Here is a 56,793-nt window from a genome sequence, read left to right on the forward strand (position 1 = left end):
CCTCCCGGTCCTTGCCCGTGGCGGTGAGCGGACCGGCGTACACGACCGTCACGTACGCGTCGCCCGGCTCGATGTCGTCGTTCTCCTCGCGGATCGCCTGCTCGATCCGCTCGAACGTGATGCCCTTGCCGGCCCCGTTCAGCTCCAGGTCGTTGCCCCGCGCGAAGAGCACCTCGGGCGCGGTCGCCACCCCGACGCACTCCCGGTCGCCGTCCCGGCCTTCCCAGATCGCGTCCGTGTTGCGGTCGGTCAACGGCCCGTGGCAGTAGGTGTCGCGCCAGTGCCCGGCCCACAGGAACGCCCCCAGCAGACTGCCCACGACGAGCACGGCGATGCTCGCCCGCGACATCACCCACCACGCCCAGGTCCGCCGCACCCGGTGGGTGACGAGCTGCGCGTGCGCGTGCTCATGGGTCAGCTTCTCGGTGGACAGCGGCAGCAGCAGCACCCACGCCAGGGTCGCGGCCGCCACCGGCGACTGGCCCAGGCTCAGATCGTCGACCCAGCGCTCGTAGCGGGCGCGGGCCCCCGAGGAACCGGTCTGCGCACCGGGGCCCGGCCGCTCCGGGCGCAGCGGCGGCGTGTGCCGCATGATCTCCGAGGCCGGCAGCGAGGCGAGCAGCAGCAGCGGATCCACCTCGCTGCGCCGCGACCGTACGTTGTTGATCGCGTTGATCAGCAGGATGCCGCCGTTGTCGTGCGTGGCCCGGGGCACGAACACCACCGGCGGGACCGTGCGCTTGCTGCGCCGCCAGTCCAGGGAGTGCGGGCGGTAGTTGTGCCGCAGGTCCTCCAGCAGCGCCTGCACCCGCAACTCCAGATGGAACTGGCGCGCGTGGTCGTCGCCCGCCCCCGCGTCCGCCACCCGCTCCGCGACCGCCGCCGCCCGCGCCCGGATCACCCGCCACGAACCGCTCGGCGAGAACCACGACCAGCCGTCCGACGGATAGCCGGTGCTGGAAGCGGCCAGCGACGAGGTGGTGGCGAACCACCGGCTGGCCCGGCGCAGCCACAGCAGCGGCGGCGCGGCCCGGCTCGCCAGGCCCACCGCAGCGAGCCCCAGCAGCGCGACTGCCGCCACCAGGGCCGTCAGCAGCCAGTTGATCTCCCCGAGCAGCACGCTGAGCAGGGCGATGAAGAGCGCGCCGACGAACGTCTCGGGCCGCACCGACTCCCGCAGCGACTCCCACCAGGTGCCCCGGCGCGGCCGGCCGGACCGCCAGCGCAGCCGGCTCAGCTGCTCCAGAATCCTTTCCTCGCGGACCTCGGAGGTGTTCCCGTCGGACTGCTCGACCACCTCCGCGGTGGCCTGCTCGATCGCCCCGAGCAGCCGGGAGCGGGGAAAGGAGAAGGTCTTGTACTGGGTGTTCTCGCGGGTCTCCCACGGCTTCTCGGAGAGCGTGCGCACCATGGCGAGCGCCGCCTCGTACGGGGTGGCCCCCCCGCCGTCCAGCAGCCGCACCGGCACCCGTCGTAACTCGTTGGCCCGGTGCACCTGGTGGACGACCCGCTCCACCCGGGCGTCGATCTCCGGCCCGGCCCCGGCGTCCGCCGCCTGGGCCACCACGAGCGGCATCACGGGCCGGTTGACCCGGTACCGGTCGATCAGCTGCTGCATCAGATGGAAGACGGCCGAGGCCGCCTCGTTGTCCGCACTGTCCCGCCAGACCTCGCGCGCCATCGCCCCGTGCCTTCCCCCGTGAGCCCTTCGGCTCCCCCGTGAGCCTTCCGGCCCGTGGACCGCCTGCCCGTTCTCCCACCTCAATAACCGATGGTGCGTGTGGGACGCAGGCATTCATAGGGATCGGTACGTGATCCTCTTCAACGGGGGCGTCGTCAGCTCCGGGACATCAGTCCGGAAGGGTGACGAAGTCGATCAATTCCTCCACCCGTCCCAGGAGTTGGGGTTCCAGGTCCTTGTAGCTGCGCACCTTGGACAGGATGTGCTGCCAGGCCGCCCCGGTGTTCTCCGGCCACCCCAGCGCCCGGCACACGCCCGTCTTCCAGTCCTGCCCCCTCGGCACCACCGGCCAGGCGTCGATCCCCACCGACGACGGCTTCACCGCCTCCCACACATCGATGTACGGGTGCCCCACCACCAGCACGTGCGCGCCCGTCACCCGCTCGGCGATCCGGGACTCCTTGGAGCCGGGCACCAGATGGTCCACCAGCACCCCCAGCCGGGCGTCCGGCCCCGGCGCGAACTCCCCGACGATCGCCGGAAGGTCGTCCACCCCCTCCAGGTACTCCACGACCACGCCCTCGATCCGCAGGTCGTCGCCCCACACCCGCTCCACCAGCTCCGCGTCGTGACGGCCCTCCACATAGATCCGCCCGGCCCGCGCCACCCGGGCCCGCGCCCCGGGTACCGCCACCGAACCGGAGGCCGTACGGGTGGGACGCACGGGGCCGCCGGGGCCCGGGCGCACCAGCGTGACGACCTTGCCCTCCAGCAGGAAGCCGCGCGGCTCCATCGGGAACACCCGGTGCTTGCCGAACCGGTCCTCCAGGGTCACCGTCGGGCCCTGGGCCGTCTTCTCGCAGCGGATCACCGCCCCGCAGAAACCGGTGGTGACCTCCTCCACGACCAGATCGGGTTCGGCGGGCACCTCGGGCACGGGGGCGGACCGCTTCCACGGTGGGGTCAGGTCCGGCTGGTAGCTGCGCATGGCACGACGATATTCGCCGCACCCGAGCCAGAGGGTCCCACCGCCGCAGGTGTCACGGGCACGGGTGTCACGGCCACAGGTGTCACACCACGTCGAGGAGCGGGTGTCACACCACGTCGAACCGCTCCGCCAGCGACGCCCGCTGCGCCCGGACGAAGTCCGCGTCCACCACGGCCCCGTGCCCCGGTACGTAGACCGCGTCCTCGCCGCCCAGCGCCAGCAGCCTCTCCAGCGCGGCAGGCCAGCGCGAGGTGATCGCGTCCGGGCCCGCCTGCGGCTCGCCCGACTCCTCGACCAGATCACCGCAGAACACCACCGGTGGCCCGCCGTCCGAGCCCGGCACCAGCACCGCGAGGTCATGGCCGCTGTGCCCGGGGCCCACGTTGGCCAGCAGCACCTGCCGGCCACCGCCCAGGTCGAGCGTCCAGTCGCCGCACACCTCGTGGTGCGGGACCACCAGCGTGTCCACCGACCGGGCCGCCTCGTCCTCCGGGACCCCGTGGCGCACCGACGAGACGGACAGCCCCTCCGCCCCGTCCCGCAGCAGGGCTCCGACGCCCACCGCCCCGTACACCTGCGCCCCGGCGAACGCCGCCGTGCCCAGCACATGATCGAAATGCGGGTGGCTCAGTGCGATATGCGTCACCCTCCGCCCGAGCAGCGCCTCGGCCTGCCGCCGCAGCTCGACGCCCTCGCGCAGCGTGGCGCCGGTGTCGTACAGCAGTACCCCGTCCGGCCCGGCGACCAGGCCGGTGGTGGCGTCCCAGCCGGGGAGCCGCCGCCTGCCGATACCGTTGCCCAACCGCTCCCAGCCGAAGTCTTCCCAAGCGACGTCCATACCAGGACGCTATCGGCAACGACCTGCGCGCTCTCGTGGGAGCGTGGCCGGTCGCCCTTGCCCCGGCCCCACCCCACCCCCGTACACTGACCGCGGGGATTGCTGGCACTCGAACGTACCGAGTGCCAGCCGGACACCGGAGAAATCCGGAGAGACACAGCTGGAGGTGTGCGCGATGCTCAGCGAACGCAGACTCGAAGTGCTGCGCGCCATCGTCCAGGACTATGTCGGCACCGAGGAGCCCGTCGGCTCCAAGGCGCTGACCGAGCGGCACCGGCTGGGGGTCTCCCCTGCCACCGTCCGCAACGACATGGCGGTGCTGGAGGACGAGGGCTTCATCGCCCAGCCGCACACGAGCGCGGGGCGCATCCCCACCGACAAGGGGTACCGCCTCTTCGTCGACAAGCTCGCGGGCGTCAAGCCGCTGTCCTCGCCCGAGCGCCGGGCCATCCAGAACTTCCTCGACGGCGCGGTCGACCTCGACGACGTGGTCGGCCGGACGGTGCGGCTGCTCGCGCAGCTGACCCGGCAGGTCGCCGTCGTGCAGTACCCCTCGCTGACCCGCTCGACGGTGCGGCACGTGGAACTGCTGGCGCTCGCCCCCGCCCGGCTGATGCTCGTCCTGATCACGGACACCGGCCGGGTCGAACAGCGTATGATCGACTGCCCTGCGCCGTTCGGCGAGGCATCGCTCGCGGATCTGCGGGCCCGGCTCAACAGCCGGGTCGTCGGACGCCGCTTCGCGGATGTCCCGCGGCTGGTGCAGGAGCTGCCGGAATCCTTCGACAGCGAGGACCGGGGGACGGTTTCCACGGTCCTTTCCACCCTCCTCGAAACACTGGTCGAGGAGACGGAGGAGCGGCTGATGATCGGCGGCACCTCCAACCTCACCCGCTTCGGACACGACTTCCCGGTGATGATCCGGCCGGTGCTGGAAGCACTGGAGGAGCAGGTCGTCCTGCTGAAGCTGCTCGGTGAGGCAACGGACTCCGGCATGACCGTACGGATCGGGCACGAGAACGCCCACGAGGGGCTCAACTCCACGTCCGTCGTCGCGGTCGGCTACGGTTCGGGCGACGAGGCAGTCGCCAAACTCGGCGTGGTCGGACCGACCCGCATGGACTACCCCGGAACGATGGGAGCGGTACGCGCAGTGGCACGTTACGTCGGACAGATCCTGGCGGAGTCGTAAGTGGCCACGGACTACTACGCCGTACTCGGCGTGCGCCGCGACGCATCTCAGGACGAGATCAAGAAGGCATTCCGTCGGCTCGCCCGCGAGCTGCACCCGGATGTCAACCCGGACCCGAAGACCCAGGAGCGGTTCAAGGAGATCAACGCCGCTTACGAGGTGCTCTCGGACCCGCAGAAGAAGCAGGTCTACGACCTCGGCGGCGACCCGCTCTCCGCCAGCGGCGGCGGCGGTGGCGCGGGCGGTTTCGGAGCCGGCGGCTTCGGCAACTTCTCCGACATCATGGACGCGTTCTTCGGCAACGCCGCGCAGCGCGGGCCCCGTTCGCGGACCCGGCGCGGCCAGGACGCCATGATCCGGCTGGAGATCGACCTCAACGAGGCGGCCTTCGGCACCACCAAGGACATCCAGGTCGACACGGCCGTCGTCTGCAACACCTGCAGCGGCGAGGGCGCGGCCCCCGGCACCTCGGCCCAGACCTGTGACATGTGCCGCGGCCGCGGCGAGGTCTCTCAGGTCACCCGGTCCTTCCTGGGCCAGGTGATGACCTCGCGGCCCTGCCCGCAGTGCCAGGGCTTCGGCACCGTCGTGCCCACCCCCTGCCCGGAGTGCGCCGGCGACGGCCGCATCCGCTCGCGGCGCACGCTCACGGTCAAGATCCCCGCGGGCGTCGACAACGGCACCCGCATCCAGCTCGCAGGCGAGGGCGAGGTCGGCCCCGGCGGCGGCCCGGCCGGCGATCTGTACGTGGAGATCCACGAGCTGCCGCACGCCGTCTTCCAGCGGCGCGGCGACGACCTGCACTGCACGGTCACCATCCCCATGACGGCCGCGGCCCTCGGCACCAAGTGCCCGCTGGAGACCCTGGACGGCCTGGAGGAGATCGACATCCGGCCCGGCACCCAGTCCGGCCAGTCCGTGCCCCTGCACGGGCGCGGGATCACGCATCTGCGCGGCGGCGGCCGGGGCGACCTGATCGTGCACGTCGAGGTGATGACCCCGTCCAAGCTCGACGCGGAACAGGAGCGGCTGCTGCGGGAGCTGTCCAAGCTGCGCGGCGAGGAGCGGCCCCTGGGTCAGTTTCAGCCAGGTCAGCAAGGGCTCTTCTCCCGGCTGAAGGACGCGTTCAACGGTCGCTGAACCGCTTTTCCCCTTTCACCGCACCGCCCGCCGGTTCCGTACCGGCGGGCGTGCGGCGTACGGCGGGAGAACTGGTCAGGACGTCGGCTGGCTGATTCGGCCCCGTGCAGGGGTACGTGGCACGATGCGGTCATGTCCTCCGAGTTGACCGATCTCTGCCGGTATCCGATCGTGCAGGCCCCCATGGCGGGCGGCACGTCCGGACCCCAGCTCGCCGGGGCCGTCGCCGATGCCGGCGGGCTCGGGTTCCTGGCCGCCGGGTACAAGACGGCGGACGGGATGTACAACGAGATCAAACAGCTGCGCCGGCTCACCGGCGGGCCGTTCGGCGTCAACCTCTTCATGCCGCAGCCGGCGCTCGCCGACCCCAGTGCCGTCGAGGTCTACCGCCACCAGCTCGCCGGCGAGGCCACCTGGTACGAGACCCCGCTCGGCGACCCGGACAGCAGCGGCGACGACGGCTACGAGGCGAAGGTCGCGATCCTGCTGGAGGACCCGGTCCCGGTGGTCTCCTTCACCTTCGGCTGCCCGACCCGCGACACGCTGGACGCCTTCGCCAGGGCCGGGACGCACACCATCGTCACGGTCACCTCGGCCGAGGAGGCCCAGAGCGCCCAGTGGGCGGGCGCCGACACCGTCTGCGTCCAGGGCGTCGAGGCGGGCGGCCACCGCTCCACCCACCGCGACGACCCGGAGGCCGGCCACACCGGCACCGGACTGCTCTCCCTCATCACCCAGGTCCGCGAGACCGTGCAGATCCCGATCGTCGCCACCGGCGGCCTGATGCGCGGCGCCCAGATCGCCGCCGTCCTCGCGGCGGGCGCGGACGCCGCCCAGCTCGGCACCGCCTTCCTGATCTGCCCCGAGTCCGGGGCGCACCTGCTGCACAAGCAGGCCCTGACCAACCCGCTGTTCGTCCGCACCGAGCTGACCCGCGCTTTCTCCGGGCGGCCCGCCCGCAGCCTGGTCAACCGCTTCGTCCGCGAACACGGCCCGTACGCCCCCGCCGCCTACCCCCAGGTCCACTACGTCACCAGCGGGCTGCGCCGGGCCGCCGCCAAGGCCGGGGACGCCCAGGGCATGGCCCTGTGGGCCGGGCAGGGCCACCGGATGGCCCGCGAACTGCCCGCAGGCGAGCTGATCGAGCTGCTCGCCGCCGAACTGGAGGCCGCCCGGGCGGCCCTGAGCATGAGGAGCCCCCGGTGACCGCACCGGTCTTCGTCGTCGAGCGGATGCCCACCGGGCCGGAGTTCGTCCTGGAAGGACCCGAAGGGCGGCACGCCGTCTCCGTCAAGCGGCTCAAGACCGGCGAGGAACTCGTCCTCACCGACGGCCTCGGCCACTGGGCGGACGGCGTCGTGCGGGCCGCCGAGGGCAGGGACCGCCTCACGGTCACCGTCCGCGGGGCCGTCCAGGAGGAGCCCGTACCCGAACCCCGGATCACCGTCGTCCAGGCCCTGCCCAAGGGCGACCGGGGCGAGCTGGCCGTCGAGACGATGACCGAGACCGGCGTCGACGCGATCGTTCCCTGGCAGGCGGCACGCTGCATCACCCAGTGGAAGGGCGAGCGGGGCGCCAAGGCCCTGACGAAGTGGCGCAGCACGGCGCGGGAGGCGGGCAAGCAGTCCCGCCGGGTGCGCTTCCCCGAGGTGACCGACGCCATGACGACCAAGCAGGTGGCAGCCCTGCTCGCCGACGCCGAGTTCGCCGGGGTCCTCCACGAGGACCGCGACCATGACAGCACCCCCCTGGCCACCGCCGAACTGCCCGCCACCGGCAGACTCGTGCTCGTCGTCGGCCCCGAGGGCGGCGTCTCCCCGCAGGAACTGGCCGCCTTCTCCGAGGCGGGCGCCCGCCCCTACCGCCTCGGCCGGAGCGTCCTGCGCACCTCCACGGCCGGGACGGCCGCGACCGCGCTGCTGCTGGGACGCACGGGGCGCTGGGGCTGAGGGGGCTGAGAGCCTGTCGGCACAGGCGGCCCCCGCGTTCGGCGGCGGCCCGGCGATAGCATGCCCGTGTACCGATCTTCAAGGAAGCGAACCGACCACCAGCGACGAGGAGGCCCGGCCATGGCGGGAGAGCCGCAGTCCGACTGCTTGTTCTGCAAGATCGTCTCGGGAGAGATCCCGGCGACCATCGTCCGCGAGAGCGAGACCACCGTCGCCTTCCGCGACATCAACCCGCAGGCACCGACCCACGTCCTGGTGATCCCCAAGGTCCACTACCCGGACGCCGCCACCCTCGCCGCCGCCGAACCGCAGATCGCCGCGGACGTGCTGCGTGAGGCCGGAGCGGTCGCCGCCGACGAGAAGGTCGTCGACAGCGGCTACCGGATCATCCTCAACACGGGCTCCGGCGCCGGCCAGACCGTCTTCCACGCGCACGCCCACGTCCTGGGCGGCCGTGGCCTCCAGTGGCCGCCCGGATAACGAGAGCCTCCGCCATGTCCGTACGCGAGCTGGTGGTGCTCGGCACCGCCAGCCAGGTCCCCACCCGGCACCGCAACCACAACGGCTATCTGCTGCGCTGGGACGGCGAGGGCATCCTCTTCGATCCCGGCGAGGGCACCCAGCGCCAGATGCTGCGGGCCGGGGTCGCCGCGCACGACATCCACCGGATCTGCGTCACCCACTTCCACGGCGACCACTCCCTCGGGCTCGCCGGGGTGATCCAGCGGATCAACCTCGACCAGGTGCCGCACCCGGTGACCGCGCACCATCCGGCGAGCGGGCAGCACTTCTTCGACCGGCTGCGGTACGCCACCGCCTACCGCGAGACCGTCGAGCTGAACCAGGTCCCGGTCGCCGGAGCCGGCGGCGTCCTCGCCACCACTCCGGCGTACACCCTGGACAGCAGGAAGCTCTCGCACCCCGTCGAGTCGTACGGCTACCGCCTCACCGAGCCCGACACCCGCCGGATGCTGCCCGCCCTCCTCAAGGAGCACGGCATCGCCGGACCGGACGTCGGCCGCCTCCAGCGTGAGGGCTCCCTCGGCGGCGTCACTCTGGAGCAGGTCTCCGAGCACCGGCGCGGGCAGCGGTTCGCGTTCGTCATGGACACCCGGCTATGCGACGGGGCGTACGAGCTCGCCGAGGGCTGCGACATGCTCGTCATCGAGTCGACCTTCCTCGACGAGGACGAGAAGCTGGCCGTCGACCACGGGCACCTGACCGCGGGACAGGCCGCCCGGGTGGCGAAGGAGTCGGGCGTGCGCCACCTCGTGCTGACCCACTTCTCCCAGCGCTACAGCGACCCGGAGCTCTTCGAGACCCAGGCCCGCGCCGCCGGGTTCGACGGCGAACTCACCGTCGCCCAGGACCTGATCCGGGTCCCGGTCCCCACCCGGCACCACCACTGAGACAACCGCACCACCGTCAACAACCGCACCACCGTTTGCGAGACACCGTGCACCTCCCCAAGGCAGAACTCCACCTCCACATCGAAGGCACCCTCGAACCCGAGCTGGCCTTCGCCCTCGCGGAGCGCAACGGAGTGGCCCTGCCGTACGCCACCACCGACGAACTGCGCGCCGCCTACGAGTTCGAGGACCTCCAGTCCTTCCTGGACCTCTACTACGCCCTGATGGCCGTGCTGCGCACGGAGGAGGACTTCGCCGAACTCGTCGACGCCTACCTCACCCGCGCCGCCGCCCAGGGCGTCCGGCACGCCGAGATCTTCTTCGACCCGCAGGCCCACACCGCCCGGGGCGTCCCGATCGGCACGGTCATCGAAGGGATCGGCCGGGCACTGGAGCGCAGCGAGGAGAAGCACGGCGTCTCCACCCAGCTGATCATGTGCTTCCTGCGCGACCTGTCCGCCGAAGCGGCCCTCGACACCCTGGAATCGGCGAAGCCGTATCTGCACCGGATCAGCGCGATCGGCCTGGACTCCGCCGAGGTCGGCCACCCGCCCGCCAAGTTCCGCGCGGTGTACGAGGAGGCCACCGCCCTCGGCCTGCGCAAGGTGGCCCACGCGGGGGAGGAGGGTCCGCCGGAGTACATCCGGGAGGCCCTGGACGTCCTCCGCGTCGAGCGCGTCGACCACGGGCTGCGCTGCCTGGAGGACCCGGAGCTGGTGGCACGGCTGGTCGCCGACCGGGTGCCGCTCACGCTCTGCCCGCTCTCCAACGTACGACTGCGCACGGTCGACACGCTGAAGGACCACCCGCTGCCGGAGATGATGGCCGCGGGACTCCTCTGCACGGTCAACTCCGACGACCCCGCCTACTTCGGCGGGTACGCGGGCGACAACTTCGACGCCGTACGGGACGCCCTCGCCCTGGACCGGGAGCAGCTGCGCACCCTGGCCCGCAACTCCTTCGAGGCGGCCTTCCTCGACCACGACGAGGAGCGCCGGGCGCGCTACCTGTCCGAGGTCGAGGCCTACGCGTTCGACTGACCGGAGCCGCCGTCCGGACCGGCCGTCCGGATCGCGCTGCGCACCAGCCGCCTGCGCCGCAGGGCCGGTACGCGCAGCTCCGTGACGGACTGCTCCGGTGAACCGAGCTTCGGCACCGCGCCGGGCAGGCTCCCGGTGGTGGCGGCGAGCAGGGCCGCCGGCGCGCCACCGCGGCGGCGCACCGAACCGGGCACCAGCGGACGGCCGCCGGTGTGCAGCGCCACGGCGGTCACCGGGGCGGCGACCAGCAGGGTGGCCGCCCCCAGGATCAGTCCCATCGCCGGATAGCCGGCCTCCTCGGAGAGCACGCTGCCCAGCAGCGGACCGCAGGCCACCCCCACGGAGGAGGCGGAGCCCGCCAGCACCGCCCAGCGGCCGCGTACGTCCAGGGAGGCGGCCAGCCCGATGAGGTAGGAGAGGACCACCGGGTAGAAGGTGTTCCACACCACCTCGCCGGTGGCGAACGATCCGAGGTCCCGGGCCGAGGAGCTGAGCACGATGCTCGCCGCGATCACCACGGTCCCCAGCCCGATCGGCACCGCCCGGCCGAGCCGCGCGCCGAGCAGCCCGGCGCCCGTCACCCCGAGCAGACCCGCGCCGAGCGCGGCGGCGAACACCGCGCCGACGGTGACCTCGGACAGCCCCGCCTGGACCTGGCCGATGCGGCTGCTCACGCCCCACAGCGCGTTCTGCGCCATGGACCAGACCAGCATGCCGCCCGCCAGGACGAGCCCGGAGCGGCGGTGCGGGAGCCGGCCGGTGATCGGTGAAGCGGTCTCCTCCGCGGTCGTCGCACCGCCGAGCCGGGCGGTCGCGGGCCAGACGAGCAGGGCGGCCAGGGCGATCGCGGCGAACGGGAGCCGGTGGCCGCCGCCGAGGTGGGGGATCGTCAGATAGAGGACTCCCGCCGTGGCGGACACGGTGAGCAGCCCGAGCGAGGACGTCCGGTGCGGGTCGCGCCGGGCGGCGATCCCGGCCGCGGCGACCGCCGTCGCCGTGCCCGAGCCGAAGCCGCCGACCACCACGCCGAGCACCACCGGCGGCACGGACCCGGCGAGCGCGGCACAGCCGTAGCCGACGGCGGCCAGCACCAGACCGGCGCGGGCGGGGGTGCGTGCCCCGTACCGCTCGACCCGGCCGGCCAGGGAGAAGCCGGCACCGGCCGAGCTGAGGAGCAGGGCGCTGCCGACCAGGCCCGCCTGGGCAGGAGTCAGCCCGAGATGGGCGCTGAGCCGGCCGACGACGGTGGGGAGCAGATAGGCGGCGAGGTAGCCGGCGGTGAACACGGCAACCAGGGGCCACGCGGCACCAGGGCGCGAGGACATGGGCGTTCCTGAAGACATGCCTGAGCAGGCAGGGGGGAGGGGAGGGGAGGGGTGGAGCGAAGGGGTGAGGCAGAAGGGTGGAGCGGGGCACAGCGAAACGAGCGGGGGCATGCGAAGGCATGGAGGTATTGCAGTGGTTTACAGCGAGATGCTGAGAAATGCGGCTCTCGTCGGAGAAGGCCCCCGAAGGTGCTCGCGGGGCAATTTGTATCAAGCGCTCCCGGCTGCCCGAAAGCTACCCCGATGTGATCTGGGTCACTTATGCGTTTATGCAGCGAAACCCCGGGTATTAGCGCATGTTTATGCAGGTCAGGTGTGCTGCGAACACGTGGGCGCGGACACCGCGTTCACCCGGGGAATCGGGCAGACTGGCCGCATCTCACACGGCCCGGATCCCGCCGAGATCCGCCGCACGACCCCGGGAGCGCACGGTGAGCACAGACACTCCGGGCCTCGACCCGCTGCTATCGCTGCGCGCCCCCCGCGACCCCGCCTGCGACGTCTTCCTGACCGGCCCGGTCTTCCTCGACATCATCTTCACCGGCCTGGACAGCGCTCCCGTGCGCGGCACCGAGTCCTGGGCCCGGGGGATGGGCTCCAGCCCCGGCGGCGTCGCCAACATGGCCACCGCCCTCGCCCGCCTCGGCCTGCGCACGTCCCTCGCCGCCGCCTTCGGCGACGACCACTACGGGGAGTACTGCTGGGACGCCCTCGAACGGGGCGAGGGAATCGATTTGTCGATGTCGCACACCGTCCCCGGCTGGCACTCCCCGGTCACCGTCTCCATGGCGTACGAGGGCGAGCGCACGATGGTCTCCCACGGCCACGAGGCCCCCGCCCCCGCCGGTACCGCCGCCCCCGCCGGAACCCCCGCGCCCGGCCCGCCCTTCCCGCACTGCCCGCCGCGCGCCCGTGCCGCCATCGCCTCGCTCTCCCCGGGCCGGGGCGAGCCCTGGGTGGCCACCGCCGCCCGGAACGGCGCGCTGATCTTCGCCGACGTCGGCTGGGACGAGTCCGGCCGCTGGGACCTGGACGCCCTGCCCGACCTGGCGCACTGCGAGGCGTTCCTGCCCAACGCCGAGGAGGCGATGCGCTACACCCGCACCGACTGCCCGCGCGCCGCCGCCCACGCGCTCGCCGAACGCGTCCCGCTCGCCGTGGTCACCCTGGGCGCCGAGGGAGCGTACGCCGTCGACGGCCGCACCGGAGCCGCCGCGTCCGTCCCCGCCATCGAGGTGGAGGCCCTCGACCCCACCGGCGCCGGGGACGTCTTCGTCGCCGGCTTCGTGACCGGCACCCTCGCCGACTGGCCGCTCGCCGACCGGCTCGCCTTCGCGGGGCTCACCGCCGCCCTCTCGGTCCAGGAGTTCGGCGGCTCGCTCTCCGCCCCCGGCTGGGCCGAGGTCGCCGCCTGGTGGCAGCTGATCCGCACCTGCGCGGACCAGGACCCCGCCGCCCTGGAGCGCTACGCCTTCCTGGACGACCTCCTGCCCGCCACGGCCCGCGCCTGGCCGCTGCGGCGCGCGGTGCCCACGCTCGGCTTCCGCCAGTGACCGGACCCGGCCCGAGTCGCACAAACGGGCGGTAAAAGCACTCTGCGTTGTCGCCGCCAGGTCGTAGGCTTGGTAATCCAGAGGTTGTCGAGCAGCGAGAACCCTGCAACGGGAGGTATGCGCAGGCCTGAGGGCCGGCCCATGACTCAGACACCCACACAGCCGCAGGCGCGTGCCCAGATCAGGATCCCGGCCGCACACCCCATGGTGATGCTCCTGGGATCGGGTGACTCGCTGTTGCGCGTGATCGAAGAGGCTTTCCCGGCGGCCGACATCCATGTCCGGGGCAACGAGATCAGTGCCACGGGCGAGGCCGCCGACGTCGCTCTCATCCAACGCCTGTTCGACGAGATGATGCTCGTGCTCCGCACCGGAGCGCCGATGACGGAGGACGCAGTGGAACGGTCGATCGCCATGCTCAGGGCGGCCGGCAACGGGCCGGGAGACCCTCAGGGCGAGACGCCCGCCGAGGTGCTCACACAGAACATCCTCTCCAACCGCGGCCGCACCATCCGCCCCAAGACGCTCAACCAGAAGCGGTACGTCGACGCGATCGACCAGCACACCATCGTCTTCGGGATCGGCCCGGCGGGCACGGGCAAGACGTACCTCGCCATGGCCAAGGCCGTCCAGGCCCTGCAGTCCAAGCAGGTCAGCCGGATCATCCTGACCCGGCCCGCGGTCGAGGCGGGGGAGCGGCTCGGCTTCCTGCCGGGCACCCTGTTCGACAAGATCGACCCGTACCTGCGCCCGCTCTACGACGCCCTGCACGACATGCTCGACCCCGACTCGATCCCGCGGCTGATGGCGGCGGGCACGATCGAGGTGGCGCCGCTGGCGTACATGCGTGGTCGCGCGCAGCCCGTCTTCACCAACGTGTTGACCCCCGACGGCTGGCGACCCATCGGAAGCCTTGAGGTGGGTGACCTTGTCATCGGCTCCAACGGTGAGCCGACTCCGGTCCTCGGGGTGTACCCGCAGGGTGAGAAGGACATCTACCGTGTCAGTGCCCAGGATGGTTCCTGGACCCTGTGCTGCGGTGAGCACCTGTGGACGGTCCGCACCGCATCCGACCGCCGCCGCGACAAGCCGTGGCGGGTTCTGGAGACCAAGGAGATGATCGGCAATCTCCGGGCGGCGCACGCGCGCCGTTACGAGCTGCCGATGCTGACCGCGCCCGTCAGCTTCCCCGAGCGCGAGGTCCCGATGGACCCGTACGCCCTCGGGCTGCTGCTGGGTGACGGCTGCCTTACCGGCTCCACCACACCGTCGTTCGCCACTGCGGATCAGGAGCTCGCGGAGGCCCTGGAGGAAGCGCTCACGGGCGTCACCCTCCGGCACAGGGGCGGGCCGGACTATGTGTTGAACCGCACCAAGGCACCGGGCGATGTGGTGACGCTGGAGAACCCGGTCACCGCGATCCTGCGACAGCTGGATCTCCTCGGGTCCCGGTCCCACTCGAAGTTCGTTCCGGACGACTATCTGCACAACTCCGCCGAGGTTCGCCTCGGAGTGCTCCAGGGACTCCTGGATGCCGATGGCGGTCCTGTCACGCAGTCGAACCGTACCTGCCGTGTGCAGTACTCGACCTCTTCGATCGTCCTGCGCGACGATGTGATCGCGCTGGTGCAGTCGCTCGGGGGCGTGGCGTACACCCGCCGTCGGCCGGCGGAAGGGCGGGCACCGGGCCTCGCCGAGGGCAGGCCGGTCCACCACCGCTACGACGCCCACGTCGTCGACATCCGTCTCCCCGAGGGTGTCGAGCCCTTCCGTCTCGCCCGCAAGGCCGAGAAGTACCACGCGTCCGACGGCGGCGGGCGTCCGATGCGGTTCATCGACAGCATCGAGCCGGCGGGCCGGGAAGAGGCGGTCTGCATCCAGGTGGCGGCCGAGGACTCGCTGTATGTCACCCAGGACTACCTGTTGACGCACAACACGCTCAACGACGCGTTCATCATCCTCGACGAGGCGCAGAACACCAGCGCCGAGCAGATGAAGATGTTCCTGACCCGCCTCGGCTTCGACTCCAAGATCGTCATCACCGGTGACGTCACCCAGGTCGACCTGCCGAGCGGAACCAAGAGCGGGCTGCGGCAGGTCCAGGACATCCTGGAGGGTCTGGACGACGTGCACTTCTCGCGCCTCACCTCCCAGGATGTCGTCAGGCACAAGCTCGTCGGCCGTATCGTCGACGCGTACGAGAAGTACGACAGCCGAAACGGTCAGCAGGACGGTCAGGCGGAAGGCCGTGCAGACGGCCGACGCGACCGCCGTAAAGGGAAGTAGTCGCAGCGCACCATGTCGATCGACGTCAACAACGAGTCCGGAACCGAGGTCGACGAGCAGGCGATCCTCGACATCGCCCGCTACGCACTGGCCCGGATGCGGATCCACCCGCTGTCCGAGCTCTCGGTGATCGTCGTGGACACCGCCGCCATGGAGCAGCTGCACATCCAGTGGATGGACCTTCCCGGTCCGACCGATGTCATGTCCTTCCCGATGGACGAGCTGCGTCCGCCGGCCAAGGACGACGAGGAGCCCCCGCAGGGGCTCCTCGGTGACATCGTGCTCTGCCCCGAGGTCGCGAAGAAGCAGGGCGAAGAGGCCCCGACGCAGCACTCCATGGACGAGGAGCTCCAGCTCCTGACCGTCCACGGAGTGCTGCACCTGCTGGGGTACGACCACGAGGAGCCGGACGAGAAGGCCGAGATGTTCGGTCTCCAGGCCGCCATCGTGGACGGCTGGCGCGGAGAGCACGGGCTCACCGGCGCGTCCCCCGCCCCCACCGTCTCGTGAGCGCGCCCCTGATCGTCGGCGTCGTCCTGCTGGTCGTCGTCGGCTGGCTGGCCGCCTGCGCGGAGGCCGGCATCGCCCGCACCTCCAGCTTCCGGGCGGACGAAGCCGTCCGCTCCGGGCGGCGCGGCAGCGCGAAGCTGGCGCAGATCGCCGCCGACCCGACCCGCTATCTCAACGTCGCCCTGCTGGTGCGGGTCGCCTGCGAGATGTCGGCCGGGGTCCTCGTCACCTACGCCAGCCTTCAGGAGCTTCCCGAGACCTGGGAGGCGCTGGCCGTCGCGATGGGGGTGATGGTCCTCGTCTCCTACGTCGCCATCGGCGTCTCCCCGCGCACCATCGGCCGCCAGCACCCGCTGAACACGGCCACCGCCTCGGCGTACGTCCTGCTGCCGCTGGCCAGGATCATGGGGCCGATCCCGCAGCTGCTGATCCTCGTCGGCAACGCGCTGACCCCGGGCAAGGGGTTCCGCAAGGGCCCGTTCGCCAGCGAGGCCGAGCTGCGCGCCATGGTCGACCTCGCCGAGGCGGAGTCGCTCATCGAGGACGAGGAGCGCCGCATGGTGCACTCCGTCCTCGAGCTGGGCGACACCCTGGTCCGCGAGGTCATGGTGCCGCGCACCGACCTCGTCTCCATCGAGCGCTACAAGACGATCCGCCAGGCCCTCACCCTCGCCCTGCGCTCCGGCTTCTCCCGGATCCCGGTCACCGGTGAGAACGAGGACGACGTCGTCGGGATCGTCTACCTCAAGGACCTGGTCCGCAAGACGCACATCAACCGGGAGTCCGAGGCCGACCCCGTCTCCACCGCGATGCGCCCCGCCGCCTTCGTCCCCGACACCAAGAACGCCGGGGACCTGCTGCGCGAGATGCAGCAGGACCGCAGCCATGTCGCCGTCGTCATCGACGAGTACGGCGGCACCGCGGGCATCGTCACCATCGAGGACATCCTGGAGGAGATCGTCGGCGAGATCACCGACGAGTACGACCGGGAGCTGCCGCCCGTCCAGGAGCTGGAGAACGGCTGCTACCGGGTCACCGCCCGGCTCGACATCGGGGACCTCGGCGACCTCTTCGGCCTCGACGAGTACGACGACGAGGACGTGGAGACCGTCGGCGGTCTGCTCGCCAAGGCGCTCGGCCGGGTGCCGATCGCCGGCGCGTCGGCGATGGTCGAGCTGCCCGACGGCCGCGGGCTCCGGCTCACCGCGGAGTCCCCGGCAGGCCGCCGGAACAAGATCGTCACCGTGCTGGTGGAGCCGGAGCACAAGGAACCCGAGGAGAAGGAAGCGGAATGACGCCGGAGCGGCTGCGGGCCTTCTGCCTGGAGTTCAACGCGAGCGTGGAGGAGTTCCCGTTCGGACCTGAGACCTCCGTCTTCAAGGTGCTCGGCAAGATGTTCGCGCTCACCACGCTGGACGGACGACCGCTCACGGTCAACCTCAAGTGCGACCCCGACGAGGCGATCCGGCTGCGCGAGACACACCCCGCGATCGTGCCCGGCTGGCACATGAACAAGCGGCACTGGAACACGGTGACCGTCTCCGGCGTCCCGGACCGGCTGCTGCGCGAACTGGTCGAGGACTCCTACGACCTGGTGGTCGCCGGACTCCCGAAGGCGGAACGGCTCCGGCTGGACCGCCCTTAGGACGTGTGTGGACCGCTGACGGAACACCGCCCCGTACGACGACGCGGCCGCCGCGGTCCTCGGCCTGCGCCCGGACATCCGGCAGAACCGCCTGGTCGCCTTCACCGGCCCCGTCCACCGCACACGCACCGGGCGGAGTCGGGACGCGCTCGCCCCGCAGGTGGGGGCCCAGTTCCGGGCCGCCTGTTCGGACTCCCCGGAGGACGACCCCGCCCGGCCGGACCTGGCGATCGTGCTGCACACCCCGCTGCCCGGCACCGGCTGCGAGGCCGGACTCCAGTGGCTCGCCTCGCCCGAGGGGCGGCGCGGCTCGATGTGTCCGGGGCCGGGGTGAGTGGTCCCGCACGACAGGGCGCTCCCGGTTCCGGGGTGACCTGCGCGGGCCCGGGGCCGGCTTCGTATGCTCGTGCCATGACCGACACCACCGACCTCGACGCCGAGGACCGCAAGATCGTCACCCTGGCGCGCAGCGCCCGTGCCCGCAACGGGGTGCCCGAGGGCGCGGCCGTACGCGACGAGACGGGACGTACGTATGCCGCGGGCACGGTGGCGCTGGAGTCGCTGAAGCTCAGCGCCCTGCAGACCGCCGTCGCCATGGCGGTGGCCAGCGGCGCCACGTCGCTGGAGGCGGCAGCGGTCGTCTCCGCCGCCGAGACGCCCTCCGACGACGACCGGGCCGCGGTGCGGGACCTGGGCGGACCGGACACCCCGGTGCTGCTCGCGGGCCCGGACGGCGCGCTGCGGGTCCGCGTCACGGCGGGCTGAGCGGGTCCGCCCTGCGCGCCGGGGGCCTCTTCGGCCCGGACCCTGCTGGAGCGCGGCCCGACGAAGCTGCTGCCCCGCCAGGTCCGGCTGACCGAGACCTGGGACGGCGCACCGCGGCTGGACCGGCCCGAGGTCGAACTCACCGCCACCGCGGAGGGCACCCGCCAGTCCTCGGCCGTGACGTTCCTGGCCGTGCCGTGGCTCGTGGCGGGGCTGCTCGCCGTGCTCGTCTCGGCCGGAACGGGCCTGTGGGTACGGGCCCGCCGACGCCGTACGGGGCGTCCATGAGGCGCCGCACCCGGCCCACTGTGCGGCGGCGCCGCCGGGATCGGGGAGAATGGTCGCCATGAGCGCTCGACCGAACCAAGAATCCGCTGCCCCGCAAGCGGAGACCACCTCCCCCCACCGGGCAGGCTTCGCCTGCTTCGTGGGCCGCCCCAACGCAGGCAAGTCCACCCTCACGAACGCTCTCGTCGGTCAGAAGGTGGCGATCACCTCCAACCGCCCCCAGACCACCCGGCACACGGTGCGCGGCATCGTGCACCGTGCCGACGCGCAGCTGATCCTGGTCGACACCCCCGGCCTCCACAAGCCGCGCACGCTGCTGGGCGAGCGGCTCAACGACGTCGTGCGGACGACCTGGGCCGAGGTCGACGTCATCGGCTTCTGCCTGCCCGCCGACCAGAAGCTCGGCCCCGGCGACAAGTACATCGTCAAGGAGCTCGCGGGGATCAAGAAGACCCCCAAGATCGCCATCATCACCAAGACCGACCTGGTCGAGTCCAAGGCGCTGGCCGAACAGCTCCTCGCCGTCTCCGCTCTCGCCGACGAGCTCGGCTTCGAGTGGGCCGAGATCATTCCGGTCTCGGCGGTCAAGGACCAGCAGGTGGGCCTGCTCGCCGACCTCATCGCCCCGCTGCTTCCCGAGAGCCCGCCGCTCTACCCGGAGGGCGACCTCACGGACGAGCCGGAGATGGTCATGGTCGCGGAGCTGATCCGCGAGGCCGCGCTGGAGGGCGTACGCGACGAGTTGCCGCACTCCATCGCGGTCGTCGTCGAGGAGATGCTGCCGCGCACGGACCGTCCGGCGGACAAGCCGCTGCTGGACATCCACGCCAACGTCTACATCGAGCGCCCCAGCCAGAAGGGCATCATCATCGGCCCGAAGGGCCAGCGTCTGAAGGACGTCGGCACCAAGTCCCGCAAGCACATCGAGGCCCTGCTCGGCACGCCGGTCTTCCTGGACCTGCATGTGAAGGTCGCCAAGGACTGGCAGCGAGACCCGAAGCAGCTGCGCAAGCTCGGGTTCTGAGCCGGGGCCGAAGGGTGCGAGTGCGGCCGTGAGGACGGTCTCCGAAGCAGTTGTGCGAGCCGGGCTTCCGGCTTCCGAGCGCGTCCGGCACAGGAGCTGATCTCACGCACCCTCCTTGAGGACGCGTGAGATCAGCGTGCGCTGCGCCCCGGTCAGATCGGGGTCGGCGCAGTACACGGTGCGGTCCCCGACCGTGATCGCGTACCGGAAGCCGTCCGGCACTCCCGTCGGCGGAGCGCTCCCGGCGGAGCCGAGCGCCTCCTCGGCGAGCGAGCGCCACTCCGCGGCGTCCGCCCGGCCCTCGGTGTCGACCTCACGGCGGCGGGCGATGCCGGCGAAGCCGCCGGTCCGGCTGACCTGAATACGCATGACTCCTGTCTACCGGGGGCCGTACGCGCACTCAACCCCGCCTCCTTGGAGCCTGTCGGGTGACCTCTGACCGGGCGGCCATCCCTGGCACGCACGCTTCCGGCGTGGCCGACACGCCCTGATGGCTCCGCTACGAGGACCTCTCGGCGCCTGGGAACCGCACGCACCGGACCGCGTCCGCTTTCCGGTCGAAGGCCACCCGACAGGCTCTCGGCGGGCCGGGTCACGCGCGGGTCGGAACGCCAACCTCCGACCAGGCCTTGAGGACCGCCTCCCGCTCGTCGCGCTCGCCGAAGCGGTTGCCCGCCGCCGCGACCGTCAGCCGGGCGAACTCCGCGAAGTCCGCGTTCGCCGTCAGTTCGCCGCCGGTCAGCACGTCGAACCAGATCTGCCCGGCGCGCTCCCAGGAGTTGCCGCCCAGCGCGGTGGCCAGGAGGTAGAACGCGCGGTTGGGGATGCCGGAGTTGAGGTGGACCCCGCCGTTGTCCTCCTCCGTCTCGATGTAGTCGTCCATGGAACCCGGCTGCGGGTCCTTGCCGAGGACGTCGTCGTCGTACGCCGTGCCCGGGGCCTTCATCGAGCGCAGCGCGTCCCCGTTGACCCGGGGCGCCAGGAGCCCGGCCCCGATCAGCCAGTCGGCCTGCTCCGCGCTCTGGCCGAGCGAGTACTGCTTGACCAGCGAGCCGATGACGTCGGACACGGACTCGTTGAGCGCGCCGGACTGGCCCTCGTAACGGAGGTTGGCGGTGTACTGCGTCAGGCCGTGGGCCAGCTCGTGGGCGATCACGTCGACCGCGACGGTGAAGTCGAGGAAGATCTCGCCGTCGCCGTCCCCGAAGACCATCTGCTCGCCGTCGAAGAACGCGTTGTTGTACTCCTCGCCGTAGTGCACGGAGCCGGTCAGCGGCAGGCCCCTGCCGTCGATCGAGCTGCGCCCGTACGCCGAGAGCAGCAGATCGAAGGTGGCGCCGAGACCGGCGTACGCACGGTTGACGCTGGCGTCCGAGGTCGGCTTGTCGCCCTCGTCGCGGACCTGGCGGCCGGGCAGGGTGGTGCCGTTCTCGCAGTCGTACAGGGTGCGGTGGGGCTTGGTGGGGACCGCGCCGATGCCGGGCGTGACCGGGGCGGCGGCGAGCGCCGTCAGCCGGCGGCGGTTGCGGCGCAGCCCGTCGGCCTCCAGGGTGCGGCGGGCCGGATCCGCGAGCCGGGCGTCGGCGGACCGCGACAGGTGATCGAGGACGTGGGGCGGAACGATGGTGCAGAAGACGGGATGGAGCTCGCCGTCGGTTCGAAGGTGCATGAAACGACTGTGGCACTCCGTCATGGCTCTGTCACCGATTGCGACGATGATTGACGAAATGGAGTGATGAGTCACTGTTTACACCTCATCGATGCCCGGTCCCGCATACTGATACGGACCGGCACCACGGGCCACACTCGGTTACGCTCGTCGCATCATGCGTTTCGGGCTGCTTCTCCTTAGCTGCCGCGGCGAGGGCCTGTAGTCGTAGGCCGACCCCCTCCCCGCGGAGTCTGGTGCTGCAGCGACACAGTCGGCCGACCCCCGCTGGACCGAGGAGCCCTACGCCATGACCACCGTCAATCCTGCCGGTAACACCGTGAATCCTTCCGTTGATTCTGTCGGCCGCCCCACCCCGATCACCAACGCGACGCAGCTGCAGAAGCCGTCCGGGATGCCGGTCCACAAGTACGCCGGCTACGAGGCCGTGGACATTGCCGACCGCACCTGGCCCGACAACCGGATCACCGTGGCGCCCCGCTGGCTGTCCACCGATCTGCGCGACGGCAACCAGGCCCTGATCGACCCGATGTCCCCGGCCCGCAAGCGCGAGATGTTCGACCTGCTGGTCGCGATGGGCTACAAGGAGATCGAGGTCGGCTTCCCCTCCTCCGGCGAGACCGACTTCAACTTCGTCCGCTCCATCATCGAAGAGGGCGCGATCCCCGAGGACGTGACGATCTCCGTCCTGACGCAGGCCCGCGAGGAGCTGATCGAGCGCACCGTGGAGTCGCTGGTCGGCGCCCACCGGGCCACCGTCCACCTGTACAACGCCACCGCCCCCACCTTCCGCCGCGTCGTCTTCCGCGGCTCGCGCGAGGAGGTCAAGCAGATCGCGGTGGACGGCACCCGGCTGGTGATGGAGTACGCCGAGAAGATCCTGGGCCCGGAGACGGTCTTCGGCTACCAGTACAGCCCGGAGATCTTCACCGACACCGAGCTGGACTTCGCCCTGGAGGTCTGCGAGGCCGTCTGCGACGTCTGGCAGCCGGAGGAGGGCCGCGAGATCATCCTCAACCTGCCCGCCACGGTGGAGCGCTCCACGCCCTCCACCCACGCGGACCGCTTCGAGTGGATGTCCCGCAACCTGACCCGCCGCGAGTTCGTCTGCCTGTCGGTCCACCCGCACAACGACCGGGGCACCGCCGTCGCCGCCGCCGAGCTGGCCATCATGGCCGGCGCCGACCGCATCGAGGGCTGCCTGTTCGGCCAGGGCGAGCGCACCGGCAACGTCGACCTGGTCACCCTGGGCATGAACCTGTTCTCCCAGGGCGTCGACCCGCAGATCGACTTCTCGCAGATCGACGAGATCCGCCGCACCAGCGAGTACTGCAACCAGATGGAGATCCACCCGCGCCACCCCTACGCGGGCGATCTGGTCTACACCGCCTTCTCCGGCTCCCACCAGGACGCCATCAAGAAGGGCTTCGACGCCATGGAGCGCGACGCCGCCGCCCAGGGGAAGACGGTCGACGACATCGAGTGGGCCGTGCCGTACCTGCCGATCGACCCGAAGGACGTCGGCCGCTCCTACGAGGCCGTCATCCGCGTCAACTCGCAGTCCGGCAAGGGCGGTATCGCGTACGTCCTGAAGAACGACCACAAGCTGGACCTGCCGCGCCGGATGCAGATCGAGTTCTCCCGGATCATTCAGGCCAAGACCGACGCCGAGGGCGGCGAGGTCACCCCGACGCAGATCTGGTCCACCTTCCAGGACGAGTACCTGCCCAACGCCGAGAACGCCTGGGGACGCATCCAGCTCCGCTCCGGCCAGACCACCACCGACACCGACGGCAAGGACACCCTGACCGTCGAGGCCACCGTCGACGGCACGGACACCGTGCTGAGCGGCACGGGCAACGGCCCGATCTCCGCGTTCTTCGAAGCGCTGCAGGCCATCGGCATCGACGCCCGGCTGCTGGACTACACCGAGCACACGATGAGCGAGGGCGCCAGCGCCCAGGCCGCCTCCTACATCGAGTGCGCGATCGACGGCAAGGTCCTGTGGGGCATCGGCATCGACGCCAACACCACCCGCGCCTCGCTCAAGGCGGTCGTCTCCGCGGTCAACCGCGCGGCCCGCTGACCCGTCCGGGGCCTCCTCGGCCTCCTGGGGCGTGTTTCGAAAGTCCCGCCTGCTCGGCGACGCCTGGCACGCACGCTCGCCGCGTTGTCGGGATCACCCCGATACATCCAGTATCGGGGCGACCCTGCGCATGTGGCTAACATCACGTCCAACACACGGCAATGTTGCCGGAGCGTCACGGAGGTGTGCGACGTGCGGTCAGCCAAAGGACAACGCGCTCTGAGGCCGGTCCTCTGCGGCGTTCGCACCATCTGGGACGCCGTCGGCGACGGCGCCTTCTTCTGCCCCGGCTGCGGGGGAGACCGCAACTACCGCCGGCTCACCGGCCGCCGCCGCCTCACCGTCCTCGGCGTCCCCCTGGTCCGCCGGGGCGAGACCGAGCCCGTCGTCGAGTGCGCCGCCTGCCGCGCCCGCTACGCCCCCGAGGCCCTGGACCACCCCACCACCACCCGGTTCTCCGCGATGCTCCGCGAGGCCGTCCACACCGTCACCCTGGCCGTCCTCGCCGCCGGGGGTACCACCTCCCGCACGGTCCTGGAGGCCGCCGTCGCCACCGTGCGCGACGCCGGGCTCGACGACTGCACCCAGGAGCAGCTGTTCACCGTCGTGGAGGTGCTGGCCGCCGACACCGGACGGGGCTCCGGCACCGACCCGGCCGCCGAGGCCTGCGGCCCGACCCTCGCCATCGAGCTGCACGAGGTGCTGGCCCCGCTCGCCCCGCACCTGGCCGCCGCAGGCCGCGAGTCCGTCCTCCTCCAGGGCGCCAGGATCGCGCTGGCCGACGGGCCCTACTGCGCCGCCGAGCGCCAGGTGCTGACCACGGTCGGCAGCGCCCTCCGGCTTCCCGCCGACGACACCGCCCGCCTGCTGGCGGCGGCCGCCCGTACGCCCTCGTAGAACCGGACGGCCCAGGGCCCCCGCCACCGGCTCCCGGTGGGCGACAATGGGCCCATGAGCTTGTTCCGGGACGACGGCATCGTGCTGCGTACGCAGAAACTGGGCGAGGCCGACCGGATCATCACGATCCTGACCCGCGGCCACGGCCGGGTGCGGGCCGTCGCCCGCGGGGTGCGCCGCACCAAGTCCAAGTTCGGCGCCCGCCTGGAGCCCTTCTCCCACGTCGACGTGCAGTTCTTCGCGCGCGGCAGCGAGCTGGTCGGCCGCGGGCTGCCGCTCTGCACCCAGAGCGAGACGATCGCGCCCTACGGCGGTGGCATCGTCGCCGACTACGCCCGCTACACCGCGGGCACCGCGATGCTGGAGACCGCCGAGCGGTTCACCGACCACGAGGGCGAGCCGGCCGTCCAGCAGTATCTGCTCCTCGTCGGCGGCCTGCGCACCCTCGCCCGGGGCGAGCACGCCCCCCACCTGATCCTGGACGCGTTCCTGCTGCGCTCGCTCGCGGTCAACGGGTACGCGCCCAGCTTCGAGGACTGCGCCAAGTGCGGAATGCCCGGTCCGAACCGGTTCTTCTCCGTCGCGGCGGGGGGCGTCATATGCGGTGACTGCCGGGTCCCCGGCAGCGTCGTACCCTCGGCACAGGCCCTGGCCCTGCTGAGCGCGCTGCTCAGCGGCGACTGGGCGACGGCGGACGCGTGCGAGGCGCGTCATGTCAGGGAGGGGAGCGGGCTGGTGTCCGCCTATCTGCACTGGCATCTGGAGCGCGGGCTGCGCTCGCTGCGGTACGTGGAGAAGTGACGCGGTGCGTCGGGCAGACGACGCGGTGCGTGGAGAAGTGACACAGGGAGACTGAGAAGCTCATGGCAGTACGCGGGATCCTCGGCGGCCGTAACCGGCGCACGTACAAGACCCCCGAGCCGCACCCCTCGGGCGCGACGCCTCCGAAGATCCCCGGCGAGCTGGTGCCCCAGCACGTCGCCGTCGTGATGGACGGCAACGGCCGCTGGGCCAAGGAGCGGGGTCTGCCCCGCACCGAGGGCCACAAGGTCGGTGAGGGCGTCGTCATGGACGTTCTCAAGGGCTGTATCGAGATGGGCGTGAAGAACCTCTCGCTCTACGCCTTCTCCACGGAGAACTGGAAGCGCTCGCCGGACGAGGTGAAGTTCCTGATGAACTTCAACCGCGACGTGATCCGCCGCCGCCGCGACGAGATGGACGAGCTCGGCATCCGCATCCGCTGGGTGGGCCGCATGCCCAAGCTGTGGAAGTCCGTCGTCCAGGAGCTCCAGGTCGCCCAGGAGCAGACCAAGGACAACGACAAGATGACGCTGTACTTCTGCGTCAACTACGGCGGCCGCGCCGAGATCGCGGACGCCGCCCAGCGCATCGCCCAGGACGTGGCGGCCGGGAAGCTCGACCCCTCCAAGGTCAACGAGAAGACCTTCGCGAAGTACACGTACTACCCGGACATGCCGGACGTGGACCTCTTCGTGCGCCCCAGCGGCGAGCAGCGCACCTCGAACTACCTGATCTGGCAGAGCGCCTACGCCGAGATGGTCTTCCAGGACGTTCTCTGGCCGGATTTCGACCGTCGGGACCTGTGGCGGGCCTGCCTGGAGTACGCCCAGCGCGACCGCCGCTTCGGCGGGGCGGAGGCGGTGGAGGCGGCGAAGGCCGCGAAGGCCGCGAAGGCCGCGGAGTCCGCGGAGTCCGCCGAGAAGTGACGCGACACGTGATGTGAAAGAGGCGGGCCCGGGACGTTGAACGTCCCGGGCCCGCCTCTTCTCGTTCGTTACGCCTTGCTCGCGGCGCACTCCGCGCAGGTGCCGAAGATCTCGACGGTGTGCGCGACGTTCACGTAGCCGTGCTGGGCGGCGATCATCTCGGCCCACTGTTCGACCGCCGGCCCCTCGACCTCCACCGCCTTGCCGCAGAGCCGGCAGACCAGGTGGTGGTGATGATCACCGGTCGAGCACCGCCGGTAGACGGCCTCGCCCTCGGTGGTGCGCAGCACGTCGACCTCACCCGCGTCGGCGAGGGACTGCAGGGTCCGGTAGACCGTGGTCAGGCCCACGGAGTCGCCGCGGTGCTTGAGGACGTCGTGCAGCTCCTGGGCGCTGCGGAACTCGTCGACCTCGTCGAGCGCCGCTGCCACCGCGGCGCGCTGCCGGGTGGACCGGCCGCGTACCGGGGCTGCGTTCGTGCCACTGATCGGCGCCGTGGCCACAGCTGCCTCCTCGTGTCGCCCGTACATGTGTCGGGCCATTGTGCCAGCCCGGCCGGGTGCCGCCGGCGAACACGTACGGTGCGACGCCGTCCCACGCACGGCCGTCACACGCGTACGTCGTCCTCGTCCCGGCGGGCCGCGGGTACTTCCAGGGTGCACTCGGCCCCCTTCGCCTCGCTCGCCCGCGCCCGGCGTCGCGCGAGCGGAGCGGCCAGCACGGTCAGCGCGACGAACACCGCGATGGCCAGCAGCACGATCGTCGCGCCGGGCGGAACGTCCTCGTAGTACGAGGTCACGGTGCCGGTGAGGGTCACGGCCGTGCCGATCACCACGGCCAGCACGAAGGTGACCCTGAAGGACTTGGTGATCTGCTGCGCCGCCGCCACGGGCACCACCATCAGCGCGCTGACCAGCAGCAGGCCGACGACCCTCATCGCGACGGTCACGGTCACGGCGGCGGTCACCGCGATCAGCAGGTTCAGTACCCGGACCGGCAGCCCGGACACCCGGGCGAACTCCTCGTCCTGGCTGACGGCGAACAGCTGCCGTCGCAGCCCCACCGTGACCAGCACCACGAAGGCGGCCAGCACGCAGATCGCGATGACGTCCGACTCGGAGACCGTGGCGAGCGAGCCGAAGAGGTACGACGTCAGGTTCGCGTTGGAACCCGTGTCGGACAGGTTGATCAGCATGACGCCGCCCGCCATGCCGCCGTAGAAGAGCATCGCCAGGGCGAGGTCGCCGCGGGTGTGTCCGTACCAGCGGATCAGCTCCATCACGACCGCGCCGGCCACCGCGACGGCGGTGGCCATCCAGACCGGGCTGGTGGAGAGCAGGAAGCCGAGGCCGACGCCGGTCATCGCGATGTGCCCGATGCCGTCGCCCATCAGGGCCTGCCGGCGCTGCACCAGGTAGATGCCGATGGCGGGCGCGGTGATGCCGACCAGGACGGCCGCGATGAGCGCCCGCTGCATGAAGGGAGGGTTCAGGAATTCCAGCATCATCAGGTCAGCAGTCCCGTCCGTACGGGCTCGGCGGCCGCGTGGGGGTGTACGTGGTCGTGGCCGGGCAGAGCGTGCTGGCCGAGCGCCTCGGGCGGCGGCCCGTCGTGCGTCACGCAGCCGTCGCGCAGGACGACGGCCCGGTCGATCAGGGGCTCCAGCGGGCCCAGCTCGTGCAGCACCAGCAGCACGGAGGTGCCCAGCGCCACCTGCTCGCGCAGGGTCGACGCGAGGATCCCCTGGCTGGCCAGGTCGACCCCGGCCATCGGCTCGTCCATGATCAGCAGCTCCGGCTCGGAGGCCAGGGCGCGGGCGATCAGGACCCGCTGGTGCTGGCCCCCGGACAGCGCGCTCACGGAGTCCTTGGCTCGGTCGGCGAGGCCCACCAGCGCGATGGCCCGCTCCACGGCCGCCCGGTCCGCCTTCCCGGGCCACCGCAGCCCCGTACGGGACAGCCGGCCGGAGGAGACGACCTCGCGGATCGTGGCGGGCACGCCGCCCGCGGCCGTGGTGCGCTGCGGGACGTACCCGATCCGGCCCCACCGGCGGAAGCGGCGCAGCTCGGTGCCGAACAGCTCGACGGTGCCGCCGGTCAGCGGGACCTGCCCGATGACGGACCGTACGGCGGTGGACTTGCCGGAACCGTTGGCGCCGAGCAGCGCGACGACCTCGCCGCGGTGCACGGTCAGGTCCACGCCGCGCAGCACGGTGCGCGCGCCGAGGGTGGCCGTGGCGCCGCGCAGGGCGATGACGGGCTCGCGGGTGGTGGCCACGGGCTCGCGGGTGGTGCTCTCACGCTCCGGCACGAGCGCCTCCGATCCAGGGGTGATGCGGGTCCTCAAGGTGATGCGGGTCACTTAGCGCCGAGTGCCTTCTGCAGCGCGACGAGGTTGGACTCCATGACCTCGATGTAGTCAGCGCCCTGGGACTTCTTCGTGATTCCCTCCAGCGGGTCCAGGACGTCGGTCTTCAGGCCGGTGTCCTTCGCGAGGGTCTTCGCGGTCCTGTCACTGGCGAGCGTCTCGAAGAAGACCGTGGTGGCCTTCTCCTTCTCCGCGATGGTGTGGATCTCCTGGATCCGGGCGGGGCTCGGCTCGGCCTCGGGGTCGATGCCAGCGATGCCCTGCTGGGTGAGCCCGTAGCGCTCGGCGAGGTAGCCGAAGGCGGAGTGGGTGGTGATGAAGGTCTTGGTGGAGGTGTTCTTCAGCCCGGTCTCGTACGCGGTGTTCAGCTCGCCCAGCTCGGCGACGAGGGCATCGGTGTTCTTCTTGTAGTCGGCGGCGTGGTCGGGGTCGGCCTTCTCCAGGGACTTGCCGACACCCTTGGCGACCTCGGCGTACTTCACCGGGTCCAGCCAGATGTGGGGGTCGGCGCCGCCCTCCTCGCCGTGGTTGTGCCCGTCGCCCTCGGAGTGCTCCTCGTGGGCTTCTTCCTCGTGGGCCTCTTCCTCGTGCCCGTGCTCTTCTTCGCCTTCATGGCCGTCGTGGCCGCTGACCTCGGAACCGTGGTCCTCCAGCGTGGTGAGGGTCGCGGCGTCGACGGTGTTCTTCACACCGGACTGCAGAATCGCGTCGTCCACGACGGGCTGGATGCCCTTGAGGTACAGCACGTAGTCGGACTCGCTGATGGAGCCGATCTGGCGGGGGGTGAGCTCCAGGTCGTGCGGCTCGACGCCCGGCTTGGTGAGGCTGGTGACGGCGACGTGCTCGCCGCCGATCTTCTCGGCCAGGAACTGCATCGGGTAGAACGACGCGGTCACCTTCAGCTTGCCGCCGTCGCTCCCGTCCGCTGCGTCGGAGGTGGAGCAGGCCGAGAGAGCGGTCAGACCGAGGACGACTGCTCCGGCGACGGCGGTGGTGGGTATCAGACGGCGTACGTTCATGACAGTCATTTTCAACAAAAGTGGAAACGATTGTCAACAAGGCGGATGAGATGCCCGGAAGATCACATAGCGGCGGCAGGGGAACCACTCGTGCCCCCACCGATTTGATCCCAGGGGTGCGCCCGCCGGTAATCTGAAGCATTCGCCCGCCCGTCTCCCGACCACCACCCCCCATCGAGGCGCTACGCGCCGCCCCTGTCCAATTTCGCCGTCGTAATGAAGAGAGCACCGTGGCCGCCGACAAGATCGACACCATCGTCAGCCTGAGCAAGCGCCGTGGCTTCGTCTACCCCTGCAGTGAGATCTACGGTGGGCAGAAGGCCGCCTGGGACTACGGGCCGCTGGGCGTCGAGATGAAGGAGAACCTGAAGCGTCAGTGGTGGCGCTACATGGTCACCGCGCGCGAGGACGTGGTCGGTCTCGACTCGTCGGTCATCCTGGCGCCCGACGTCTGGGCCGCCTCCGGCCACGTCGCCACCTTCTCGGACCCGCTCACCGAGTGCACCTCCTGCCACAAGCGCTACCGCGCCGACCACCTGGAGGAGGCGTACGAGGAGAAGCACGGCAAGCCGCCGGTCAACGGCCTCGCCGACCTCAACTGCCCCAACTGCGGCAACAAGGGCACGTTCACCGAGCCCAAGCAGTTCTCGGGTCTGCTCTCCACCCACCTCGGCCCGACCCAGGACTCCGGCTCGGTCGCCTACCTGCGCCCCGAGACCGCCCAGGGCATCTTCACCAACTTCGGCCAGGTGCTGCAGACCTCGCGCAAGAAGCCGCCGTTCGGTATCGCGCAGATGGGCAAGTCCTTCCGGAACGAGATCACTCCGGGCAACTTCATCTTCCGGACCCGTGAGTTCGAGCAGATGGAGATGGAGTTCTTCGTCAAGCCGGGCGAGGACGAGGAGTGGCAGCAGTACTGGATGGACCAGCGCTGGAACTGGTACACGGACCTCGGCATGCGCGAGGAGAACATGCGCTGGTTCGAGCACCCGAAGGAGAAGCTCTCCCACTACTCCAAGCGCACCGCCGACATCGAGTACCGCTTCCGCTTCGGCGGCAGCGAGTGGGGCGAGCTGGAGGGCGTGGCCAACCGCACCGACTACGACCTCAAGGCACACTCCGAGGCGTCGGGCACCGACCTCCAGTACTACGACCAGGAGGCCAACGAGCGCTGGACGCCGTACGTCATCGAGCCCGCGGCCGGTGTCGGCCGCGCGATGCTGGCGTTCCTGCTCGACGCCTACGTCGAGGACGAGGCGCCCAACGCCAAGGGCGTCATGGAGAAGCGCACCGTGATGCGCCTCGACCCGCGTCTGGCGCCGGTCAAGGTCGCGGTCCTGCCGCTGTCCCGCAACCCGCAGCTCTCGCCGAAGGCCAAGGGCCTGGCGACCGACCTGCGCAAGAACTGGAACATCGAGTTCGACGACGCCGGCGCCATCGGCCGCCGCTACCGCCGCCAGGACGAGATCGGCACCCCGTTCTGCGTCACCGTCGACTTCGACACCCTCGACGACAACGCGGTGACCGTGCGCGAGCGCGACACCATGAAGCAGGAGCGCGTCTCCCTGGACCAGATCCAGGCGTACCTCGGCGCCCGTCTGATCGGCTGCTGACACTCCCGTAGGCGCGTGAGGCCCCCGGTTCCGGGTACGGAACCGGGGGCTTCGTCGTACAGTCCACCGGAGCCCCCGCCGCCGTCCCGGGAGGTACGCGATGCCGTCGATCACCACCAGCAAGGTCACCAGATGGGATCAGCACGGCCGTGAACACGTCGTGCAGGTACGGAAGTCGGGCATGACCCGTCAGTTGACCTGCTCCACCTGCGCGTGGCGCCGCTCGGCGCAGTTCCTGCCCTGGCTGAAGGCCGAGGAGCATCTGACCGAGGCGCACCAGGCGACGGTCGACCCGACGGCCTGAAAACCTGGTGCGGGGTGCTCCGGGAGCGGGGTACCGTTCCGGCATGTCTTCGTTCTTCCAGATCTACGAGTGAGAGCGCGGCGGGGACTCGACCACCCGCCGCCCACCGGATCGATCTCGATCACCCGATCACTTCCTTCCTCACTTCTCACCACGAATGGGAGAACGCCGTGGCCAAGAGCCGTAACAACCTCCTTGGCGTCGGCGGACAGCGCAAGAAGCTGTCCCGCGCCGAACAGCAGGGCGCGGGTTCCGCGCGAGGCGCCGACCGCAAGGCCGCCGAGGACAAGAAGCAGGAGCTCGTGCGCAAGATGCGCGAGCGCGCCGAGGCCCAGGCGGCCACGACCGCCGCCGAGCCCGGCGAGCAGGACGCACCGCCCGCGCAGAGCTGACACCTGAGCGGTACGCCGTACGACGGTGGGCCCGGATCATCCGTGATCCGGGCCCACGCCCGTACCCAGGCAGGCAGCCGGCCGTTCCGGCGGGAACGCCGACTCGGCGGCGCGGTGAAGTGCCGCAGCCGCGCGCCGCTGACCTGCACTTTCGCCCGCGAGACAGGGCGGTGGGACAGGCGTAGCTTGGAAGGGTCAGGACGCTCCCGACTCATGGGAGATGAGTGTCATGCCATTCGTTCAGATGATCGACTTCCGGACGAACCACATCGATGAGCTGAACAGGGTGATGGACTCCTGGGCGGAGGCCACCAAGGGCAAGAGGACGGCGACGCACGCGACGATGGGGCACGACCGCTCGGATGCGTCACACATCGTGGAGATCGTCGAGTTCCCTTCCTACGAGGAGGCGATGGAGAACTCGAAGCTGCCGGAGACGGACCGGTTCTTCCGGGAGATGGTCGCTCTCTGCGAGACCGAACCCTCGTTCACCGACCTGGACGTCATCCGGGACGAGCAGCTCAACAAGGAGGCGGTGCGCCGCTACTTCGACGAGCTCGTCAACAACGGCGACTACGACGTCATGGACGAGCTGTGCACGGCCGACTACCGCGAGCACGACCCGTCGCTGTCCTCGTACGACATGGGCATGGAGGACGCCAAGCGGGAGAGCCGGGACATCATCGAGGCGTTCCAGCTGCGGACGGTCATCGAGAGCATGGTCGCCGAGAGTGACACGGTGGCGGTGCGGTTCAGCTTCACCGGTCGGCACGTCGGCGAATACCAGGGTATCGAGGCCACCGGCAAGCAGGTGAAAGGCACCGGGCACGCGACCTTCCGCTGTGTCGGCGGCAAGTACGCGGAGAGCTGGTGGAACACCGACGACCTGGGGATGATGCAGCAACTGGGCGTCATCGAGGGCCAGTAGCACTCCGGGTGCACGCCGCGACACGGCACTGGCCTGGTGTCATGGCGATGGTGCGAGTGAACGGGGTGGAGGTCTCCGTTGCGCGCCTGGGGCATGGCCCGCCCCTGGTTCTCGTGCACGGAGCGGGGATGGACGGCCGCGCGTGGCAGCCGCAACTGAAGGAACTCGCGGAGGAATTCACCGTGGTGGCCTGGGACGAGCCGGGCGCGGGGCGCTCCTCGGATCTGCCGGTCGGGTTCGGTCTGGCGGACTTCGCACACTGCCTGGCCGCCGTCATCGAGGTGCTGCGGCTCGGTTCGGCCCATGTGGCCGGGCTCTCCTGGGGCGGTACGGTCGCACTGGAGCTGTATCGCCACCATCCGGAGCTGGTCAGGACGCTGATCCTGGCCGACACCTACGCCGGGTGGAAGGGCTCACTGCCGCCTGAGGAGGTGGCGGCCCGGGTCGAGGGGGCCGAGCGGATGCTCGCCGTGCCCCGGGAGCGGTTCGATCCGACATTGCCGGGGCTGTTCGCCGGAGACCCGCCCGCCGCGTTCGTGCCGCTGCTCGACGCGATGGCCCGTGACGTGCGGCCGGAGACGATCGGGCCGCAGCTGTTCATGATGGCCGAGGCCGACGAGCGCGACCTGCTGCCCGGGATCGCGGTGCCGACCTTGCTCATCTGGGGCGAGTGCGATGTGCGGTCACCGTTGGCCGTCGCCCATGCGTTCGAGGACGCGATTCCGCACACTGAGCTCGCGGTACTCCCCGGCGTGGGGCATGTCAGCAACATCGAGGCGCCGGACCTGTTCAACCGCACCGTCCGCGAGTTCTGCCGTGCCTACGAGTGATCGGGTCGAGGGCCCGCGGTAGGACGAACCGCCGCCCGTCGGTCACGGTGACCTCGGCGGCGTACGTCATCGCTCTCGCCATCGACCTCGTCACGCGGCACGCTCGTCGCTGTCGCTGTCGCTGTCGGTGCGGATCAGGGTCCGGAGCCGGTCGGCCGCCGCCTCGATCGCGTGCACCACCGCCTCGCGTTCCGCGTCCCGGTCGGTGATCGCCGCGTCCAACTGGGCGAGGAACAGAGCCCGGTAGGCGGGGTCGGACTCGATACGTTGCAGCTCGACGAACGGCACAGCCCGCGCGGCCGGACTCGGAGTGAGCGCCCACATGAAGTGGGGGAAGCGGAGCCGTAGACGGACCTCCACCGCCCCCAGGACGAGGGCGAACCGAACTCGTAAGCGGGACAAGGGGTTTGGTGACGCGGATGAACTCACAGCACTTCACCCCGACTGCGGGCGTTGGCCCGCGCGGTACGGGCGCGGAGCTGCTCCATGGGGAGCGCGGGGCGTACGTGCCGGGGTTCGACCTCCCACTCGATCCCGCCGCCGACGGGGCGGAGGGACCAGTAGAGGCCGGCGACCCCTCGGAACTCGCCCACGCGGTTGTTGCGGCTGGTGTCGACCAGGAGAGTGCTGGGGGCGGGGAAGCCAGGAGGCTCGTGGGTATTCGGGCGTGCGTTCTCGTCGTACATCGATCGCTCCTCTCCGTAGCTGTTCGGCTACCGGGGCGATTCAGCGTGACCTACCGTGAAGAACCCTTCAACTGATTGTTATCGAAGGAAGAGTAGGGAGTGCGGCATGGTCAACATCAAGGAACTGAACCCCGCCAGCAGCCCGCAGGCGGCCTACGGTGCCCGTATCCGGCGGTTCCGGGAGGAGCGGGGTTGGAGCCAGGACGATCTGGCCCCGAAGATCGGGTACTCCAGTCAGCACATTTCGGCCGTGGAAACTGTTCGCAAGCCGCCGACTCTGCGCTTTTCGAGGAAGTCTGATCAGGCATTTGGTACGACCGGCACGGCAGATTCCTTCGAGCGCGAGTGGTCCGAGATGCGGAACGGCTCGCTGCTGGAGGGCTTCCCGGAGTACGTCGGGTACGAAGGACGAGCGGTGGAACTCAGGCTCTACAACCTCGGTCTCATTCCTGGGCTGTTACAGACACCGGAGTACGCGCGCGTCGTGGCCTACGGGGACGTGGAGCGCGGGGCCATCACCGCTGAACAGGCTGACGAGCGCGTCGCGTTCCTTGCGCAGAGGCAAGCGGCACTGGAGCGATCGCGGCCTCCCATGATGTTCGTCGTCATGGACGAGAGCTGTCTGCACCAAGCCGTCGGCGGTCCGGAGGTAATGAACGCTCAGCTGGAACGGCTGATCGAGCTGGCCTCGCTGCCCAACTGGATCATTCAGGTGGCGCCGTTCGGCATGGGTGAGCGCAGGGCGTTCCATTTGCCCGTCAACCTGCTGACCCTGGCCGACCGGTCCATCGTCGCGTATGCCGAATCGCAGGCGCAGGGATACGTCGAGCGTGAAACGTCACTGGTGGCGCCCATGTTCACGACCTACCATCAAATGCAGGGCGATGCGCTGTCGAAGGCGGCGTCTGTGGCCAAGGTCAGTCAGTTGCGAAAGGGCACCCCGTGAAGACCGAATCCCCTCGATGGTTCAAGTCCTCGTACAGCTCGAACGGCGGTGACTGCGTCGAGGTGGCCGCCAACCTCGTCGCCTCTCGCGGCATCGTCCCGGTCCGCGACTCCAAGTGCGTGGACGGTCCGGTCCTCGACGTCCGTACCGCTGCCTTTTCCGCGTTCGTCGCGGGCGTGCAGGCCGGCAGTTTCGACGCTTTCTGACCGCCGCGGTCCAGTGTCGCCCCACCGCTGGAGCGCGGTGGGGCGTCCTGCTGTCCGGGGCGGCCGGAAGCCGGGATCGTGCGGGAGGCGGTCCGGGCAAGCGTCGGAGGCGGGCAGCACAAGGGGCTTTTTGGTCGAATCCGGTGGGCGGGGTCAGACTAGGGGCGGCCTCCCGCTTCCACTCCGCCCGCCCCGGGTCTTTCGCTCCCCTCCCGTCAGGAAATGCCGTGTCCCACACCTCCGACGCCCCTCGGGCAAGCAGTCCGGCTCCGCGCGCCGGCTCCCACCGCTTCAGCGCGGTGATCACCCGCATCGCCGAGGAGATGGCCACGCTCAGCGACCGCGGCACCCCGGCCGACTACATACCGATGCTCGCCGGCGCCGACCCCCGGCGGTTCGGTATGGCCGTCGCGGAGCCGGACGGGACCGTCTACGGTGTCGGCGACTGGCAGCAGCCGTTCTCGACGCAGTCCATCTCCAAGGTGTTCGCCCTGGCCCTGGCGCTCTCCCTGGACGGCGGGCAGATATGGCGGGGAGTCGGCCGCGAGCCTTCGGGCAACCCGTTCAATTCCCTGGTGCAGCTGGAATACGAGAACGGGATTCCCCGTAACCCCTTCATCAACGCCGGCGCCCTGGTGGTGACCGACCGGCTGCAGGCGCTGACCGGGGACGCCGCCGGCCAGGTGCGGGAGCTGCTGCGCTCGGAGAGCGGCAACGCCGCCATCGACTTCATACCGGAGGTCGCCGCCTCCGAAGCGGCCTTCGGCGACCGCAACGCCGCGCTGGCCCACTTCATGGCCTCCTACGGCAACATCACGCTCCCGGTCCCCGAACTGCTCTCCGCCTACTTCCGCCAGTGCTCGATCGAGGCGTCGTGCGCGGACCTGGCCCTCTCCGCGGGGTTTCTGGCCCGGCACGGCATCCGGGCCGACGGCTCCGCGCTGCTCACCCGCAGCCAGGCGAAGCAGGTCAACGCGGTCATGCTCACCTGCGGGACGTACGACGCGGCTGGAGAGTTCGCCTACCGGGTGGGGCTGCCGGGCAAGAGCGGCGTCGGCGGGGGGATCATCGCCATCGTGCCCGGCGTGTGCACCCTGTGTGTCTGGAGCCCGGGCCTCGACCGGCGCGGCAACTCGGTGGCGGGCGTGTCGGCCCTTGACCGCTTCACCACGCTCACCGGGCTGTCCGTCTTCTGACGGGCGTCAGCACGAAAGGGGGAGTACGGGGGAGCGTGACGCTGAAGTGGCTGCGGTCGCGGCGACGGCACACGGCCTGAACTACGAAGTCGCGCTCTCGCACCCCGTGCCATATATCACCGGCGCTATGGACAGCGGGCGGTACTCGATCGAGATCGAGCCGGAGGTGCGGCTGTGGCTGGAGAACATTCGGCCGAACGCGTCGCCGACCTGCTCGCCGAGCAGCCCACCACGCTCGACGAACCGCACTCCCGCCACCTGGCGGCAAGCTTCGCGAGCTGCGCTTCCGCCTGGGCGATGCCCATCAGCGGATCACCTACTGGCTGGCGCCCGGCCGACGTGTCGTGCTGCTCACCGTGTTCCGCAAGACCAAGATGCGCGAGCAGGCCGAAGTGGACCGTGCCCACGCTGCACAGCGGTTGTGCGAGGCAGGGCATGAAGCCGCCGCCGAGCACGACCTCTACCGCCGCAACCTCAAGGAGAACCGATGAACCACAGCGAATGGAGGACCCGTCGCCACCGCCAGCTGCTGGGCGAACACCTGGACGCTGACCCCGAGTACGACCGGGTCTACGAAGAGGCCGGCCTCGCCATGACGTTGGGCAAGGCCGTCCACGACCGGCGTAAGCAGCTGGGCCTGAGCGAGGCCGACCTCGCCGAGCGCATGCACGTCGGCGTCGATGACATCGAAGGCATCGAGACGGCCACCGAGCTGCCGCCCATCGCGGTCATCATGCGCTTGGCCCGCGCATTGGACCTCACGGTGGACGTGCACCTCGCCGGCGGAGACGAGCCCACTGTCACCATCGTCGCCCCAGCGGCCTGAGGCGGGGAGGAGCCATGCAGGACCAGCCTTCCGCGCTCGCCCGTGAGCTTGGGCAACTCGTCCACGACCGGCGCATCGAGCTCGGGCTGTCCCAGGCCGAGCTGGCCGAGCGGTGCGGGATGAAGCAGCCGCAGATCTCCCGCTTCGAAGGCGGCGGGACCGTGCCCACGCTTCCCCTCCTGCGCCGCCTGGCTCAGGCTCTCGGCGCCGATCTGACCATCAGCCTCATCCCGCACGACAAAGCCGCTTGACACGCATTCGGAATTCCTGGAATTCCCCAGGCGGTGTAGTCCGCCGACGGCAGTAGTGACGGCAACACCGGCGGACGCCAGCGCACAAGCACGGACGTCGATTTGCCGGCCTGCCGGACCATCGCGAGGTTCGCGATCGACGCCTACGCGCCGGCCCGCTAGGCCGCCGATCCGGAGGCCGCGGTGGACGAGGTCTTCCGGATGATCGACGCGGCGCGGGGGGCCTCCCGCCCGATCAGAGGCCACCTGACAGGCTCTCAGGCGTCCGACCGGCGGTCCACGCTGCGAGGGCCTTGCCAGTCCAGGCACAGGACGGTGGCGTCGTCCTTCGGCGGCCGGCCGCCATAGGCGTCGGCCACCGCGGCGACCAAGGTGCGGACGACCTCGCGCGGGTGCTCGGCCGCGGTCCGCAGCAGGAGGCCGGGCAGGTCGACCGTCTCCGCTTCGCGTTCCTGCATTCCGTCGGTGAACAGCACGAGGCGGTCACCGGGGCGCAGGTCGATGTCCTGTACCTCGTACGAGCCCTGAGGGGTGAACCCGAACGGCATGTTGACGACCAGGCCCAGTTCCTCGACCGTGCCGTCGCGCAGGCGGAGTGGCCAGGGGTGCCCGGCGTTGACCAGCTGGGCGCCGCTTCCGTCAAGGGCGATGCGGAGCAACTGACCCGTGGCGTAGGCGTGACGCCCGTGGTCGAGAAGGGCCTGATGCATGTGGCGCGCCTGCTCGGCGAGGTCCGATCCGGCGCGGCGGGCGCCGCGGGAGGCGTTCACGACCAGGGTGGCGGTGAGGGAGGCGTCGACGTCGTGGCCCATGGCGTCGGTGACGGACAGGTGCAGGGTGTCGTGGTCGAGGCTGTAGTCGTAGGTGTCCCCGGCGATGTCGGAGGCCGGGACCAGGGCCCCGGCGAGGGCGAATTCGGCGCCCTCGCAGGAGGGGGCCGAGGGGAGGAGCTGCCGCTGGATCTCCGCCGCCAGGCTGACCGTCGTGGTGCGGTTTCCCCAGTGGTAGAGGTCGGTGAAGCGACGGTCGGTGACGATGATGTACGCCAGTGCGTGCGCGGCCTCCTCGACCTGCTCCAGCACGGTCTCGGTCACGAAGTCGAGGAACAGCTCCAGCACGCCGACGGTGTCACCGCGGTTGGTGACCGGCGCGAGCACACGGTGCCCCAGCCCGCCCTCCTCCGCCAGCACCGGCTTCTGGGCGCGCAGAACCTTGTCGTAGATGCCGCTGCCGGCCAGGGGGACTCGCTCGGTCCGTTGCTCCTGGGGGGCGACGGCCGTGTCGTTGACCCGCAGCAGACGGCTGCCGACCACATCGACGAACAGGAACGACACGTACCGCGCACCGAACCGGGTGCGCAGGTCGCGCGCCACGACATCGATCGAGTCCACCGGGGCCGCGTTCTCCGCCGCCGCCAGCACTTCGGCCAGTCCCATCCGGTCACACGTCACCACAGCCTCCAGAAGTTGAGAGTGCTTCTGCCCGCTGACGCCTTTCTCATTGCCCCGGTCGAGGAATCCTGCGGTGACGGCGAACGGTTCCGGCCGGGGCGTCCGCTCACAGGTGCGCCCGGAACGAGCCGGGTCCACCGGCCGTGCTCAGCTCCGCGCGCAGGGCCTGGTGGTCCGGGAGCCATGCCGGGTCCTCGGGCACGGCCACCGTGGCGGCGCGCACCATGGACGGCGTCCCGCAACACGCGGACGAACGCGCTGCCGCGCCGGGCCGGGGTGGAGGCCATCAGCGTCGTCGGCGCGGAGCCGGGCCGGGGCCGAGGCGGCGGGCACCGCATGACCTGCCCGCCGATCCGCGACGCGGTGTCGTTCCGACCGCAGGAGACCGACGGTGCCGCCACTCGTCCGGCGTACGCGACAATGGAGCAATGACCACGCTCGCCCCCGTTCTCCCGCAGCTCCGCATCGGCCCGCACACCGTGCAGCCGCCGGTCGTGCTGGCCCCGATGGCCGGCATCACCAACGCCCCGTTCCGGACGCTGTGCCGGGAGCTCTCCGGCGGCAAGGGGCTGTTCGTCAGCGAGATGATCACCACGCGGGCGCTGGTCGAGCGCAACGAGAAGACCATGCAGCTCATCCACTTCGACGCGACCGAGACCCCGCGCTCGATCCAGCTCTACGGAGTGGACCCGGTCACCGTCGGCAAGGCGGTCCGGATGATCGTCGACGAGGATCTCGCCGACCACATCGACCTGAACTTCGGCTGCCCGGTCCCCAAGGTAACCCGCAAGGGCGGCGGGTCCGCGCTGCCGTACAAGCGTCCCCTGCTGCGGGCCATCCTCAAGGAAGCCGTCTCCAACGCCGGGCACCTCCCGGTCACCATCAAGATGCGCAAGGGCATCGACGACGACCACCTCACCTTCCTCGACGCCGGCCGCATCGCCGTCGAGGAGGGCGTCACCGCCGTCGCCCTGCACGGGCGCACCACCGCCCAGCACTACGGCGGCACCGCCGACTGGGACGCCATCGCCCGGCTCAAGGAGCACGTCCCGGAGATTCCCGTTCTCGGCAACGGCGACATCTGGTGCGCCGACGACGCCCTGCGGATGATGCGGGAGACCGGCTGCGACGGTGTCGTCGTCGGACGCGGCTGCCTCGGCCGGCCCTGGCTCTTCGCCGACCTGGTGAACGCCATGGAGGGGCGCGAGGCCCGGCACGCGCCCACCCTGCGCCTGGTCGCGGACGTCATGGTGCGCCACGCGACGCTGCTAGGGGAGTGGATCGGCGACGAGGCCCGTGGCGTGATCGACTTCCGTAAGCACGTCGCCTGGTATCTCAAGGGCTTCGCGGTCGGCTCCGAGATGCGCAAGAAGCTGGCGATCACCTCCTCGCTGGAGGAGCTGAGCGGTCAGCTGCACGAGCTGGAACTCGACCAGCCCTGGCCGGACGGCGCCGACGGGCCGCGCGGGCGGACCTCGGGCAACAACCGGGTCGTCCTGCCGGACGGCTGGCTGAAGGACCCGTACGACTGCGCGGGCATCAGCGCCGAAGCGGAGCTGGACACCTCCGGCGGCTGAGAGCCTGTCGGGTGACCTCTGGCCGGGCGGCCCCGCCGTGGCACGCACGCTTCCGGCGTTGCCGAAACGCCCTGGCAGCTCCGCTACGAGGACCTCTCGGCGCCTGGGAACCGCACGCACCTGAGCGCGTCCGCTTTCCGGTCGAAGGCCACCCGACAGGCTCTGAGCAGGTACGCGTACGAGACGCTCTCAGCCGCCCACGTCCGGGCCCGCGCGCCGCTCCAGTGGTGCCGCCGCCGCGGAGTTCATCACGTTGAAGACGACGCTCCCCGCCCGGTAGCGGTCGTCCGTCCATTCGATGGCCCGGCCCGCCGCCGTGTACGTCAGGTGCCGCTGCCGCAGCAGCGGGCTGGCCCGGCGCACTCCCAGCAGCCGGGCGTCCTCGCTGCCCGCCGCGACCGCGTCGATCAGATGCTCGCCGTACTGCGCGACGATGCCGGCCCGCTCCGCGATGCCGTCCATGATCGATACGCAGTCCTCGGGCAGCGCGCGGACCACCGGGGCCACCCAGTCCGCGTACACCGTCCGCTCGACCATCACCGGCTCCCCGTCCAGCCGGCGCAGCCGCAGCACGTACAGCACCTCGCTGCCCGGCTCGGCGTCCAGCCGCGCGGCCTCCTCGTCGGTCGCGGGCCGGGTGGCGCGGGCCAGGATCCGGCCGGAGACCTCGCAGCCCATCGCCCGCGCCCACTGCGCGAAGCTGTTGAGCTGCTGGAAGCTCTGCCGCCGCTCCTGGCGCAGGACCACCCTGCGGGCCCCCTGCCGGGAGCCGATCAGGCCTTCGGACGCCAGCAGCGCCACCGCCTGGCGGACCGTGCCGCGCGAGGCCTTCCAGCGGGTGGCGAGGTCGCTCTCGGACGGCAGCCGGGAGCCCGGCGGATAGGCGCCGCCCCGGATCGCCTGCCGCAGCGACTCGGCGATCTCCTCGTAGCGTGAACGGCCCACGCGCCCCCCGTCGGTCGGCTGATACGGACCCAGGCTGTGCACAGGTCGGTGTCTGTGTCATGGTCCGGTATCTCACTCTAGCGCCCCTTCGGAGCGTCGCCGCGTACGGTCCCGTACCTACCACAACCCCGCTATGACGGGCTTTCCTCTTCCTCGGCTCTTGCGGCACCGGCCATAGGACGTTAACGTCCCGGACACCTGGAGCGGGCGAACTGATGCCAGCTTGTATGAACAAGTGGTACTCACTTCGCTCCCGGGAGACACACCGTGCGCAGAGCCCGACCCCGCCCCCGTATCCGCGCCAACGGCCGTGCCGTTGCCGCTCTCGCCCTCTCCACCGCCGCCCTCACCGCGCTCACCGCGTGCGGCGCCGCTCCCGAGGACAAGGCCGAGACCGGGGTGAACGGGGTGAAGTCCACCGAGGCCACCTCGGTCGCCGACTTCGGCGGGCTGGAGAAGCTGGTCGCCGCCGCCGAGAAGGAGGGCGAGCTGAACGTGATCGCCCTGCCGCCGGACTGGGCGAACTACGGCGAGATCATCAAGGCCTTCCAGGCCAAGTACAAGGTCAAGATCAAGAGCGAGACCCCGGACGCCTCCAGCTCCGACGAGATAGCCGCCGTCAAGTCCCGCAAGGGCCAGAAGCGCGCCCCCGACGTCCTCGACCTCGGTATCGCCTTCGCCCGCAGCGGCGCCGCCGAGAACCTCTTCGCCCCGTACAAGGTCACCGCCTGGGACAAGATCCCCGACAGCCAGAAGGACGCGGACGGCCGCTGGTACAACGACTACGGCGGCTACGTCTCCATCGGCTGCGACGCCGCCCGCATCACCACCTGCCCCGAGACCTTCGCCGACCTGCTGAAGCCCGAGTACAAGGGCAAGGTCGCCCTCAACGGAAACCCGACCAAGTCCGGCTCCGCGTTCGGCGGCGTGTACGCGGCGTCCCTCGCCGACAAGGGCTCGTTCGGCGACATCCAGCCCGGCATCGACTTCTTCGGCAAGCTGAAGAAGAGCGGCAACTTCATCCCCGTCGAGTCCACCCCGGCCACCGTCGAGAAGGGCGAGACGCCGATCAGCATCGACTGGGACTACCTGAACGCCGGGTACGCCGACCAGTTCAAGGGCAAGGGCGTCGACTGGAAGGTCTCCGTTCCGGCCGACGGCGTGTACGCCCAGTTCTACTCGCAGGCCATCAACAAGGACGCCCCGCACCCGGCCGCCGCCCGCCTGTGGATGGAGTACCTCTACAGCGCCGAGGGCCAGAACCTCTGGCTCAAGGGCTACGCCCGCCCGGTGCTGCTGCCCGCCATGACCGAGGACGGCACGGCCGACGAGACCTTCGTCGCCAAGCTGCCGAAGGTCGAGGGCACCCCGTCCTTCCCCTCCTCCGAGGAGCTGGACCAGGCCAACGCCACCCTCGCCGAGAACTGGGACAAGGCCGTCTCCTGATGACCGTCCTCCATCCGTCCGCCGCCCCGGGTCCCGGGGCGGCCGCCCCCACCGGCCGGAAGGCCGCAGGCCGTACGCGCCGCCGCAGGCCGCCCCGCGCCTGGCTCGGCGCGCTCCCGCTGCTCGTCTTCGCCGGGCTCTGCTTCGGACTGCCCGCCGGGGCCCTGCTGTACGGGGCGCTCACCCGCACCGACCCGGCCGCCGGCACCACCGAACTCACCGGCGAGCACCTGTCGCGCTCGCTCCAGGGGCCCTACCTCACCTCGCTCACCGGCAGCGTCCAGCTGTCCGCGCTGACCGCCGCGCTCGCCACCGTGCTCGGGGTGCTGATCGCCCAAGCCGTCGTCACCTCCCGGCGCGGCGCCCTGCGCGGCGCGGTGCTCACCGCCTCCGGGGTGCTCGCCAACTTCGGCGGGATCCCGCTCGCCTTCGCCTTCGTCGCGACCCTCGGCATCTCCGGGGTCGTCACGGAGATCGGGCACCTGGACGCCCTCGGCTGGAACCTCTACTCCTTCACCGGGCTCACCGTCATCTACCTCTACTTCCTCATCCCCCTCATGGTGCTCGTCGTCGTCCCCGCACTGGACGGGCTGCGCCCGCAGTGGCGGGAGGCCGCGCTCAACACCGGGGCCACCACCTGGCAGTTCTGGCGCCACGTCGGCCTGCCGGTCCTCGCGCCCTCGCTGCTCGGCGGCTTCGTCCTGCTCTTCGGCAGCGCCTTCGCCGCGCACGCCACGGCCGCCGCCCTGGTCGGCGGCTCCGTCCCGCTGGTCACCCTGAAGATCGCCGACGCGCTCTCGGGCAACGTCCTGGTCGGCCAGGAGAACGTCGCCCTGGCGCTGAGCCTCGACATGATCGTGATCGCCGGACTGGTGATGGCGGTCTACCTGCCCCTCCAGCGACGGAGTTCCCGATGGCTGCGCTGACCCCCGTCTCCAGGCCCCCTGTCTCCGGGCCCCCTGTCTCCACGGCTCCCGTCGCCGCCCCGGTGAAGCCCGCCCGTCGCCGCCCGCGCTACTGGCGCGGGGCCGTGCTCACCGTCGCCGGGCTGTACTTCCTCACCCCACTGGTCTCCTCTTTCGTCTTCACCGTCCATGTGCCGAACCAGGGCGTCACCTTCGCCGCGTACAGCGGGATCCTGTCGGCCGACGGCTTCACCGAGAGCCTGTTCCTCTCGCTCTCCCTCGCCTGCGCCACCATCGCGCTGGCCCTGCTGCTCGTCGTGCCCGCGCTGGTCGCGGTCCGGCTCGGACCGCCCCGGCTGCGGGCGGTCGTCGAGATCGTCTGCATGCTGCCCCTGGTGGTGCCGCCGATCGCCCTGGTCACCGGGATCGCCACCGTGCTGCGCTGGGGGCCCGACCACTTCTCCCGCACCCCGCTCTACCAGACCTTCCTCGCCGTGCAGAACGAGTCGTTCCCGGTGGTGCTGGTGCTCGCCTACACCGTGCTGGCGCTGCCGTTCGTGCACCGCTCGCTGGACGCCGGACTGCGCGCGGTCGATGTGCCGACGCTGGTGGAGGCGGCCCGGAACTGCGGGGCCGGGCGGCTGTACGTGATCCTCCGCGTCATCCTGCCCAATCTGCGCTCCTCGCTCGCCGGGGCCTCCTTCCTGACCTTGGCGCTGGTGCTCGGCGAGTACACCGTCGCCTCGCTGCTGGGCTTCCGCCCCTTCGCGGTGTGGATCGTCTCCGTCTCCGGCGCCGAGGCCCGGATGTCCGTCGCGGTGTCCCTGCTCAGCCTGCTGATCACCTGGGCGCTGCTGCTCGTCCTCTCCCGCGCCGGAACCGGTTCGTCCGCCGCCGTCCCCGCCGCCGGGCCCTCCACTGCCCCGGCCGCCACGACCCCGGCCGCCTCCGCCCCGGCCGCCTCCGCCGGCGGCCCGTCCACCGCCCCCACCGCCGTACCCGGCAAGGAGTAGCCACCATGTCAGCCCTGCCCACCGCCACCACCGGAAGGCCCGAGCCGGCCAGGACCGACGCCGCGCACGGGCGTGCCGCCACCGGAGCCCGGGTGGAGTTCCGCTCGCTGCGCCGGGCGTTCGGCCCGACCGTGGCCCTCGACGGGCTCGACCTCACCGCCGGACCCGGCGAGCTGCTGGCCCTCCTCGGCCCCTCCGGCTGCGGCAAGACCACCGCGCTGCGGGTGCTCGCCGGATTCGAGCAGCCGGACTCCGGCGAGGTCCTGGTGGACGGCGAGGACATCACACGGATCCCCGCCAACCGGCGCGACGCCGGCATGGTCTTCCAGTCCTACAGCCTCTTCCCGCACCTGAACGCCCGCGACAACGTGGCCTTCGGCCTGCGTGTACGGAAGGTGTCCGCCGCCGAACGGCACGCCACCGCCGCCGAGCTCCTCGACCTGGTCGGGCTGCCCGACCACGGCGGACGCTTCCCGCACCAGATGTCCGGCGGCCAGCAGCAGCGGGTCGCCCTGGCCCGCGCGCTCGCGCTGCGGCCCCGGGTGCTGCTGCTGGACGAGCCGCTCTCGGCACTCGATGCCAAGGTCCGGCTCTCGCTCCGCGAGGAGATCCGCCGCCTCCAGCTGTCGCTCGGGATCACCACCATCTTCGTCACCCACGACCAGGAGGAGGCCCTCTCCATGGCCGACCGGGTCGCCGTCCTCAACGCGGGCCGCCTGGAACAGTGCGCACCCCCGGCCGAGCTGTACGAGCGCCCCGCCACCGCGTTCGTCGCGGAGTTCGTCGGCACCATGAACCGGCTGCCGGGCCACCTGACCGGGACCGGCTCGGTCGAGGTCGCGGGCGCCACCCTCCCGGTCGACGGCGAGATCCCGGCGGGCGGCGGGCCCGTCGACGTACTGATCCGGCCCGAGGGCATCCGCGCCGAGGCCGACCCCGAGGGCACGGCCACCGTCGTCTCCGCGTCGTTCCTCGGCTCGGTCACCCGGGTCCTGCTCGACCTCCCGGACGGCGTCGCGGCCAAGGCCGACCTCCCTTCCCGCGACGCCGCCGACCTGCTGCCCGGCGTACGGGCCCGGGTCACGCCCGTACCGCGGCCGGTGCTCGTCGTGCCCGCCGCACCGGTACGTGAGCCGTCGGCCGGGAAGGCGGCGGCATGACGACGCCCGCCGCCGTGCTCCTCGACATGGACGGCACCCTCGTCGACACCGAGGTGCTGTGGTGGGAGACGGCCGACGAGATCGCCGCCGGACTCGGCCACCGCCTCTCCGAGGCGGACGCGCCCGAGATCGTCGGCCGGGCCGTCGCGGACACCGCCGCTCATCTGATCGAGGTCACGGGCGGGCCGGCCGCCGCACTGCCCGGCGTGGCCGCCGAGCTGACCGCGTCCTTCTTCCGCAAGGTCGACGCGGGCGCCCCGCTGCGCCCCGGGGCCGCCGCGCTGCTCACCGCACTGGAGCGGTCCCGGGTGCCGTTCGCCCTGGTCAGCGCCTCGCCCCGGAGTGTCGTGGACGCGGTGGTGGCGGGGTCGCTGGCCGGGGCGTGCTTCGCCTTCACGCTGTCGGCCGACGACACCGTACGGACCAAGCCGCATCCGGACCCGTACATGGCGGCGGCGGCCCGCTTCGGCGTCCCGGCCTCGGCCTGCGTCGCCGTCGAGGACTCCCCGGACGGCACCGCGTCCGCGCACGCCGCGGGGTGCGCGGTGCTGGTGGTGCCCTCGCTGCTGCCGGTGGAGCCCGCGCGGGGGCGGACCTTCGCCCGTAGCCTGGAGGAGGTGGACCTCGGGGTGCTCAGCGACTGCCTGAGGCGTCCGGAGGCGTCCGGATCCTGAAATCCGGGGTCCGAAGCGAGCGTGATTCACGCCACCCTTGATCAGGGTTGCGCTCAGATGAGCGAAATGGAGATGACTGCACTTCTGGAAGACGTGGCACTCAGTGCCACCCTTCTGGTTTCGAGAAGTGGACTCACTTGGCAAGCGAAACGCTCAGGTGAGCACTTAAGGTCAAGTTTCGGCCATGTTGCCTTCAGGAGGTGAAGGTAAGGGTTCAGGTGCTTCGGTCGGACGGCCCTTTCGATCTGCTGGCGGACGGGTGGTTGCGGCCGCACGACGACCAAGTGGACGTACCCATACACCTTCGATCTGGGTATGTTCCTCGCCGTCAGGGCAGCCACCGCGTCCTCGAGGAGTCGAGACCCGTGTCGGAAAACAAAGATCCCCAGAAGTTCGTCTACGACTTCACCGAGGGCAACAAGGATCTGAAGGATCTTCTGGGCGGCAAGGGCGCGAACCTCGCCGAGATGACCAACCTCGGGTTGCCCGTCCCTCCGGGCTTCACGATCACCACCGAGGCCTGCAAGGTCTACCTGGAGAGCGGCGACGCGCCGACCGCGCTGCGCGAGGAGGTGAGTGCGCACCTCAAGGCGCTGGAAGAGCGCATGGGCAAGCAGCTCGGCCAGGCCGACGACCCGCTGCTGGTCTCCGTCCGCTCCGGCGCCAAGTTCTCCATGCCCGGCATGATGGACACGGTCCTGAACATCGGTCTCTCCGACGCCTCGGTGGCCGGTCTCGCCACCCAGTCCGGCGACGAGCGCTTCGCCTGGGACTCCTACCGCCGCCTCATCCAGATGTTCGGCAAGACCGTCCTCGGCGTCGACGGCGACCTCTTCGAGGAGGCCCTGGAGGCGGCCAAGCACGCCAAGAAGGTCAGCATCGACACCGACCTCGCCGCGGCCGACCTCAAGAAGCTCGTCAAGCAGTTCAAGAAGATCGTCGAGACCCGGGCCGGACGGGAGTTCCCGCAGGACGCGCGGGAGCAGATGGACCTCGCCATAAACGCGGTCTTCGACTCGTGGAACACCGACCGCGCCAAGCTCTACCGCCGCCAGGAGCGCATCCCCGGCGACCTCGGCACGGCCGTCAACGTCTGCTCGATGGTCTTCGGCAACCTGGGCCCCGACTCCGGTACGGGCGTCGCCTTCACCCGCGACCCGGCAAGCGGCCACCAGGGCGTCTACGGCGACTACCTCCAGAACGCGCAGGGCGAGGACGTCGTCGCCGGTATCCGCAACACGGTGCCGCTCGCCGATCTGGAGTCGATCGACAAGAAGTCCTACGACCAGCTCATGCAGATCATGGAGACGCTGGAGAACCACTACAAGGATCTCTGCGACATCGAGTTCACCATCGAGCGCGGCCAGCTCTGGATGCTCCAGACCCGGGTCGGCAAGCGCACCGCCGGCGCCGCCTTCCGGATCGCCACCCAGCTCGTCGACCAGGGCCTGATCGACGAGGCCGAGGCCCTCCAGCGCGTCAACGGCGCCCAGCTCGCCCAGCTGATGTTCCCGCGCTTCGACGACGAGGCGAAGACCGAGCTGCTCGGCCGCGGCATCGCCGCCTCGCCGGGCGCCGCCGTCGGCAAGGCCGTCTTCGACTCGTACACCGCGATCAAGTGGTCCCGCTCCGGCGAGAAGGTCATCCTGATCCGCCGCGAGACCAACCCCGACGACCTCGAAGGCATGATCGCCGCCGAGGGCATCCTGACCTCGCGCGGCGGCAAGACCTCGCACGCGGCGGTCGTGGCGCGCGGCATGGGCAAGACCTGTGTCTGCGGCGCCGAGGACCTGGAGGTCGACACCAAGCGACGCCGGATGACGGTCGGCGGCCGGGTGATCGAGGAGGGCGACCTCGTCTCCATCGACGGCTCCACCGGCAAGGTCTACCTGGGCGAGGTACCCGTCGTACCGTCCCCGGTCGTCGAGTACTTCGAGGGCCGGATGCACGCGGGCGCCGACGACGCCGACGAACTGGTCGCCGCCGTGCACCGGATCATGGCGTACGCGGACCGGGTGCGCCGGCTGCGCGTGCGGGCCAACGCCGACAACGCCGAGGACGCCCTGCGCGCCCGTCGCTTCGGCGCCCAGGGCATCGGCCTCTGCCGCACCGAGCACATGTTCCTCGGCGAGCGCCGCGAGATGGTCGAGAAGCTGATCCTCGCGGACACCGACGACGAGCGCGAGAGCGCGCTGGCCGCGCTCCTCCCGCTCCAGAAGGCCGACTTCATCGAGCTGTTCGAGTCGATGGACGGACTTCCCGTCACCGTCCGGCTCCTGGACCCGCCGCTGCACGAGTTCCTCCCCGACATCACCGAGCTGTCGGTCCGGGTCGCGCTCGCGGAGTCCCGCAAGGACGCCAACGAGAACGACCTGCGCCTCCTCCAGGCGGTGCACAAGCTGCACGAGCAGAACCCGATGCTGGGTCTGCGCGGGGTGCGCCTGGGCCTCGTCATCCCCGGCCTGTTCGCCATGCAGGTCCGGGCGATCGCGGAGGCCGCCGCCCAGCGCAAGAACGCCAAGGGCGACCCGCGCGCCGAGATCATGATCCCGCTCGTCGGCACGGTCCAGGAGCTGGAGATCGTCCGCGAGGAGGCCGACCGGGTCATCGCCGAGGTCCAGGCGGCCACCGGCACCGACCTCAAGCTGACCATCGGCACCATGATCGAGCTGCCGCGCGCCGCGCTGACGGCGGGCCAGATCGCCGAGGCCGCGCAGTTCTTCTCCTTCGGCACGAACGACCTGACCCAGACGGTGTGGGGCTTCTCCCGCGACGACGTGGAGGCCTCGTTCTTCACCGCGTACCTGGAGAAGGGCATCTTCGGGGTCTCCCCGTTCGAGACGATCGACAAGGACGGCGTCGGCGCGCTGGTCCGCAGCGCCGTCGAGGCGGGCCGGGCCACCCGCCCGGACCTCAAGCTCGGCGTCTGCGGCGAGCACGGCGGCGACCCGGAGTCGGTGCACTTCTTCCACGAGGTGGGCCTGGACTACGTCTCCTGCTCGCCGTTCCGCATCCCGGTCGCCCGTCTCGAGGCCGGCCGGGCCGCAGCCGAGTCCCGGGGCAGCGACAGCCGCTGACCCGGGCTCCGGGTCAGGGCTGCACGAACAGCCCTGACCCACCGGGCAGGGCTGCACGAACAGCCCTGCCCGCCGACCATGGCCTCAAAGGCCCACCGAGAAGCGGCGGCACCCTGTGCGGGGGTGCCGCCGCTTCGTCCTTCGCCGACCTGACGTGCCCGGCGGTACGGGAGTGGCGTGCGCGGAAATGACCGGCGGTACGGGGAAGCCGTCAGGAGTGCGCATCGAATGCCGCGCGAAGAATGTGGCGCAGAGCGCATTGCATCGTTTAATGCGCAAAGAAATTCGGGTGACGTCCTGGGGACCGGGGTGCGGTCCATGGATCCCCACCCATGGACCGCACCCGGCTTACCCCCGTCGGGTACGGAGCCGCACCGTCGCCCACCGCCGCCGAACACACAAAGCCCCCCACGGCCTTCACGTGCTCATCCGGTGGGCACCGGATGCGTACCCGACGTCGTACAGCCTTTCGGGTGAAGCGGAACGGGGCGACACCTTTCACTTCTGGCCGAAACCCCGTGGTGACCTCCTGTGACGGCCCGCATACCCTTCGGTGGGGGCAATTGCGGATGCAACAGGTGGGGGAGTAGTGCTGCGTATCCATGTGTCCAGGCTGGACCTTTCGCGGGTGCGGATGGCCACGAGGCCGGACGCGTTGTGGGAAACCATTCTCAGTTTTCACCGGCTCCGGGACCGGCGTGCTTCGTCGGTGTTCGGAAAATGGCGTACGGAATCCCGGGCTCGGTTGAATGGTGAAGCACAGCTGCTGGCGGCGGTCGTCCCGCCCCGCGGCTATTTCCCGGATTTCCTGACGCCCTCCCAGGAAGGCGCCGAGCCTTTCGGGCTCGACGTCGGAATGGAGGCGCTGCGCGACACCCCCGCCGACCGCGTCCACGCGGAGCTGGAACTGCTGGCCGCCGGTCGCGTGCGGCAGCGGGCAGACCGGTCGGTCGGTCAGCGGGCCGCCGGATCGGGGAGAGCGAGCGCGGCGCTGCCCGCCGCCCTCGTGGAGGGCCGCGCCGAGCCGCTCGCCCGGCTGATCGGGGCCCTCCGCAGCTACCACCACGCGGCAGTCGAGCCCTACTGGCCGCACATCAGGGCGAGCGTCGAGGCGGACCGTGCCGTCCGCGGCCGGGCCCTGCTGGACGGTGGCGCGGACGGGCTCCTGGCCACCCTGCCGCCGATGATCCGGTGGCGCTCACCCGTGCTGGAGGCGGACTACCCGGTCGACCGCGACCTGTACCTGGACGGGCGCGGGCTGCTGCTCCAGCCGTCCTTCTTCTGCCGGGGCACCCCGGTCGTCTACCGCGACCCCTCGCTCCCGCCGGTGCTCGTCTACCCGGTGACCAACCCCGGCGCCCCGGTATTCGCCGAGCCGGGCCCCTGGCTCGGCCGGCTCGTCGGGCACACCCGCTCGGCCGTCCTCCAGTCCATCGGCAACGGCTGCACCACCAGCGAACTCGCCCGCCGGGCCGGGGTGTCGCTGGCCTCCGCGAGCCAGCACGCCTCCGTGCTGCGCGAGGCGGGCCTGGTCCTGACGCTGCGCCACGGCAGCTCGGTCCTGCACACGCTGACCCCGCTCGGCGGCTCCCTGCTGCGCGGCGGCGCCCCGCTCGCCCTGCCCTGAGCCGCGGCCGTCCCCTCTGCCGGCGGGCCGCGAGAATCCGTCCGCCGATCCGCGATGACTTCCTGGCGGCCCCGCCGTCCACCCATCGAAAGCGCCGGACGGACCACCGCGGGCGCCACGGGACAGAGGAAGAGGGAACGACCATGGCTCAGATGATCTTCGTGAACCTGCCGGTGAAGGATCTGGAGACCACGGTGGGCTTCTTCGGGAAGCTCGGCTTCACGACCAACCCGCGGTTCAGCGACGACAGGACCGCGTGTCTGGTCATCAGCGACACGATCTTCGCCATGCTGATGACGGAGCCGCGCTTCAGGGAGTTCACCGGGAAGGACGTCGTCGACGCCTCGAAGGCGACCGAGGTCATCCTCGCGCTCAGCGCCGACAGCCGCGAGAAGGTCGACGAGATCGCCGACGCGGCGCTGGCCTCCGGCGGGTTCCCGGCGGGCGGGACGCAGGACATGGGCTTCATGTACGGCCGCTCGTTCCAGGACCCCGACCACCACATCTGGGAGGTCATGTGGATGGACCCGTCCTCAGTCGAGGGCCAGGCCTGACCTCGGGGCTGTCCTGGCCGTACGCCGGGCCAGGGATCTTTGCCGTACGCCGGGCCGGCGCGGCGACCCGCGCCGGCCCGGCCCGCCGCCCGGAGGCGGCCCGGCCGCGATCAGTGGCCGAAAATCGCCGTCAGTCGAAGCCTGTCGTCACCTGCGGAAGGGCCCCTTCACCTCGTACGTGATGCCTCCGGAGGAGCTTCCGCTCGTCCCGCGCTGCGAGGAGAAGTAGAGCCGGCCCCCGTCCGGCGAGAACGCGGGCCCGGTGATCTCCGAACCCGACTGGCCGGTGATCCGCAGGAACGGGGCCACCGTGTCGTCCGGCGTGATCAGGCAGATCTCCATGTTGCCGCCGTCCTCCGCGATGTAGAGGTCCCCGGATCCGGACCGGGTGACGTTGTCCACGCCGGTCAGCGGGGCCGAGCCGCCCGTCACCAGCGAGTCGTCGTAGGCGAGCGAGATCGACGAGGCGTTCGCGTCGTACGCCCACACCCGGTTGTCGCCCTTGGTGGTGAACCAGCAGGTGCCCGCCGCGTAGAAGCAGCCCTCCCCGCCGTTGAACACCTTCGCCCCGGACACCTGGTGCCGGGTCTGGGTGGAGGAGGCGGCCGGGTCCGGCACGTTCGCCCAGGTCACCGGTCCCGAGGTGCCGGTGCCGGCCACCAGCACCTGGAGCGTGCCGCTCGCCAGATTCCCCCAGGTCGTGGGCCGGAACCGGTAGAAGCGGCCGTCGCTCTCGTCCTCGGTGAGGTAGACGTACCCGTGGTCCGGGTCGGCGGCGGCGGCCTCGTGCTTGAAGCGGCCCATCGCCGGACGGCGCACCGCCGCGTTCACGCCCCACGGGTCGGTCTCGTAGACGTACCCCCGGGTGACCTCCTCGCAGGACAGCCACGTCTTCCACGGGGTGGCGCCGCCCGCGCAGTTGTTGTTCGTATCGGCCAGGATCCGGTACGCGGACGTCACCGTCCCCGAGGAGTCGAACCTCACCGCGCTCGCGCCGCCCCCGCTGCTCGGGGAGACCTCGGCGTTGGAGACGTAGATCCAGCCCGAGCCGTCGGCGTACGTCGCGCCGCCGTCGGGCGCGCGGTGCCAGCGGTAGGAGGTGCCGGGCACGGTCTGCCCGGAGCGGGCGACGACGCGGCTGGTGAAGCCGCTGGGCAGCCGGATGCCGTCGCTGTTGGCCGATTGGAGGGCGCCGTACGGGCCGGGGGCCGGCTGGGCCGGGTCGGCGAAGGCGGCTCCCCGCCACAGCGTGCCGCCGAAGGCCGCCGCCGAGCTGCCGATCACCGCGGTGCGCAAGAAGGTCCGACGTTCCACGATCACTCCACGCATGAGTGGGCCCGCCGCTCCGGACGGACCGGCGGGTCGCGCGTGAGGACTGTAGGCGTGCGGAGTTGACGGTGCGTCAAGGGAGGGTGAACGGGCGGCGGAGGGATTGCACAGGCCGCGCGCACCCCAAGGCCAGCCCTTCGAGGTCAGCCCTCCGAGGTCACCCCCGGCGATCAGTCCGCCCTTACGGTGAAGACCGGCACCGCCGCCTCCTCGTCGTCCAGGCACGCGCCCGTCGCCAGGTCGAAGCGCTGCTTCAGCAGCGGCGAGGCCACGAACGGCCGCCCGCCCGCGGAGCCGAGCAGCCCGCGCGAGAGGACGTACGCCCCGGTGAACGGGTCCCGGTTGCCGATCGCGTACACCTGGCCGGCCCGGTCCATGAAGACGGCCGCCTGGTCCCCGTCCGGCAGCAGCACCGCCACGCCCCGCCCGGGGGTCAGCAGCCCCCGCTCGCAGACCGTCAGCCAGTCCTTCCCGTGGGCGAGCCGGACGGACCCGGTGTCCTGTGCTGTCGTGATCGTCGCGGTGGTCATCAGGATGCGGTCCCTTCGAGGGTGCGGACGGCGAGCACGGGTCCCGCGAGCAGCTCCAGATCCGGTTTGATCTGGTCCCGTTCCGGAACGAACCTCACCGAGGGGTCGGGGGCGTCGGGGGCGTTGACGAAGGTGACGAAGCGGCGCAGCCGTTCCGGGTCGTTGATGGTCTCGGCCCACTCGTCGCGGTATCCGGCGACATGGTCGGCCATCAGCCGTTCCAGCTCCTCGCAGAGCCCCAGCGAGTCGTGGACCACCACGTCCCGGACGTGGTCCAGGCCGCCGTCGATCCGCTCCAGCCAGGCCGAGGTGCGCTCCAGCCGGTCGGCGGTGCGGATGTAGAACATCAGGAACCGGTCGATCAGCCGCACCAGTTCGGCGTCCGACAAGTCCTGGGCCAGCAGGTCCGCGTGGCGCGGGGTGGCTCCGCCGTTGCCGCCGACGTACAGGTTCCAGCCCTGGGCGGTGGCGATGATCCCGAAGTCCTTGCCCCGGGCCTCCGCGCACTCGCGGGCGCAGCCGGAGACCGCCGACTTCAGCTTGTGCGGGGAGCGCAGGCCCCGGTAGCGCAGCTCCAGGTCGATCGCCATCCTCACCGAGTCCTGCACGCCGTAGCGGCACCAGGTCTGCCCCACACAGGACTTCACCGTGCGCAGCGACTTCCCGTACGCGTGCCCCGACTCGAAGCCCGCGTCCACCAGCCGGGTCCAGATCAGCGGGAGCTGGTCGACGCGGGCGCCGAAGAGGTCGATGCGCTGGCCACCGGTGATCTTCGTGTAGAGGCCGAAGTCGCGGGCCACCTCGCCGATGACGATGAGCTTCTCCGGGGTGATCTCGCCGCCGGGGATGCGCGGCACGATCGAATACGACCCGTTGCGCTGGAGGTTGGCCAGGAAGTGGTCGTTGGTGTCCTGGAGCGCGGCCTGCTCGCCGTCCAGCACATAGCCGCTCGCACCGACCGTGGGGGCGAGCGAGGCGATGACCGAGCCGACCGTCGGTTTGCAGACCTCGCAGCCGTCGCCGCCCCGCGCCTCCGCGCGGCCGTGCGAGTCGAGCAGCTCCGCGAACGAGGTGACCTCCAGGGTGCGGACGATCTCGTACAGCTCGCTGCGGCTGTACGGGAAGCAGCCGCACAGCCCTGCGTCCTCGGGCGGCGGCATCAGCTGGCCGATCACCTTCAGGCAACTGCCGCAACCGGTACCGGCCTTGGTGCACTTCTTCACCTCGGGCAGAGCGGTGTGCTCGCAGATCGCGCCCTTGGTCACGTTGTGGCAGGAGCAGATCACCGCCTCGTCCGGCAGCGCGGAGGGGCCGAGGGCCACCGGGCCGCCCGCCCCGGCCGGCAGCACCAGCTGCTCGGGGGCGACCGGCAGCACCGTGCCCGTCATCGGCCGCAGCGTGCCGTACTGGTCCGCGTCCCCGACCAGCACCCCGCCCAGCAGGGTCCCGTCGGACCCGATCACCAGTTTCTTGTAGACGCCCGACCGGGCGTCGGAGTAGACGACGTCGAGCGACCCCTCGGCCGCCCCGTGCGCGTCGCCGAACGAGGCCACGTCCACGCCGAGCAGCTTCAGCTTCGTCGACAGGTCCGCCCCCGTGAACGCGGACCGCCCGCCCGCGATCACCTCGGCCGCCGCCAGGGCCATCTCGTAGCCCGGTGCGACCAGCCCGTACACCCGGCCGTCGGCGGCCAGCGCGCACTCGCCGATGGCGAACACCGCCGGGTCCGACGTCCGGCACTCCTCGTCCACGACGATCCCGCCGCGTTCCCCGACCGCCAGACCGCACTGACGGGCCAGCTGGTCGCGGGGCCGCACGCCCGCCGAGAAGACCACCAGATCGACGTCGAGCGAGGAGCCGTCCGACAGCGCCATCCCGTTCACCGCCCCGTCCTCCCCGGCGGTGACCTCCTGCGTGCCGACCCCCGTGTGGACGGTCAGCCCCATATCCTCGATCGTCCGCAGCAGCGCCGCGCCCCCGCCCTCGTCCACCTGGACCGGCATCAGCCGGGGCGCGAACTCCACCACATGGGTGCTCAGCCCGAGCCCCTTCAGCGCCCCCGCCGCCTCCAGGCCGAGCAGCCCGCCGCCCACCACCGCACCGGTGGCCGCGCCCTTCGCGTACTCCTCGATCGCGAGGAGGTCCTCGATGGTCCGGTACACGAAGCAGCCCCGGGCGTCCTTCCCCGGCACCGGCGGCACGAAGGGGTACGAGCCCGTCGCCAGCACCAGCGTGTCGTACGGGAACACCGCCCCGGACCGCGCGGTCACCGTCCGCCCCGCCCGGTCGACGCTCTCCGCGGGGTCGCCGACGTACAGCTCGATGCCGTGCCGGTCCATGAAGTCCGGCTCCACCAGTGAGAGGTCCTCGGGGCTGCGCCCGTCGAAGTACGAGGTGAGCCGCACCCGGTCGTAGGCGGGCCGGGGCTCCTCGCAGAGCACGACGACCCGGGCGGCGCCGGCCGCCGGGGTCAGCCCGCGGTCGGCGAGGGCCTCCAGGAACCGCTGGCCGACCATGCCGTGCCCGACGACCACGATCGTCGGAACGGCGGTGTGCGCCATGGCGTTCGGGGTGCTGGGCTCCGGCATCTCAGTGGCCTCCGTCGGTTGTCCTGATGCCAAGAGCCTGGGCGGGAGGTGTTACCCGGCCGCATCCCGCCTGTTTCCCGGGCGGAACCTTGCGCTCAGCGCCCGCGCCGGGGCCTTGTGAGGGACCGGGGGCCGGGAGGAACAGCTCGACGACAGCCCCTTAGTGTCAGTACGTGCCTGACATATCCCTGACGACCCTGATCCTGCTCTGCCTCGCCGCCGCCGCCGCGGGCTGGATCGACGCGGTGGTGGGCGGCGGCGGACTGCTGCTCCTGCCCGCGCTGCTGCTCGGCCTGCCGCACGTTTCGGCGGCCCACGTCCTCGGCACCAACAAGGCCGTC

The 56,793-nt window shown here is 71.0% G+C and carries 54 protein-coding genes and 4 pseudogenes (2 of these 58 running past the window's edge); 41 read left to right on the top strand and 17 right to left on the bottom strand.

Translation table 11 applies throughout. The features are described 5' to 3' along the window. The 3 genes from IG90_RS0118600 to IG90_RS0118610 all read right to left on the bottom strand — a co-directional run. Positions 1-1,681, bottom strand: partial view of an ABC transporter substrate-binding protein gene (locus IG90_RS0118600; protein ID WP_030585437.1) — the 5' portion only. 1,196 nt of this gene lie to the left of the window's left edge; 1,681 of the gene's 2,877 nt are visible here — the first part of the coding sequence; the start codon lies at positions 1,679-1,681; the stop codon falls past the left edge of the window. 169 nt (positions 1,682-1,850) lie between these two features. Continuing rightward, positions 1,851-2,669 (bottom strand): DUF3097 domain-containing protein, encoded by an 819-nt coding sequence (locus tag IG90_RS0118605; RefSeq protein ID WP_030585439.1) that lies wholly within the window; start codon positions 2,667-2,669, stop codon positions 1,851-1,853. A gap of 106 nt (positions 2,670-2,775) precedes the next feature. Beyond that, a complete protein-coding gene (locus IG90_RS0118610; RefSeq protein WP_030585441.1) occupies positions 2,776-3,507 on the bottom strand; it encodes an MBL fold metallo-hydrolase in 732 nt (243 codons plus the stop codon). A gap of 175 nt (positions 3,508-3,682) precedes the next feature. Between IG90_RS0118610 and hrcA the strand changes: the two genes are divergently transcribed. The 7 genes from hrcA to IG90_RS0118645 all read left to right on the top strand — a co-directional run bounded on the left by hrcA (position 3,683) and on the right by IG90_RS0118645 (position 10,237). Further along, positions 3,683-4,699, top strand: coding sequence for a heat-inducible transcriptional repressor HrcA (gene hrcA / locus IG90_RS0118615; protein WP_030585444.1), 1,017 nt, complete (start codon positions 3,683-3,685; stop codon positions 4,697-4,699). Beyond that, positions 4,700-5,839 (top strand): molecular chaperone DnaJ, encoded by a 1,140-nt coding sequence (gene dnaJ, locus IG90_RS0118620; RefSeq protein WP_030585447.1) that lies wholly within the window; start codon positions 4,700-4,702, stop codon positions 5,837-5,839. Positions 5,840-5,971: 132 nt separating this feature from the next. Further along, a complete protein-coding gene (locus IG90_RS0118625) occupies positions 5,972-7,045 on the top strand; it encodes a nitronate monooxygenase (RefSeq protein ID WP_030585450.1) in 1,074 nt (357 codons plus the stop codon). Next, positions 7,042-7,788 carry a 16S rRNA (uracil(1498)-N(3))-methyltransferase gene (locus tag IG90_RS0118630; RefSeq protein WP_030585453.1) on the top strand — a complete coding sequence of 249 codons (747 nt, stop codon included), beginning with the start codon at positions 7,042-7,044 and terminating at the stop codon, positions 7,786-7,788. The genes IG90_RS0118625 and IG90_RS0118630 overlap by 4 nt, the downstream gene beginning before the upstream one ends. Before the next feature lie 120 nt (positions 7,789-7,908). Beyond that, complete coding sequence (locus IG90_RS0118635) at positions 7,909-8,268, top strand: histidine triad nucleotide-binding protein (protein WP_030585458.1); 360 nt, start codon at positions 7,909-7,911, stop codon at positions 8,266-8,268. Between the two features lie 14 nt (positions 8,269-8,282). Then, positions 8,283-9,197 carry a ribonuclease Z gene (locus tag IG90_RS0118640; protein WP_030585461.1) on the top strand — a complete coding sequence of 305 codons (915 nt, stop codon included), beginning with the start codon at positions 8,283-8,285 and terminating at the stop codon, positions 9,195-9,197. 47 nt (positions 9,198-9,244) lie between these two features. Then, on the top strand, positions 9,245-10,237 hold the full coding sequence (locus tag IG90_RS0118645; RefSeq protein WP_030585463.1) for an adenosine deaminase: 993 nt from the start codon (positions 9,245-9,247) through the stop codon (positions 10,235-10,237). Here IG90_RS0118645 and IG90_RS0118650 read toward each other — a convergent pair. Further along, positions 10,222-11,562: an MFS transporter gene (locus IG90_RS0118650; RefSeq protein WP_030585466.1), complete on the bottom strand. Its 1,341-nt coding sequence runs from the start codon at positions 11,560-11,562 to the stop codon at positions 10,222-10,224. The genes IG90_RS0118645 and IG90_RS0118650 overlap by 16 nt on opposite strands. Before the next feature lie 431 nt (positions 11,563-11,993). Between IG90_RS0118650 and IG90_RS0118655 the strand changes: the two genes are divergently transcribed. From IG90_RS0118655 to era, 8 genes and pseudogenes are all read left to right on the top strand, one after another. Beyond that, complete coding sequence (locus tag IG90_RS0118655; protein ID WP_030585470.1) at positions 11,994-13,115, top strand: carbohydrate kinase family protein; 1,122 nt, start codon at positions 11,994-11,996, stop codon at positions 13,113-13,115. 141 nt (positions 13,116-13,256) lie between these two features. After that, a complete protein-coding gene (locus IG90_RS0118660) occupies positions 13,257-15,401 on the top strand; it encodes a PhoH family protein (RefSeq protein ID WP_030585473.1) in 2,145 nt (714 codons plus the stop codon). Between the two features lie 12 nt (positions 15,402-15,413). Beyond that, a complete protein-coding gene (ybeY, locus tag IG90_RS0118665) occupies positions 15,414-15,911 on the top strand; it encodes an rRNA maturation RNase YbeY (RefSeq protein ID WP_030585475.1) in 498 nt (165 codons plus the stop codon). Continuing rightward, positions 15,908-17,206, top strand: coding sequence for a hemolysin family protein (locus tag IG90_RS0118670; protein ID WP_030585477.1), 1,299 nt, complete (start codon positions 15,908-15,910; stop codon positions 17,204-17,206). The genes ybeY and IG90_RS0118670 overlap by 4 nt, the downstream gene beginning before the upstream one ends. Continuing rightward, positions 17,203-17,556 carry an MmcQ/YjbR family DNA-binding protein gene (locus IG90_RS0118675; RefSeq protein WP_030585479.1) on the top strand — a complete coding sequence of 118 codons (354 nt, stop codon included), beginning with the start codon at positions 17,203-17,205 and terminating at the stop codon, positions 17,554-17,556. The genes IG90_RS0118670 and IG90_RS0118675 overlap by 4 nt, the downstream gene beginning before the upstream one ends. Positions 17,557-17,578: 22 nt before the next feature. Beyond that, positions 17,579-17,890, top strand: a pseudogene (locus IG90_RS42105) (XRE family transcriptional regulator); the annotation flags it as partial. Positions 17,891-17,967: 77 nt separating this feature from the next. Continuing rightward, the gene (locus IG90_RS0118685; protein ID WP_030585482.1) at positions 17,968-18,321 is read left to right on the top strand and encodes a hypothetical protein; all 354 of its coding nucleotides are present in this window, start codon (positions 17,968-17,970) and stop codon (positions 18,319-18,321) included. A gap of 337 nt (positions 18,322-18,658) precedes the next feature. Beyond that, positions 18,659-19,633, top strand: a complete 975-nt coding sequence (era, locus tag IG90_RS0118690) for a GTPase Era (RefSeq protein ID WP_411572632.1) — start codon at positions 18,659-18,661, stop codon at positions 19,631-19,633. A gap of 102 nt (positions 19,634-19,735) precedes the next feature. Here era and IG90_RS0118695 read toward each other — a convergent pair whose 3' ends face one another. Further along, the gene (locus IG90_RS0118695; RefSeq protein WP_030585486.1) at positions 19,736-20,002 is read right to left on the bottom strand and encodes a protealysin inhibitor emfourin; all 267 of its coding nucleotides are present in this window, start codon (positions 20,000-20,002) and stop codon (positions 19,736-19,738) included. A 223-nt stretch (positions 20,003-20,225) separates the two neighbouring features. Then, positions 20,226-21,302 carry a M4 family metallopeptidase gene (locus tag IG90_RS0118700; RefSeq protein ID WP_030585488.1) on the bottom strand — a complete coding sequence of 359 codons (1,077 nt, stop codon included), beginning with the start codon at positions 21,300-21,302 and terminating at the stop codon, positions 20,226-20,228. A 289-nt stretch (positions 21,303-21,591) separates the two neighbouring features. Here IG90_RS0118700 and leuA point away from each other — a divergent pair, with 289 nt between their 5' ends. The 4 genes from leuA (at position 21,592) to IG90_RS0118720 (ending at position 26,012) form a co-directional block, all read left to right on the top strand. After that, entirely contained in the window at positions 21,592-23,388 is a 1,797-nt protein-coding gene (gene leuA, locus IG90_RS0118705; RefSeq protein ID WP_030585490.1) for a 2-isopropylmalate synthase, read from the top strand. Positions 23,389-23,580: 192 nt separating this feature from the next. Beyond that, entirely contained in the window at positions 23,581-24,285 is a 705-nt protein-coding gene (locus IG90_RS0118710) for a TerB family tellurite resistance protein (protein ID WP_030585493.1), read from the top strand. Positions 24,286-24,339: 54 nt separating this feature from the next. Further along, entirely contained in the window at positions 24,340-25,086 is a 747-nt protein-coding gene (recO, locus tag IG90_RS0118715; protein ID WP_026237355.1) for a DNA repair protein RecO, read from the top strand. A gap of 62 nt (positions 25,087-25,148) precedes the next feature. Continuing rightward, positions 25,149-26,012 (top strand): isoprenyl transferase, encoded by an 864-nt coding sequence (locus tag IG90_RS0118720; RefSeq protein WP_030585497.1) that lies wholly within the window; start codon positions 25,149-25,151, stop codon positions 26,010-26,012. A gap of 68 nt (positions 26,013-26,080) precedes the next feature. On the opposite strand, the gene IG90_RS0118725 is transcribed toward IG90_RS0118720, so the two are convergent. From IG90_RS0118725 to IG90_RS0118740, 4 genes are all read right to left on the bottom strand, one after another. Then, positions 26,081-26,515: a Fur family transcriptional regulator gene (locus tag IG90_RS0118725; RefSeq protein ID WP_030585500.1), complete on the bottom strand. Its 435-nt coding sequence runs from the start codon at positions 26,513-26,515 to the stop codon at positions 26,081-26,083. 104 nt (positions 26,516-26,619) lie between these two features. Beyond that, positions 26,620-27,519 (bottom strand): metal ABC transporter permease, encoded by a 900-nt coding sequence (locus tag IG90_RS0118730; protein ID WP_030585503.1) that lies wholly within the window; start codon positions 27,517-27,519, stop codon positions 26,620-26,622. Continuing rightward, the gene (locus IG90_RS0118735; RefSeq protein WP_030585507.1) at positions 27,519-28,322 is read right to left on the bottom strand and encodes a metal ABC transporter ATP-binding protein; all 804 of its coding nucleotides are present in this window, start codon (positions 28,320-28,322) and stop codon (positions 27,519-27,521) included. The genes IG90_RS0118730 and IG90_RS0118735 overlap by 1 nt, the downstream gene beginning before the upstream one ends. 47 nt (positions 28,323-28,369) lie before the next feature. Further along, positions 28,370-29,398 carry a metal ABC transporter substrate-binding protein gene (locus IG90_RS0118740; RefSeq protein ID WP_030585510.1) on the bottom strand — a complete coding sequence of 343 codons (1,029 nt, stop codon included), beginning with the start codon at positions 29,396-29,398 and terminating at the stop codon, positions 28,370-28,372. 230 nt (positions 29,399-29,628) lie between these two features. Here IG90_RS0118740 and IG90_RS0118745 point away from each other — a divergent pair, with 230 nt between their 5' ends. From IG90_RS0118745 to IG90_RS0118765, 5 genes are all read left to right on the top strand, one after another. Then, complete coding sequence (locus IG90_RS0118745) at positions 29,629-31,011, top strand: glycine--tRNA ligase (RefSeq protein ID WP_030585511.1); 1,383 nt, start codon at positions 29,629-29,631, stop codon at positions 31,009-31,011. A 100-nt stretch (positions 31,012-31,111) separates the two neighbouring features. After that, positions 31,112-31,315, top strand: coding sequence for a hypothetical protein (locus tag IG90_RS0118750; RefSeq protein ID WP_030585513.1), 204 nt, complete (start codon positions 31,112-31,114; stop codon positions 31,313-31,315). 170 nt (positions 31,316-31,485) lie between these two features. Next, positions 31,486-31,707 (top strand): DUF6243 family protein, encoded by a 222-nt coding sequence (locus IG90_RS0118755; protein WP_030585516.1) that lies wholly within the window; start codon positions 31,486-31,488, stop codon positions 31,705-31,707. Between the two features lie 229 nt (positions 31,708-31,936). Then, positions 31,937-32,635 carry an ester cyclase gene (locus tag IG90_RS0118760; protein WP_030585519.1) on the top strand — a complete coding sequence of 233 codons (699 nt, stop codon included), beginning with the start codon at positions 31,937-31,939 and terminating at the stop codon, positions 32,633-32,635. 47 nt (positions 32,636-32,682) lie between these two features. Further along, positions 32,683-33,465: an alpha/beta fold hydrolase gene (locus IG90_RS0118765; protein WP_206434036.1), complete on the top strand. Its 783-nt coding sequence runs from the start codon at positions 32,683-32,685 to the stop codon at positions 33,463-33,465. Positions 33,466-33,555: 90 nt separating this feature from the next. Here the strand turns inward: IG90_RS0118765 and IG90_RS0118770 are convergent, their stop codons facing one another. Together IG90_RS0118770 and IG90_RS0118775 are read right to left on the bottom strand one after the other, a co-directional pair. Beyond that, complete coding sequence (locus IG90_RS0118770; protein ID WP_233436004.1) at positions 33,556-33,825, bottom strand: hypothetical protein; 270 nt, start codon at positions 33,823-33,825, stop codon at positions 33,556-33,558. Between the two features lie 65 nt (positions 33,826-33,890). Beyond that, entirely contained in the window at positions 33,891-34,151 is a 261-nt protein-coding gene (locus IG90_RS0118775) for a hypothetical protein (RefSeq protein WP_030585526.1), read from the bottom strand. Between the two features lie 106 nt (positions 34,152-34,257). Here IG90_RS0118775 and IG90_RS0118780 point away from each other — a divergent pair, with 106 nt between their 5' ends. From IG90_RS0118780 to IG90_RS0118805, 6 genes and pseudogenes are all read left to right on the top strand, one after another. Next, a complete protein-coding gene (locus tag IG90_RS0118780; RefSeq protein WP_030585529.1) occupies positions 34,258-35,097 on the top strand; it encodes a helix-turn-helix domain-containing protein in 840 nt (279 codons plus the stop codon). Beyond that, positions 35,094-35,303, top strand: a complete 210-nt coding sequence (locus tag IG90_RS0118785; RefSeq protein WP_030585532.1) for a DUF397 domain-containing protein — start codon at positions 35,094-35,096, stop codon at positions 35,301-35,303. Before IG90_RS0118780 ends, IG90_RS0118785 begins: the two co-directional genes overlap by 4 nt. Positions 35,304-35,530: 227 nt before the next feature. Continuing rightward, complete coding sequence (locus IG90_RS0118790) at positions 35,531-36,499, top strand: glutaminase (protein WP_030585535.1); 969 nt, start codon at positions 35,531-35,533, stop codon at positions 36,497-36,499. Between the two features lie 127 nt (positions 36,500-36,626). Beyond that, a pseudogene (locus tag IG90_RS39540) lies at positions 36,627-36,990 on the top strand (type II toxin-antitoxin system RelE/ParE family toxin). Further along, a complete protein-coding gene (locus IG90_RS0118800; protein ID WP_030585539.1) occupies positions 36,987-37,325 on the top strand; it encodes a helix-turn-helix domain-containing protein in 339 nt (112 codons plus the stop codon). Before IG90_RS39540 ends, IG90_RS0118800 begins: the two are co-directional and overlap by 4 nt. A 35-nt stretch (positions 37,326-37,360) precedes the next feature. After that, positions 37,361-37,576 (top strand): annotated as a pseudogene (locus tag IG90_RS0118805) (helix-turn-helix domain-containing protein); the annotation flags it as partial. Positions 37,577-37,833: 257 nt separating this feature from the next. Here IG90_RS0118805 and IG90_RS0118810 read toward each other — a convergent pair. Then, entirely contained in the window at positions 37,834-39,027 is a 1,194-nt protein-coding gene (locus tag IG90_RS0118810; protein ID WP_030585545.1) for a PP2C family protein-serine/threonine phosphatase, read from the bottom strand. Positions 39,028-39,252: 225 nt separating this feature from the next. Between IG90_RS0118810 and IG90_RS47110 the strand changes: the two are divergent. Next, positions 39,253-39,399: pseudogene (locus IG90_RS47110) on the top strand (arginine deiminase family protein); the annotation flags it as partial. A 56-nt stretch (positions 39,400-39,455) separates the two neighbouring features. After that, positions 39,456-40,604: a tRNA dihydrouridine synthase DusB gene (dusB, locus tag IG90_RS0118825; protein ID WP_030585548.1), complete on the top strand. Its 1,149-nt coding sequence runs from the start codon at positions 39,456-39,458 to the stop codon at positions 40,602-40,604. 189 nt (positions 40,605-40,793) lie between these two features. Here dusB and IG90_RS0118830 read toward each other — a convergent pair whose 3' ends face one another. After that, the gene (locus IG90_RS0118830; protein ID WP_030585550.1) at positions 40,794-41,549 is read right to left on the bottom strand and encodes a GntR family transcriptional regulator; all 756 of its coding nucleotides are present in this window, start codon (positions 41,547-41,549) and stop codon (positions 40,794-40,796) included. Between the two features lie 267 nt (positions 41,550-41,816). Here IG90_RS0118830 and IG90_RS0118835 point away from each other — a divergent pair, with 267 nt between their 5' ends. The 8 genes from IG90_RS0118835 to IG90_RS0118870 all read left to right on the top strand — a co-directional run bounded on the left by IG90_RS0118835 (position 41,817) and on the right by IG90_RS0118870 (position 52,005). After that, complete coding sequence (locus IG90_RS0118835) at positions 41,817-42,995, top strand: ABC transporter substrate-binding protein (protein ID WP_030585553.1); 1,179 nt, start codon at positions 41,817-41,819, stop codon at positions 42,993-42,995. After that, on the top strand, positions 42,995-43,921 hold the full coding sequence (locus IG90_RS0118840) for an ABC transporter permease (protein ID WP_030585556.1): 927 nt from the start codon (positions 42,995-42,997) through the stop codon (positions 43,919-43,921). Before IG90_RS0118835 ends, IG90_RS0118840 begins: the two co-directional genes overlap by 1 nt. Then, positions 43,909-44,913, top strand: a complete 1,005-nt coding sequence (locus tag IG90_RS39545) for an ABC transporter permease (RefSeq protein ID WP_030585559.1) — start codon at positions 43,909-43,911, stop codon at positions 44,911-44,913. Before IG90_RS0118840 ends, IG90_RS39545 begins: the two co-directional genes overlap by 13 nt. Before the next feature lie 5 nt (positions 44,914-44,918). Next, a complete protein-coding gene (locus IG90_RS0118850; protein ID WP_233436006.1) occupies positions 44,919-46,073 on the top strand; it encodes an ABC transporter ATP-binding protein in 1,155 nt (384 codons plus the stop codon). Further along, complete coding sequence (locus tag IG90_RS0118855) at positions 46,070-46,747, top strand: HAD family hydrolase (RefSeq protein WP_030585563.1); 678 nt, start codon at positions 46,070-46,072, stop codon at positions 46,745-46,747. The genes IG90_RS0118850 and IG90_RS0118855 overlap by 4 nt, the downstream gene beginning before the upstream one ends. Positions 46,748-47,112: 365 nt before the next feature. Further along, positions 47,113-49,824, top strand: coding sequence for a pyruvate, phosphate dikinase (gene ppdK, locus IG90_RS0118860; protein ID WP_030585566.1), 2,712 nt, complete (start codon positions 47,113-47,115; stop codon positions 49,822-49,824). A gap of 589 nt (positions 49,825-50,413) precedes the next feature. Continuing rightward, positions 50,414-51,451 carry an ArsR/SmtB family transcription factor gene (locus IG90_RS0118865; RefSeq protein ID WP_030585569.1) on the top strand — a complete coding sequence of 346 codons (1,038 nt, stop codon included), beginning with the start codon at positions 50,414-50,416 and terminating at the stop codon, positions 51,449-51,451. A 143-nt stretch (positions 51,452-51,594) separates the two neighbouring features. Then, positions 51,595-52,005 carry a VOC family protein gene (locus IG90_RS0118870; RefSeq protein ID WP_030585573.1) on the top strand — a complete coding sequence of 137 codons (411 nt, stop codon included), beginning with the start codon at positions 51,595-51,597 and terminating at the stop codon, positions 52,003-52,005. A 147-nt stretch (positions 52,006-52,152) separates the two neighbouring features. Here IG90_RS0118870 and IG90_RS0118875 read toward each other — a convergent pair whose 3' ends face one another. The 3 genes from IG90_RS0118875 to nirB form a co-directional block, all read right to left on the bottom strand. After that, complete coding sequence (locus IG90_RS0118875; RefSeq protein ID WP_030585575.1) at positions 52,153-53,319, bottom strand: alkaline phosphatase PhoX; 1,167 nt, start codon at positions 53,317-53,319, stop codon at positions 52,153-52,155. Positions 53,320-53,504: 185 nt separating this feature from the next. Continuing rightward, positions 53,505-53,864, bottom strand: a complete 360-nt coding sequence (nirD, locus tag IG90_RS0118880; protein ID WP_030585578.1) for a nitrite reductase small subunit NirD — start codon at positions 53,862-53,864, stop codon at positions 53,505-53,507. Further along, positions 53,864-56,452 (bottom strand): nitrite reductase large subunit NirB, encoded by a 2,589-nt coding sequence (gene nirB / locus IG90_RS0118885; RefSeq protein ID WP_030585581.1) that lies wholly within the window; start codon positions 56,450-56,452, stop codon positions 53,864-53,866. The genes nirD and nirB overlap by 1 nt, the downstream gene beginning before the upstream one ends. A 173-nt stretch (positions 56,453-56,625) precedes the next feature. Here nirB and IG90_RS0118890 point away from each other — a divergent pair, with 173 nt between their 5' ends. Beyond that, a protein-coding gene (locus IG90_RS0118890) for a TSUP family transporter (protein WP_030585584.1) crosses the window boundary here: on the top strand, positions 56,626-56,793 show its 5' portion. The gene runs 624 nt beyond the window's last position; the window shows 168 of its 792 coding nt (coding positions 1-168); its start codon is at positions 56,626-56,628; its stop codon lies beyond the right edge, outside the window.

It is taken from the genome of Streptomyces anulatus (genome assembly GCF_000721175.1).
Lineage (GTDB): Bacteria > Actinomycetota > Actinomycetes > Streptomycetales > Streptomycetaceae > Streptomyces > Streptomyces anulatus_C.

Coding starts and splice junctions, on each gene's coding strand:
- IG90_RS0118640 (WP_030585461.1), top strand. CDS start 8,283: ATGTCCGTACGCGAGCTGGTGGTGCTCGGCACCGCCAGCCAGGTCCCC.
- IG90_RS0118625 (WP_030585450.1), top strand. CDS start 5,972: ATGTCCTCCGAGTTGACCGATCTCTGCCGGTATCCGATCGTGCAGGCC.
- IG90_RS39545 (WP_030585559.1), top strand. CDS start 43,909: ATGGCTGCGCTGACCCCCGTCTCCAGGCCCCCTGTCTCCGGGCCCCCT.
- IG90_RS0118720 (WP_030585497.1), top strand. CDS start 25,149: ATGGCAGTACGCGGGATCCTCGGCGGCCGTAACCGGCGCACGTACAAG.
- dusB (WP_030585548.1), top strand. CDS start 39,456: ATGACCACGCTCGCCCCCGTTCTCCCGCAGCTCCGCATCGGCCCGCAC.
- recO (WP_026237355.1), top strand. CDS start 24,340: ATGAGCTTGTTCCGGGACGACGGCATCGTGCTGCGTACGCAGAAACTG.
- IG90_RS0118855 (WP_030585563.1), top strand. CDS start 46,070: ATGACGACGCCCGCCGCCGTGCTCCTCGACATGGACGGCACCCTCGTC.
- IG90_RS0118870 (WP_030585573.1), top strand. CDS start 51,595: ATGGCTCAGATGATCTTCGTGAACCTGCCGGTGAAGGATCTGGAGACC.
- IG90_RS0118685 (WP_030585482.1), top strand. CDS start 17,968: ATGACCGACACCACCGACCTCGACGCCGAGGACCGCAAGATCGTCACC.
- IG90_RS0118740 (WP_030585510.1), bottom strand. CDS start 29,398: ATGAACGTACGCCGTCTGATACCCACCACCGCCGTCGCCGGAGCAGTC.
- IG90_RS0118850 (WP_233436006.1), top strand. CDS start 44,919: ATGTCAGCCCTGCCCACCGCCACCACCGGAAGGCCCGAGCCGGCCAGG.
- IG90_RS0118840 (WP_030585556.1), top strand. CDS start 42,995: ATGACCGTCCTCCATCCGTCCGCCGCCCCGGGTCCCGGGGCGGCCGCC.
- IG90_RS0118610 (WP_030585441.1), bottom strand. CDS start 3,507: ATGGACGTCGCTTGGGAAGACTTCGGCTGGGAGCGGTTGGGCAACGGT.
- nirD (WP_030585578.1), bottom strand. CDS start 53,864: ATGACCACCGCGACGATCACGACAGCACAGGACACCGGGTCCGTCCGG.
- IG90_RS0118695 (WP_030585486.1), bottom strand. CDS start 20,002: ATGCGTATTCAGGTCAGCCGGACCGGCGGCTTCGCCGGCATCGCCCGC.
- nirB (WP_030585581.1), bottom strand. CDS start 56,452: ATGCCGGAGCCCAGCACCCCGAACGCCATGGCGCACACCGCCGTTCCG.
- IG90_RS0118775 (WP_030585526.1), bottom strand. CDS start 34,151: ATGTACGACGAGAACGCACGCCCGAATACCCACGAGCCTCCTGGCTTC.
- IG90_RS0118650 (WP_030585466.1), bottom strand. CDS start 11,562: ATGTCCTCGCGCCCTGGTGCCGCGTGGCCCCTGGTTGCCGTGTTCACC.
- IG90_RS0118635 (WP_030585458.1), top strand. CDS start 7,909: ATGGCGGGAGAGCCGCAGTCCGACTGCTTGTTCTGCAAGATCGTCTCG.
- IG90_RS0118730 (WP_030585503.1), bottom strand. CDS start 27,519: ATGATGCTGGAATTCCTGAACCCTCCCTTCATGCAGCGGGCGCTCATC.
- IG90_RS0118750 (WP_030585513.1), top strand. CDS start 31,112: ATGCCGTCGATCACCACCAGCAAGGTCACCAGATGGGATCAGCACGGC.
- IG90_RS0118760 (WP_030585519.1), top strand. CDS start 31,937: ATGCCATTCGTTCAGATGATCGACTTCCGGACGAACCACATCGATGAG.
- IG90_RS0118660 (WP_030585473.1), top strand. CDS start 13,257: ATGACTCAGACACCCACACAGCCGCAGGCGCGTGCCCAGATCAGGATC.
- leuA (WP_030585490.1), top strand. CDS start 21,592: ATGACCACCGTCAATCCTGCCGGTAACACCGTGAATCCTTCCGTTGAT.
- IG90_RS0118800 (WP_030585539.1), top strand. CDS start 36,987: ATGAACCACAGCGAATGGAGGACCCGTCGCCACCGCCAGCTGCTGGGC.
- ybeY (WP_030585475.1), top strand. CDS start 15,414: ATGTCGATCGACGTCAACAACGAGTCCGGAACCGAGGTCGACGAGCAG.
- IG90_RS0118780 (WP_030585529.1), top strand. CDS start 34,258: ATGGTCAACATCAAGGAACTGAACCCCGCCAGCAGCCCGCAGGCGGCC.
- IG90_RS0118605 (WP_030585439.1), bottom strand. CDS start 2,669: ATGCGCAGCTACCAGCCGGACCTGACCCCACCGTGGAAGCGGTCCGCC.
- hrcA (WP_030585444.1), top strand. CDS start 3,683: ATGCTCAGCGAACGCAGACTCGAAGTGCTGCGCGCCATCGTCCAGGAC.
- IG90_RS0118700 (WP_030585488.1), bottom strand. CDS start 21,302: ATGCACCTTCGAACCGACGGCGAGCTCCATCCCGTCTTCTGCACCATC.
- era (WP_411572632.1), top strand. CDS start 18,659: ATGGTCGCCATGAGCGCTCGACCGAACCAAGAATCCGCTGCCCCGCAA.
- IG90_RS0118675 (WP_030585479.1), top strand. CDS start 17,203: ATGACGCCGGAGCGGCTGCGGGCCTTCTGCCTGGAGTTCAACGCGAGC.
- IG90_RS0118765 (WP_206434036.1), top strand. CDS start 32,683: ATGGTGCGAGTGAACGGGGTGGAGGTCTCCGTTGCGCGCCTGGGGCAT.